This is a genomic window from Pseudoalteromonas sp., assembly GCF_041629635.1.
In the GTDB taxonomy this organism is placed as follows: Bacteria; Pseudomonadota; Gammaproteobacteria; order Enterobacterales; family Alteromonadaceae; genus Pseudoalteromonas.
Genome location: NZ_JBFKMX010000015.1, coordinates 1 through 48,313, shown reverse-complemented (window position 1 = coordinate 48,313; position 48,313 = coordinate 1). Strand labels below are relative to the sequence as shown.

General features: G+C 39.8%; 40 protein-coding genes, 1 pseudogene and 1 riboswitch. Of the genes and pseudogenes, 16 read left to right on the top strand and 25 right to left on the bottom strand.

What is annotated here, in order from left to right; translation table 11 throughout:
• Nucleotides 1-343: 343 nt before the first annotated feature.
• From ABYD77_RS04080 to rph, 3 genes are read right to left on the bottom strand one after another with little or no spacing between them, the layout of a single operon-like run.
• Nucleotides 344-727 carry a diacylglycerol kinase gene (locus tag ABYD77_RS04080; RefSeq protein ID WP_038637438.1) on the bottom strand — a complete coding sequence of 128 codons (384 nt, stop codon included), beginning with the start codon at nucleotides 725-727 and terminating at the stop codon, nucleotides 344-346.
• 58 nt (nucleotides 728-785) lie between these two features.
• Nucleotides 786-1,430, bottom strand: coding sequence for an orotate phosphoribosyltransferase (gene pyrE, locus ABYD77_RS04075; RefSeq protein ID WP_372767248.1), 645 nt, complete (start codon nucleotides 1,428-1,430; stop codon nucleotides 786-788).
• Between the two features lie 11 nt (nucleotides 1,431-1,441).
• Nucleotides 1,442-2,155, bottom strand: coding sequence for a ribonuclease PH (gene rph / locus ABYD77_RS04070; protein WP_010561976.1), 714 nt, complete (start codon nucleotides 2,153-2,155; stop codon nucleotides 1,442-1,444).
• Nucleotides 2,156-2,343: 188 nt separating this feature from the next.
• On the opposite strand from rph, the gene ABYD77_RS04065 reads away from it, so the two are divergent.
• The 4 genes from ABYD77_RS04065 (at nucleotide 2,344) to ABYD77_RS04050 (ending at nucleotide 7,650) form a co-directional block, all read left to right on the top strand.
• The gene (locus tag ABYD77_RS04065) at nucleotides 2,344-3,204 is read left to right on the top strand and encodes a YicC/YloC family endoribonuclease (RefSeq protein ID WP_372767246.1); all 861 of its coding nucleotides are present in this window, start codon (nucleotides 2,344-2,346) and stop codon (nucleotides 3,202-3,204) included.
• Between the two features lie 230 nt (nucleotides 3,205-3,434).
• The gene (locus ABYD77_RS04060) at nucleotides 3,435-4,052 is read left to right on the top strand and encodes a hypothetical protein (protein ID WP_372767244.1); all 618 of its coding nucleotides are present in this window, start codon (nucleotides 3,435-3,437) and stop codon (nucleotides 4,050-4,052) included.
• Between the two features lie 6 nt (nucleotides 4,053-4,058).
• A complete protein-coding gene (locus ABYD77_RS04055) occupies nucleotides 4,059-6,416 on the top strand; it encodes an EAL domain-containing protein (protein ID WP_372767242.1) in 2,358 nt (785 codons plus the stop codon).
• Nucleotides 6,397-7,650 carry a hypothetical protein gene (locus tag ABYD77_RS04050; RefSeq protein WP_372767240.1) on the top strand — a complete coding sequence of 418 codons (1,254 nt, stop codon included), beginning with the start codon at nucleotides 6,397-6,399 and terminating at the stop codon, nucleotides 7,648-7,650. Before ABYD77_RS04055 ends, ABYD77_RS04050 begins: the two co-directional genes overlap by 20 nt.
• Nucleotides 7,651-7,654: 4 nt before the next feature.
• On the opposite strand, the gene ABYD77_RS04045 is transcribed toward ABYD77_RS04050, so the two are convergent.
• From ABYD77_RS04045 to ABYD77_RS04030, 4 genes are all read right to left on the bottom strand, one after another.
• Nucleotides 7,655-8,338, bottom strand: coding sequence for a CPBP family intramembrane glutamic endopeptidase (locus ABYD77_RS04045; protein WP_372767238.1), 684 nt, complete (start codon nucleotides 8,336-8,338; stop codon nucleotides 7,655-7,657).
• Nucleotides 8,339-8,407: 69 nt separating this feature from the next.
• Nucleotides 8,408-10,225, bottom strand: coding sequence for a S8 family serine peptidase (locus ABYD77_RS04040; protein ID WP_372767236.1), 1,818 nt, complete (start codon nucleotides 10,223-10,225; stop codon nucleotides 8,408-8,410).
• Nucleotides 10,226-10,362: 137 nt separating this feature from the next.
• Entirely contained in the window at nucleotides 10,363-12,201 is a 1,839-nt protein-coding gene (locus ABYD77_RS04035; protein ID WP_372767234.1) for a S8 family serine peptidase, read from the bottom strand.
• Between the two features lie 539 nt (nucleotides 12,202-12,740).
• Nucleotides 12,741-13,841: a phosphoribosylaminoimidazolesuccinocarboxamide synthase gene (locus ABYD77_RS04030; RefSeq protein WP_372767232.1), complete on the bottom strand. Its 1,101-nt coding sequence runs from the start codon at nucleotides 13,839-13,841 to the stop codon at nucleotides 12,741-12,743.
• Nucleotides 13,842-14,040: 199 nt separating this feature from the next.
• Between ABYD77_RS04030 and ABYD77_RS04025 the strand changes: the two genes are divergently transcribed.
• From ABYD77_RS04025 to ABYD77_RS04010, 4 genes are all read left to right on the top strand, one after another.
• Nucleotides 14,041-14,727, top strand: a complete 687-nt coding sequence (locus ABYD77_RS04025) for an ABC transporter ATP-binding protein (protein WP_372767230.1) — start codon at nucleotides 14,041-14,043, stop codon at nucleotides 14,725-14,727.
• On the top strand, nucleotides 14,724-16,064 hold the full coding sequence (locus ABYD77_RS04020) for an ABC transporter permease (RefSeq protein ID WP_372767228.1): 1,341 nt from the start codon (nucleotides 14,724-14,726) through the stop codon (nucleotides 16,062-16,064). Before ABYD77_RS04025 ends, ABYD77_RS04020 begins: the two co-directional genes overlap by 4 nt.
• Nucleotides 16,065-16,071: 7 nt before the next feature.
• The gene (locus ABYD77_RS04015) at nucleotides 16,072-16,572 is read left to right on the top strand and encodes a DUF3299 domain-containing protein (protein ID WP_372767226.1); all 501 of its coding nucleotides are present in this window, start codon (nucleotides 16,072-16,074) and stop codon (nucleotides 16,570-16,572) included.
• Nucleotides 16,573-16,654: 82 nt separating this feature from the next.
• Nucleotides 16,655-17,413: a substrate-binding periplasmic protein gene (locus tag ABYD77_RS04010; RefSeq protein WP_372767224.1), complete on the top strand. Its 759-nt coding sequence runs from the start codon at nucleotides 16,655-16,657 to the stop codon at nucleotides 17,411-17,413.
• A gap of 27 nt (nucleotides 17,414-17,440) precedes the next feature.
• Here the strand turns inward: ABYD77_RS04010 and mutM are convergent, their stop codons facing one another.
• Both mutM and ABYD77_RS04000 read right to left on the bottom strand, forming a co-directional pair.
• Entirely contained in the window at nucleotides 17,441-18,250 is an 810-nt protein-coding gene (mutM, locus tag ABYD77_RS04005) for a bifunctional DNA-formamidopyrimidine glycosylase/DNA-(apurinic or apyrimidinic site) lyase (RefSeq protein WP_372767222.1), read from the bottom strand.
• An 8-nt stretch (nucleotides 18,251-18,258) separates the two neighbouring features.
• Nucleotides 18,259-18,717, bottom strand: a complete 459-nt coding sequence (locus ABYD77_RS04000; RefSeq protein WP_372767220.1) for a hypothetical protein — start codon at nucleotides 18,715-18,717, stop codon at nucleotides 18,259-18,261.
• Nucleotides 18,718-18,872: 155 nt separating this feature from the next.
• Here ABYD77_RS04000 and ABYD77_RS03995 point away from each other — a divergent pair, with 155 nt between their 5' ends.
• Both ABYD77_RS03995 and ABYD77_RS03990 read left to right on the top strand, forming a co-directional pair.
• Nucleotides 18,873-19,793, top strand: coding sequence for a manganese-dependent inorganic pyrophosphatase (locus ABYD77_RS03995; protein ID WP_372767218.1), 921 nt, complete (start codon nucleotides 18,873-18,875; stop codon nucleotides 19,791-19,793).
• A gap of 157 nt (nucleotides 19,794-19,950) precedes the next feature.
• Nucleotides 19,951-21,939 (top strand): diguanylate cyclase, encoded by a 1,989-nt coding sequence (locus ABYD77_RS03990; RefSeq protein WP_372767216.1) that lies wholly within the window; start codon nucleotides 19,951-19,953, stop codon nucleotides 21,937-21,939.
• Nucleotides 21,940-22,008: 69 nt separating this feature from the next.
• Here the strand turns inward: ABYD77_RS03990 and rpmG are convergent, their stop codons facing one another.
• The 10 genes from rpmG to ABYD77_RS03940 all read right to left on the bottom strand — a co-directional run bounded on the left by rpmG (nucleotide 22,009) and on the right by ABYD77_RS03940 (nucleotide 32,245).
• Nucleotides 22,009-22,164 carry a 50S ribosomal protein L33 gene (gene rpmG / locus ABYD77_RS03985; protein WP_005493124.1) on the bottom strand — a complete coding sequence of 52 codons (156 nt, stop codon included), beginning with the start codon at nucleotides 22,162-22,164 and terminating at the stop codon, nucleotides 22,009-22,011.
• A gap of 12 nt (nucleotides 22,165-22,176) precedes the next feature.
• Entirely contained in the window at nucleotides 22,177-22,413 is a 237-nt protein-coding gene (gene rpmB / locus ABYD77_RS03980; protein ID WP_010562023.1) for a 50S ribosomal protein L28, read from the bottom strand.
• 350 nt (nucleotides 22,414-22,763) lie between these two features.
• Nucleotides 22,764-23,822, bottom strand: coding sequence for an efflux RND transporter periplasmic adaptor subunit (locus ABYD77_RS03975; protein ID WP_372767213.1), 1,059 nt, complete (start codon nucleotides 23,820-23,822; stop codon nucleotides 22,764-22,766).
• Between the two features lie 11 nt (nucleotides 23,823-23,833).
• Nucleotides 23,834-26,956 (bottom strand): efflux RND transporter permease subunit, encoded by a 3,123-nt coding sequence (locus ABYD77_RS03970; protein WP_372767211.1) that lies wholly within the window; start codon nucleotides 26,954-26,956, stop codon nucleotides 23,834-23,836.
• Nucleotides 26,957-27,118: 162 nt separating this feature from the next.
• Nucleotides 27,119-27,976, bottom strand: a complete 858-nt coding sequence (locus ABYD77_RS03965) for a sulfurtransferase (RefSeq protein WP_372767209.1) — start codon at nucleotides 27,974-27,976, stop codon at nucleotides 27,119-27,121.
• A complete protein-coding gene (locus ABYD77_RS03960) occupies nucleotides 27,976-28,758 on the bottom strand; it encodes a YggN family protein (RefSeq protein ID WP_372767207.1) in 783 nt (260 codons plus the stop codon). Before ABYD77_RS03960 ends, ABYD77_RS03965 begins: the two co-directional genes overlap by 1 nt.
• 60 nt (nucleotides 28,759-28,818) lie before the next feature.
• Nucleotides 28,819-29,334, bottom strand: a complete 516-nt coding sequence (locus ABYD77_RS03955) for a DUF1566 domain-containing protein (protein WP_372767205.1) — start codon at nucleotides 29,332-29,334, stop codon at nucleotides 28,819-28,821.
• 13 nt (nucleotides 29,335-29,347) lie between these two features.
• On the bottom strand, nucleotides 29,348-31,036 hold the full coding sequence (locus tag ABYD77_RS03950) for a DUF1566 domain-containing protein (protein ID WP_372767203.1): 1,689 nt from the start codon (nucleotides 31,034-31,036) through the stop codon (nucleotides 29,348-29,350).
• A 109-nt stretch (nucleotides 31,037-31,145) separates the two neighbouring features.
• Nucleotides 31,146-31,478 (bottom strand): hypothetical protein, encoded by a 333-nt coding sequence (locus tag ABYD77_RS03945; RefSeq protein WP_372767201.1) that lies wholly within the window; start codon nucleotides 31,476-31,478, stop codon nucleotides 31,146-31,148.
• Between the two features lie 68 nt (nucleotides 31,479-31,546).
• Nucleotides 31,547-32,245 carry a DUF2982 domain-containing protein gene (locus ABYD77_RS03940; RefSeq protein ID WP_372767199.1) on the bottom strand — a complete coding sequence of 233 codons (699 nt, stop codon included), beginning with the start codon at nucleotides 32,243-32,245 and terminating at the stop codon, nucleotides 31,547-31,549.
• Nucleotides 32,246-32,474: 229 nt separating this feature from the next.
• Between ABYD77_RS03940 and ABYD77_RS03935 the strand changes: the two genes are divergently transcribed.
• Complete coding sequence (locus ABYD77_RS03935; RefSeq protein WP_372767197.1) at nucleotides 32,475-33,536, top strand: efflux RND transporter periplasmic adaptor subunit; 1,062 nt, start codon at nucleotides 32,475-32,477, stop codon at nucleotides 33,534-33,536.
• A complete protein-coding gene (locus tag ABYD77_RS03930; protein WP_372767195.1) occupies nucleotides 33,533-36,622 on the top strand; it encodes an efflux RND transporter permease subunit in 3,090 nt (1,029 codons plus the stop codon). Before ABYD77_RS03935 ends, ABYD77_RS03930 begins: the two co-directional genes overlap by 4 nt.
• A gap of 28 nt (nucleotides 36,623-36,650) precedes the next feature.
• On the opposite strand, the gene ABYD77_RS03925 is transcribed toward ABYD77_RS03930, so the two are convergent.
• Nucleotides 36,651-37,349: an SDR family NAD(P)-dependent oxidoreductase gene (locus ABYD77_RS03925; RefSeq protein ID WP_372767193.1), complete on the bottom strand. Its 699-nt coding sequence runs from the start codon at nucleotides 37,347-37,349 to the stop codon at nucleotides 36,651-36,653.
• A 65-nt stretch (nucleotides 37,350-37,414) separates the two neighbouring features.
• Between ABYD77_RS03925 and msrA the strand changes: the two genes are divergently transcribed.
• Nucleotides 37,415-37,939: a peptide-methionine (S)-S-oxide reductase MsrA gene (gene msrA, locus ABYD77_RS03920; protein ID WP_372767191.1), complete on the top strand. Its 525-nt coding sequence runs from the start codon at nucleotides 37,415-37,417 to the stop codon at nucleotides 37,937-37,939.
• Nucleotides 37,940-37,997: 58 nt separating this feature from the next.
• Here msrA and ABYD77_RS03915 read toward each other — a convergent pair whose 3' ends face one another.
• Both ABYD77_RS03915 and ABYD77_RS03910 read right to left on the bottom strand, forming a co-directional pair.
• Nucleotides 37,998-39,908, bottom strand: a complete 1,911-nt coding sequence (locus ABYD77_RS03915) for a TonB-dependent receptor domain-containing protein (protein WP_372767189.1) — start codon at nucleotides 39,906-39,908, stop codon at nucleotides 37,998-38,000.
• Nucleotides 39,909-39,941: 33 nt separating this feature from the next.
• A riboswitch (cobalamin riboswitch) is annotated at nucleotides 39,942-40,122 on the bottom strand.
• Nucleotides 40,123-40,393: 271 nt separating this feature from the next.
• On the bottom strand, nucleotides 40,394-40,876 hold the full coding sequence (locus tag ABYD77_RS03910; protein ID WP_372767187.1) for a YajQ family cyclic di-GMP-binding protein: 483 nt from the start codon (nucleotides 40,874-40,876) through the stop codon (nucleotides 40,394-40,396).
• A 73-nt stretch (nucleotides 40,877-40,949) separates the two neighbouring features.
• Between ABYD77_RS03910 and ABYD77_RS03905 the strand changes: the two genes are divergently transcribed.
• Both ABYD77_RS03905 and ABYD77_RS03900 read left to right on the top strand, forming a co-directional pair.
• Nucleotides 40,950-41,363, top strand: a complete 414-nt coding sequence (locus ABYD77_RS03905) for a VanZ family protein (RefSeq protein ID WP_372767185.1) — start codon at nucleotides 40,950-40,952, stop codon at nucleotides 41,361-41,363.
• Complete coding sequence (locus ABYD77_RS03900) at nucleotides 41,332-42,243, top strand: ketopantoate reductase family protein (protein WP_372767183.1); 912 nt, start codon at nucleotides 41,332-41,334, stop codon at nucleotides 42,241-42,243. The genes ABYD77_RS03905 and ABYD77_RS03900 overlap by 32 nt, the downstream gene beginning before the upstream one ends.
• On the opposite strand, the gene thiI is transcribed toward ABYD77_RS03900, so the two are convergent.
• Nucleotides 42,221-43,681 (bottom strand): tRNA uracil 4-sulfurtransferase ThiI, encoded by a 1,461-nt coding sequence (gene thiI / locus ABYD77_RS03895; RefSeq protein WP_372767181.1) that lies wholly within the window; start codon nucleotides 43,679-43,681, stop codon nucleotides 42,221-42,223. The genes ABYD77_RS03900 and thiI overlap by 23 nt on opposite strands.
• A 269-nt stretch (nucleotides 43,682-43,950) precedes the next feature.
• On the opposite strand from thiI, the gene ABYD77_RS03890 reads away from it, so the two are divergent.
• Nucleotides 43,951-46,719, top strand: a complete 2,769-nt coding sequence (locus ABYD77_RS03890; RefSeq protein ID WP_372767179.1) for a M16 family metallopeptidase — start codon at nucleotides 43,951-43,953, stop codon at nucleotides 46,717-46,719.
• 52 nt (nucleotides 46,720-46,771) lie between these two features.
• Here the strand turns inward: ABYD77_RS03890 and rlmB are convergent, their stop codons facing one another.
• The gene (gene rlmB / locus ABYD77_RS03885) at nucleotides 46,772-47,509 is read right to left on the bottom strand and encodes a 23S rRNA (guanosine(2251)-2'-O)-methyltransferase RlmB (protein WP_372767177.1); all 738 of its coding nucleotides are present in this window, start codon (nucleotides 47,507-47,509) and stop codon (nucleotides 46,772-46,774) included.
• Nucleotides 47,510-47,513: 4 nt separating this feature from the next.
• A pseudogene (locus ABYD77_RS03880) lies at nucleotides 47,514-48,313 on the bottom strand (RNB domain-containing ribonuclease); the annotation flags it as partial.

Genomic DNA, 48,313 nt, shown 5'->3' with positions numbered 1-48,313 from the left:
GTTTGCCGCGACGCTTTGTCGCTGTTAGGGCTGCGTATGTTACGCTTTCCTATTTTTTTGTCAACACTTAATTTTGATTATTTTTAAAAACTTTCAAAACTCAGTTTTACTTGACTCAACCAACTCGTGATTCGCTGCTATACTGCGTCGTTCCCCGTGTTGGTGGAGGCGCATTATAGAGAGATCCGAATTTGGATCAACCCCTGTTTCAAACTTTTTTTAGTTTTTTGGATCGTTCGGGCGAAATATGTACAAAACCGGCAGAATTTGCAACTTTCGTTACATATTTATCACTTTTAAAGCTGGATAACTTAAGACGTGACTATTTTTACACCAACGTAAATTAAGCAAAGATCTTTATATAAAGACTTACGCCCCAGACAATACCTACGATTAATAGTGAAAAAGTAACAGCAGCTGAACCCATATCTTTTGCGCGACCAGATAAAACATGTCTTTCTGTGCTTACGCGATCAGTTAACGCTTCAATTGCTGAATTTAATAATTCTACAATTAATACTAATAGCAGCACTGAAACTAACACAGCCCAGTGAATCAAATCTTGAGCCAACCAAAATGAAGCCGGAAACATAATTAATACTAGAAACAATTCTTGGCGAAATGCTGCCTCTTCTTTTATTGCCGCTTTTATACCTAAGTAAGAACAATAGCTGGCTTTAAATACACGCTGTAGCCCGCCGCCGTTTGGTTTATTAATTTCGCTCATTTTATTTATCCATAAAAAAACCCCGATAATCGGGGTTTTATATCAAACTTTTATGTAATTACGCTACACCGTATTGGTCGCGGTACGCTTTAACTGATGCTAAGTGTTCTGACATATCACCTTTTTGCTCAAGGTAAGTAATAAGGTCGGCTAACTTAACAATTGAAATTACCTGTGTATTAAAGTCACGTTCTACTTCTTGGATAGCAGAAAGTTCAGCTTTACCTTTTTCTTGGCGATCAAGCGCAATTAGTACGCCTGAAAGATCTGCACCATTTGCAGCGATGATTTCCATTGATTCGCGAATTGCCGTGCCAGCCGTGATAACATCATCCACCAGCATGATTTTACCTTCAAGTGCAGAACCTACTAATGTACCACCTTCACCGTGATCTTTTTTCTCTTTACGGTTAAAGCAATAAGGTACATCACGCTCGTGATGGTCTGCTAATGCAACCGCAGTTGTTGTTGCAATTGGAATACCTTTATAAGCGGGGCCAAATAACACATCAAAATCAATACCAGAATCTTGAAGCGCTGCCGCATAAAAACGACCTAAACGCGCAAGGTCACGACCAGTATTAAATAAACCTGCATTAAAGAAGTATGGGCTAGTACGGCCAGATTTTAGTGTAAACTCACCAAACTTAAGTACCTGCTTCTCAAGTGCAAATTCAATAAACTCTTTTTGATAATCTTTCATGTTGTACCCTATTACGCTAACGCTTGCTTTTGCATATCGATGATTTCGCGAATTGAATGCTTAGCCAACTCAAGTAAGTCAGTTAATTCGTCATATGAGAACGGTTCGCCTTCTGCTGTACCTTGCACTTCAATAAACTTACCTGTCTCAGTCATAATCACATTCATATCCGTTTCAGCTTCTGAATCTTCTAAATATTCTAGATCCGTTACCGCTTCACCGTTATAAATACCCACCGAGATTGCAGCAATCATATGCTTAAGTGGATTTGCGTTGATCATGCCTTTAGTACGCATGTAGGTAAGTGCATCTACTAATGCTACACATGCACCACTAATTGAAGCAGTACGCGTACCACCATCAGCTTGAATAACATCACAGTCAATAGTGATTGTATTTTCGCCAAGCGCAGCTAAATCAACTGCTGCACGTAACGAGCGTGCAATAAGGCGTTGGATTTCCATAGTGCGACCACCTTGCTTACCTTTTGCAGCTTCACGACCACAGCGGCTATGAGTAGAACGCGGCAACATACCGTATTCGGCAGTGATCCAACCTTTACCTTGGCCTTTCATAAAACGCGGCACACCAGCTTCAACTGTTGCAGTACACAATACCTTAGTATTGCCAAACTCAACTAATACTGAGCCTTCAGCATGCATTGTATAATTACGGGTAAAAGAGACTGGGCGAATTTGGTTAGGCGTTCGTTCACTAGGACGCATTAGATATCCTCACTATTCAAGATTTGGCATATTATAAGAAGTAATTCCTTTATTCGCTACGGGAAAAGTAATAAAAGGCAGTCTCTTTATATTTTTATCAAACAAAATTTACTGTAAGCTGCTAAACAACTTCCGCTATAATGCGACCAAGCACAAATTATCATTTCTGAAAACTTAGGAAACCGCACATGATCCATAGTATGACAGCCTACGCTCGCCATGAAGTTAAAGGTGACTGGGGTAACGGCGTTTGGGAAATTCGCTCTGTTAACCAAAGATACTTAGAAACCTTTATTCGTCTACCAGAACAATTTAGAGCACTAGAGCCTGTTATCCGTGAAAAACTGCGTAAACAATTGCAACGCGGTAAAGTTGAGGTGGCACTAAAATTTAATGCTAACCCAGCGCATGTGGGCGAAATGAAAATTAATGAAACCCTTGCTAAGCAACTTATGAATAATGCAACTTGGTTGCAAGACCAAATAAAAGGCGATATCAACCCAATGGATATTCTGCGCTGGCCTGGCGTAATGGAAGCTGAAGAAATGGATATGGATTCAGTGCAAACGGAATTACTAAGTGGTTTTGATAAAACTGTTTCTGATTTTATTGATGCGCGTGGCTCGGAAGGTGCAAACCTAGAAACTATGATTGATACCCGCTTAACCGCGATTATCAATCAAGTTGAAATGGTAAACGGACAAATGCCTGAAGTAATGAAATGGCAACGTGAAAAACTAACTAACCGTTTAGAAGAGTTAAAAGCAGAGATTGATCAAAATCGCCTTGAGCAAGAACTGATTTATCTTGCACAAAAGCAAGACGTTGCAGAAGAACTTGACCGCTTACAGTCGCACGTTAAAGAAACGCGCAAAATCCTTAAAAAAGGTGGCGCATGCGGCCGCCGTTTAGATTTTATGATGCAAGAGTTTAACCGTGAAGCAAATACGCTAGCATCTAAATCAATTAATACCGAAGTAACTAACGCTGCAGTTGAGTTAAAAGTACTGATTGAACAAATGCGCGAACAGATCCAGAATATCGAATAAGCTCTTTTTGCATTTACTGTTTCGAAAAAGCCAATCTAAAAATGATTGGCTTTTTTATTCTTCATAAATCGTGCAATTTTTTCTGTAAAACCTCGCTCTAGCTATAAACAGGTCTAAACTTATTTTTAGCTCAACTCACTCGTTTTAAAATTGAAAGAAAAATTGATTGAGCTAAGCATGCAGGGGAAAAACGCTTGAGGAATATACTGTTTTCACTTTCAACATTAATAATGATTGCAAACGCGCATGCGCTAGACATTGCTATTAAGGTAGTTGATAAAAATAACACCCCAATAAACGACATTGTGGTTTATCTTACGCCGAAGTCTGGAACAATCGATTTACCCGCCAATAACCAACCTCTTGTGATCGATCAGCAAGATAAAAAATTTGCGCCGTACATTACGGTAATGCAAAAAGGGCAACATATTGTTTTCTCAAATAAAGACGATATTACGCATCATATTTACTCGGTATCCGGTAATAACCGCTTTGAGTTTAAGTTAAAAGCAGGCTCGTCCAAACAAATTGAAAACATTAGAACGACAGAAGAAGTTGCCATGGGTTGTAATATTCACGACTGGATGAGTGGCTTTATTCTAGTGGTTGATACCCCATATTTTGCTAAAACAAACACAAATGGACTATCGAGTATCTCTCTTAAAGACACCGGTGAATATGAAATTTCAGTTTGGCACCCTCAGATCGATACACCTTCTCATAAAATTACTGAGACTCATTCGCTAAATAAAGAAAAAGAGATAATCACATTAACTTTAGCAAAACCGCTACTGCCTATTCCAAAGCAAGTTGGACAACAAGAATTCGATTTTTTAGAAGAGTACTAATTCATTATGAGACTTTTCAAAGTACGCAGTTTACAAAGTAAAATACTAATTTTATTTCTATTTTTGCTTCTACTCGTGCAACTGGTAAGTTTTTATTTTACTTACCACGCGAATATAACACTAGAAAGCACCCAGCTAAATAATCGCTTAAGCAATGCATCCGATATTTTTCAAACACAATTTAATAACCGGCGCTATTATCTTTCAGCCTTTGCCGAAACAGCCGCAAAAGATTATGGCCTTAAATCCGTACTCGAAGAAGATACCAAAAGCTTTTTAATAGCTCTTAATAACCATAGAAAGCGCATTGATAGTGACCTTGCTATGGCAATAAACAATGAAGGTACTGTTTTTGCGCAGCTGGTTACCATTATCGATAATCAGGGCAATAAAAAAGTGCGTGTTGGCAAAGGGCAAGGTAAACCATTTAACTTATCTACAAACGTATTACAACAACAAACTGCACAATTAGTATTTATTGATAATGCATTATATCAATTAAGTTTCGCTCCCATAAAAAGCGGTGCGAGAATTGTTGGTTGGATAGGTTTTGGCTATTTAATTAATAATGCACTTGCAAATGAGCTAGCGGCTTTGACAGATGTTAATGTTGGCTTTGCTAGTTTTGATGGCAAACATTACAGTGTTATTGCCAGCTCAGATGAGCAAAACTACCCGATAAAAGCCGATGTATTTAAACGTATCATCGCCAATACAGAGCAACAATATTTATACAGCCGATTAGAACTAGGTAATACGAATAGCGGCTATATATCAGCGGTTCTTTTTGAATCAAGAGCTGATCTGCTAAAAAGCATTGATATTCAATGGAGCCAATTGTTCTTATTAGTTTTAATTACGGTTGTGTTGTCTACTTTTGGGGCAATTGCAATAGCCAGAGACATTACTCGACCAATAAAAAACTTAGTTAGCCAAGTTAAATCAATTACCAAAGGAAATTACGATGGCATTGTTGATGTCACTGGCAGCCTAGAGTTAAGGCAACTTTCGAGCGAATTTAATGTGATGACAAAAGCGATTATTTCAAGAGAAGAAACCATCAGCTTTCAAGCATTTCATGACCAACTTACTCATCTGCCCAATCGTAATGCATTAATTGCAGCAATTGAACGACGCCAAAAATCGCAAAATGACTTTTTAATCATTCAATTATGCATTTTACGCGCAGAAGACATCGCCGATACCCTTGGCTATCAAGCGAGTGACTACGTAATAAATGAAGTTGCGAGTCAACTTGTACAAACAGAGCATGGCTTTGATAGTTACCACCTTGGTGCAGAATATTTTGTACTAATTGCAAAAGAACAAAATATTGAAAATTTAATCTGCACGTTACAACAAGCATTAACAATGCAATGCCATTTTCAAAATATACAATTGCATCTTCAGTTTACCTTTGGTGTGGTGCGCTCATCTCAACACCCTAACTGTTCAGTTGCAGAGTTATTACAAAAATCCAATGTAGCAATTCAACGAGCAAAAAATGATAAGCACACTTTTCAAATATACGACCCAATTTTTGACCAAAATGCCATTGAGCGACTGTTCTTAACCAATAATTTACGAGCAGCAATTGAAGAAAATCAGCTGACACTGTTTTATCAACCAAAACTATCTTTAAAAACCATGGAAATTAGCCATGTTGAGGCATTAGTAAGGTGGCAACACCCTGAAAAAGGGCTCATTCCACCAGATAGCTTTATTAGCATTGCCGAAAAAACAGGGTTAATGGATGCACTAACGCGTTGGGTAACTCAATCTGCAATTAATCAATATTTAGAATGGTTGGATAAAGGGATTAAAATAAATATCGCTATTAATATCTCAGCTGAGAATATTTTAGATAAATCCTACTCTGATTTTGTGATAGCACTTAAAAACAAACATAAACTTGGGGATTGCGCTATTACACTTGAAGTGACAGAAGATGCAGTAGTAGACGACCCAACCAAAGCAACTGAGGTGTTGAATTACCTAAACCAAAATGGTTTTAAACTTTCCATTGACGATTATGGCACTGGCTATTCGTCACTGGCGCAATTAAAACAGCTGCCAGTGCAAGAGCTGAAAATTGATCGCTCTTTTGTGCAACATTTACTTGATAATGAGAACGACAAAATCATTGTTAAATCAACAATTGAACTGGCTCATAATATGGGGTTAACTTTGGTTGCCGAAGGCATTGAAGATGAGCAAACATTACTTTGGCTTAAGTCGCAAGGATGCGAGTTAGCTCAGGGCTATTTTATTAGTAAGCCCTTACCGGCACTTGATTTTGAAACATGGTTATTACAATCAGACTACCAACAGCAGATTACAGCGAATGCAAAAACGGTTAACTAACGTATTAATAGTATTTTCTTTATTTGGCATACATGCTAACAGCTTTGCATTAGACGCCAACCTTAAAGGAATAATTGATTTGAGAGCCTACCATGTTGCAAGTGATGGTAACGAAAGCTATTTAGCTGGCGACTATGGAAAATATCGCTTTAATGATGGTAGTGGTTTAGCTTTAGGTCAATTAGGTGCCCATCTCGATTTAGAATTTAATTCAACCTGGTCAGCTACAGTCGTTGCTAATGCATTTGCCAACAAAGGTAATAGTGCCACTGGCATAACCGAAGGCTATTTGAATTATAAAAGCCTGCCAACAAGCAGTGGTTGGCGAATAAAATCAAAACTCGGTGTTTTCTACCCAACGATTAGTGTTGAAAATGTAGCTACTGCTTGGTCAACCCCCTATTCATTAACCTCTAGCAGTTTAAACAATTGGGTTGGTGAAGAATTACGAAATAGCGGTCTTAATTTGTCACTTGAAAAGTTAGGAAAATTCTCAAACTCTAAGCATGACTTTTCAGCTGATGTTTCATTGTTTAAAAATAATGACCCAGCGGGGGCAATGCTTGCATGGCATGGCTGGACTATTGGTAGTCGGCAAACCTTGTTACACGAAAAGTTAATCGTACAAGATTTCCCTGCGCGCGATGCTAAACTCAAATTTCAAGCAGCCGAATCCGACCCATTTTTAGAACTTGATGACCGTTTTGGTTTGCATATTTCAGCGAATTGGAAATACAACAATAAACTTAAATTCAATTTTGGTTTTTATGATAATTTTGCCGAAGAAGGCTTAGTAGAAAACGGCCAATACACATGGACGACAGAGTTTATTCATTCGGCTTTAAAATATCGCTTTGCAAAAGAATGGGAAGTCATTGCGCAATATATGCAAGGCAATACTTACATGACCTCACCATACAAAGAAAAAGTTGTCGATAATGATTTCGCCAATGCTTTTGTGATGCTACGCCATTTTTGGTCGAACCACCATATTGCTGCTCGTTTCGAGCATTTTAATGTAGACGATTTAGATAACCTTTGGGGTGATAACAACAACGAGCAAGGTAATGCCTTTTCATTCGCTTACCGCTATAAGCTCTCTAAGCAATCATTTTTACTAACCGAGCTTAACTATATCGACTCTCACCGCCCTTCGCGGTGGTATTTAAGTCAAGCAATTGATAAAAAAGAAATTCAATATCAAATTGGCTACCGCTATTATTTTAATATGTAGCCATTTAATCGCTGTATAAACGCATCGAGCTATCAAAATACATGCCGAGCCCTGCGGTAAATAACCAACACCCCCACAAACTGTGCTCAACTGCTACTAACAAAGTGCTGCGCGAATGGATATAAGTAAATGAAAATACTAAACCGGCAATAAAGGCACCCACTACCGCTATCCAATTTGCAAATAATAAATGCGCTAAGGCAAAACTTGTGGCACTTAAGTATGCGCGTAACTGCTTACTTTTAAACACGCGTTTATAGCGATGAAACATAAAGGTACGAAAAATCACTTCCTGTGGCCACGCTGAAAAAATGGGGTAAAGTATTAATAACAGAAACCACCACTTGGTTTGTTGGGTTGGCAAAGTAAAAAACCACTGTGGGGTAAAATACCAACTAGCAACCACCATAAAAAGCGCGGCCACTACAAAAGTTGCTGCAACCCTATCAAGAGAGAGTTTGAGCTGTTCTGGATTCCAAAGTCGAAAACGCTTAAAGCGAGGATCGCTTAACAACAATAAAACGCACCACCCTACTACCGATACCAAAAATAACAATAAGTAAGACGCAATTAAATCGCGTACAAAATACAAAAGTATCGGCAAACAAAAGAATAAAAATACAAATTCGCAAATTAAAATGCGCTTGTAATAATGCTTAGGTGCCCAACATGTAGGATCGAGTTTCAAGAGCGTACCCTCCTATTTAATTATAGAAAGGCACATTCACTATTTAATGAATTAAATATGACGTATTTCTTAGAACTCCACCGACTGCTCTGAAGTACACTTATTAGTACCGGACTCACACACTTTGTAGGTGTAGCTTCCCCCTCCTTTAACCCCTATGATATCTGTGTACTCCCCATCATTATTTACTGAATTAACAACAATGCCATTACGGTAAATATCTACCAAACTTCCCGAAATACCGGACCAAACAAGGTCAACGTGTTGTACACCTCTTACTTTATAGCCAGTTACATTAAGGTCAGTAGTTCCAGGGTCGCCACCACCATCACCACCACACGGGTTAGCAATTAAATAATCATCAGCAGCTTTTGCTTGCACTATGCCATAACCAAAGTACACATCTTTGCCGCTTGCACCAGCATCAAGTGCTGTTGCTTTTAATGCACTGCGAATATCTTCACCGCTACAATCAGGATGATTTGACCAAACCAGTGCTGCTACGCCTGCAACTGCAGGAGTTGCCATCGATGTACCACTCATATAACCATAATCACTAGCACCCACTTTTACTCTAATGGAAAGTGCATTCAACATTTCACTTCTATCTTCTAATGCTACGCCAACTGTAGGAATACTTGTGTTGTTAGGAGAGCCTAATGTGCCACTAAAGAGCCCGGCTTCATTATTCACGATAACTGCAGCAACCCCTCCAGAGTTTTGGCAATTAAGCGCTTTATCATGAAAACTAATGCTACCTCTATCAATTACACATACTTTGCCATTTGCACCAACATCGACTGCGTTACCCAACCCCATAAAATAAGGTGCTGCCGTTTCATCCCCGGAGTTTTCCATTGCACTTGAAGCTACACCAACGCCATCAGCTAAAACAACCGAACTACTTGCGGTTCCTGCTGGATAGGTTGATAAAGTATTTACACCACCTGCGGTGACTTCAACACAAATAGTTTCATCTTGTTTGCGCTTTTTACCTCTCCCGGTTTCACAACTTGGAAACTGCGAAAAGCTGGCAATTTGGTTGTTAGCGTCGTTAGCGCCTATCATCATCACCGACGAGTAAGCTGCAGGGTAACTGCGAACACTATTGCCATCATTCCCCGCAGCGGCAACTGAAAGACCACCAGCTGATGAAAAATTTTCAAATGCGGCAGATTCAGTAGAACTTACGCCACCACCACCTAAGCTCATATTAATAATATTTGCGCCGGCTGCTGAGCAAACATTAGCGGCATGAGCAAGGCTTGATGAATATCCCCAGCCACTGGCATTAAATACTTTTACAATATGCATTTGCACGCCAGGTGCCATGCCCACAACACCAAAACTGTTATCTGCAGCACCAATGGTGCCTGCTACATGAGTGCCATGAGGCCCGCCTTGCTCATTCCAGTTACCAGTACCGGAATCGTTAGTACCACTTATATTGCCCCAAACAAAATCATTGTTGGATTGATCTAATCCTGAATCAATCACGCATACTTTTATACCGGTATTTCCATCAAACAACACTTGGTTTGCTTGTGATTGATAAACAGCATAAGGCGTTAGTTGCTGTGACATTGCATCACCAATATCATCGTTAAAAAGGTTAAATGCTTTGCGAGTATGATCTTGTTCAATTAATTTAATATGTGGGTTATTTAGCAGCCCTTTTAGCGTAGATAAGTCGGTACCATTAAATGAAGCGGCAAAAAAACCATCGCTATCAAGTTTAATATCGCCTCCTAATTGCTTTGCAAGAGCTTTAACAACGCCTTTATGGCCATTATCAACTTGAATAATAAAACGATGATTATCGATTTCGGCGTATACACTTGCAGAAAAAGATAATGCAATGCATACGGTAAGAGAAGAGAGTTTCATTGGTTACTGCCCCAAATACAATTGTTGCAGTTTTTAGAATAGTAAACTTTAAGCTAATCGCCAGTAACAACCGTGATTTCAGCCACAAAAAAAGCCGCTAGTGCGGCTTTAATTTTTTGGGTTGATTTATTATTTAGTTAGAAAACAACTGTTTTCTCAGCAGAACATGTTGAAGTACCTGCTTCACATACTTTATAAGTAAAGCTACCGCCACCTTTACCACCAACTGCGTCTGTGTAACTACCCGTATTCGATACTGTAGCAACCATTGAACCGTTACGGAAAACGTCCATTGAAGATACACTTGTACCTGACCAAGTTAGGTCTACACGTTTAGTACCTTTCACTTTGTAACCTTGTGCTGATAATGTGATATCACCTTCACCACCACCGTTATTACCGCCACCATTATCACCGCCAGCACATCCGTTAGCTGTTAAGTAATCATCAGCCGCTTTTGCTTTAACAATACCGTAACCGAAGTAAACATCTTTACCTGGTGTGCCAGCATCATAAGCCGTAGCTTTAAGTGCATTACGAATTTCAGTACCTGTACATGTTGGGTGATTTGACCAAACTAGCGCTGCGATACCTGAAACTGCTGGTGTTGCCATTGAAGTACCGCTCATAAAGCCATAATCGCTTGTGCCAATTTTCACAGTCATTGATGCTGCATTAAGAAGGGTCGCGCGGTCTTCAAGTGCTGCACCTACTGCAGGAATTGATGTCGCATTTGTATCACCTAAAGTACCGTAAAGCATACCCGCTTCATTGTTCACGATAACCGCACCAACACCGCCTGAGTTTTCACAGTTAAGTACTTTATCGTGGAATGAAATATTGCCGCGGTCGATAACACAGATTTTACCTGCAGCTGCAGAGTTAACCGCTTCAGCTGTACCCATAAAGAAGGTAGAGGCTGTTGCTTCACCCGCGTTTTCCATTGATGACGTATTCATCGCAACGCCATCTGCAGAAAGTGATGCGCTTGTTGCCATATCTGCAGGGTAAGTAGAAAGTGTGTCTACACCACCAGCAGTTACTTCAACACAGATAGTTTCATCTTCAGTTGCTTGCTTACCACGACCTGAGCTACAGCTAGGGAATTGAGAGAAATCTGCAATTTGGTCATTGTTATCATTAGCACCAATCATCATAACTGATGGGTAACCCGCAGGGTATGAACGAACATTGTTGCCGTCGTTACCCGCTGCCGCTACAACTAAACCACCTGCAGCAGTAAAGTTAGCAAATGCATTTGATTCAGTGCTGTTAGAACCGCCGCCACCTAAGCTCATGCTGATAATGTTAGCGCCAGCTTGACTACATAGGTTTGCTGCATGCGCTAAATCTGATGAATAACCCCAACCTTCTGCATTAAATACTTTAATAATGTGCATTGGTACACCTGGTGCCATACCCACTACACCAACACCGTTATCAGCTGCACCAATTGTACCAGCTACGTGTGTACCGTGAGGACCACCGTGCTCATTCCAGTTACCTGTACCAGAATCGTTATCACCAGTGATGTTACCCCAAACAAAATCTGGGTTAGATTGATCAAGACCTGAATCGATTACACATACTTTCATATCTGAAGATGCATCAAACGCCAGTTGGTCTGCTTGTGATTGATATACAGCATATGGTGTTAATTGCTGTGTCATCGCATCACCAATATCATCACTGTAAAGTGACATTGGCTTACGAACAAAATCTTGCTCGATTAGTTTAATATGAGGATTATTAAGAAGCCCTTTAACTTCTGATAAATCTTTCCCTGAGAAGCTTGCAGCAAAAAATCCATTTGAATCTAGTTTAATATCACCGCCAAGTTTTTTAGCCAAGGCTTTTACAACGCCTTTGTTATTATTATCAACTTGGATGATAAAACGGTTTTCATCGGCTGCCTGCGCAGTAGCTACTGTGCTAAGTGCAAGTAGTACTGATGTAGTTAATGTTTTTAATTTCATAACGCTTTCCCAGATTTCGTAGTTGCTTGATACCTGCTTTGATGCAGTATCTATCTCGAGATTGAAGTTAACCAACTTTTAACATTTCAACAACAAAAATCACATATAACCAAAAGCAAATAAACATATCACTAAAAACAATAAGCAGACATCCAAACACCTTGAGAGCTAAATCGCCAAATTTAATATTAGATTTTTATGCTCAATTAATCGAAAAAAAGGGATAATACTTCCAAATTAATCTCACAACTTATCAGACCTCACCACCAAAAAAGAAATGACAACCAATATCAATAGCACTACCATTTGAATTAGCACAAAACAAACGCGTTACAATCATTTACATTAGATACAAAATCAATACAAAAAACATATAAAATTGTCATATTCAATAATTGACAAGGGCTTAATTAAAAGGGCAGATGCAACAAGCCCATTTAAAATCGTTGGTAGTGTAATATTTTTAAGATAAGAAAATAGAGAAGAGTAAGAGGGAGTTGCGCTTTAAATAACTCATATACCTAAAGCGCATAAATTATTTAGTCGATTAGACCATACTCTTTATCAAGAATGTCGATCACTTCTTGACGCGGATCGCTTGGAATTTCTAACTGTTTACCAACGATTTTGCTCGCAATACCAACGTAAGTATCCGACACTTGCATCATCACATCGACCGGTAGTTTATAACCTTTGGCAAGTTCTTCACGTTCATCCATGCGATCTTTATTAAGTAATACATCGCTGTCCGGTACGTTATTGATTAATAACTGACGGAAACCCTCTTTCGAGTTTTCAACAATGTTACCTTCGCGGTAAGCTGAACCATCCCAAATACGTGATGAATCTGGCGTACCAACTTCATCGATATAAATAAGCTTTTGTGAACCATCAACTTCTTCAACGTAGCCAAACTCAAATTTCGTATCCACAAAAATTTGGTCAAGCTCAGCAAGTTGCTCGCTAATTAGCTTAAAGCCTTCAGTTAATAGCTTTTCGTATAAATCGATATCACTTGCCGACTTAAAGTTAAATGCAGCTAAATTGTTTTCGATGTTTTCGCGTGTAATGTTTACATCATCTACTTCTGGCACTTCTGCTACGCCAGTAATAATGCCTTTAGTCGATGGTGTAATTAATACATTGTCTAGTTTTTGGTGAGCTTCTAAACCTTCTGGTAAATCAATACCACAGAAGTTGCGAACGCCTTTTGCGTAATCGCGCCACATGCTACCCGTAATGTATTGGCGTGCAATTGCTTCAACGCGAACAGTTTCGGCTTTACGTACAATCCATACATAAGGGTGTGGAATATCAACTATGTGATTACCCGCAAGGCCTGCTTCGTCAAATAATTTAAACCAGTGAGACGCCACTGAATTGAGTGCAATACCTTTACCTGGCACACCGTTAAGGCCGTTTTCACCTTGCCAAATACAGTCAAACGCTGAAATACGGTCTGAAATAACCATCAGTGCAAGTGGTGTATCTTTTGGAATGTTATATCCCTTTTCTTCGATTAAACGAACGCTGTCTTGCTCGGTTAACCAATAAACACTGCGAACTTTACCGCTGTGAACCTTACCTTTGGTACGGATCGGTAAATCGTCATTTACGTCCAAAACCTTATATGAACTCATGGAAACTCCAAAAGATATTTTTGATACTAGAAAAGTGCTTTATGCACTCTAAATTGGGGTGCGCCAATTTTAGTGAAAAGTCGCTGCAAACTCAATAATTGAACAAAAAAAGCAAGCGCATGAATTGCTATCGCAAAAGATTGGTTTCAAGGTATTGTTGTTATAGTATCACACCAATTTAAATTTATTTTGTGCAGTCATGTTAGCGATTAATAATCTCACTTTTTCTTATCCAGGCGCTCAGAGCCAATTTGTGCTGCATGAATTTGCCTTAGCAAAAGGCGAACATGTGTTTATTTACGGCCCAAGCGGCAGTGGTAAATCAACTTTGCTCTCGCTAATTACTGGTGTGCAGCAACATAACAGTGGTTCAATCTCGATTTTAGACACCGCTTTTTCAGCTCTGTCACAAAAACAAAAAGACCGTTTTCGCGCAGATCATATTGGTTATGTTTTTCAGCAATTTAATTTAATCCCTTTTTTATCGGCGACCGAAAACGTGACACTAGGGTGTGAGTTCTCAAAAATACGTACTGAAAAAGCTGCAGTCAAATACGGCAGTGTCGAAAAGGGAGCTACTACATTATTAATGGCGCTTGGTTTAAGTGAACAAAATATTGCCAAGCCAGTCAATCAACTTAGCATAGGGCAACAACAGCGGGTTGCTGCTGCCAGAGCATTACTTGGTGAACCAGAACTCATCATTGCTGATGAGCCAACTTCAGCCCTTGATAACGACGCCCGAGAAGAATTTATTAACCAGCTTTTTGAGCAAGCCAAAGATAATCAAACCAGTATTTTGTTTGTCAGCCATGACCAAACCCTCGCTAATTTATTTGATCGGCAAGTAGCGCTTTCAAGCTTTATGCAGGAATTAGCACTATGAGCTTATTAACCCTCTCACGCAAAAGCTTGCTTAACCGTTTTTCAAGTATTGCAATTACTACTATTGCGATAGCTCTGAGTATTACCTTGTTACTGCTTATTGAACGTGCCCGTGTTGATGCCAAATCAAGCTTTTATAATACGGTATCAGGTACTGATTTAATTGTCGGTGCCCGTACTGGCAGCACTGAATTATTGCTTTTTTCGGTATTTCGTATCGGTCACCCAACTAACAATTTAAGCTTCAAAAGCTATCAAGATATTACTAGCAAGCGCTCAATAAAATGGGCGATTCCGCTATCGCTTGGTGATAGCCACAAAGGTTTTAGCGTAATTGGTACTAATAATGACTACTTTGCCCATTACCGTTATGCCAATAAGCAAAACCTTGTATTCAGAAAAGGGCACGCTTTTGAACAAGTAAATCATGTAGTGCTTGGCAGTAATGTAGCTAAAAAACTGCATTACCATTTAGGTGACTCGATTGTACTGTCGCATGGCGCTGGCAATACCAGCTTTCATCATCATGACGACCACCCATTTAAAGTAGTCGGTATTTTAGCGGCAACTGGCACGGCGGTAGATAACAGTGTGCATGTGCCACTAGTGGCAATTGATAATATTCATGGCTCAGCAACGCCCAGTATTAGCCAAAAACATCAGGCAGATGAGCATCATGGACATAATCATGACCATGATGATGAGAACCATCAGCACCACAGCGAACAAAGAGATGAACAAAACAAATTGCCCGCCCTATCAAATGCAGAACTCACTGGGCAACCAAAACAAATCAGTGCATTTTTATTAGGCCTAAAAAATCCGATTTTTGCACTGCAACTACAACGTAATATCAGCCAGTATAAGCAAGAGCCACTGCTGGCGATTATGCCCAAATTCACCCTACGCCAGTTATGGGAAGTGGTCGGTGTATTTGAAAAAGCCTTATTGGTCATTTCAGGTGCTGTGGTCGTTATTGCTTTACTTGGCATGCTGACTAACTTACTGGCAAGTTTAAGTCAGCGCCGCCGCGAGCTTGCGATTTTACGCTCAGTGGGCGCTTCGCCACGTACCATATTTACTTTGCTCGGGTTAGAAGCACTATTAATCACAGTGTGTGCTACCTTGCTGGCCATCGCATTTTATTATCTTGTAATTGTGTTGCTTGCTAACATGCTTGGCAGCATCAGCGGTATCCACTTGCAACTTATGGCACTTAGCCAATATCAAATGAGCTTATTGGCTGGTATTATTTTGCTTGGTACCTCATTTGGTTGTTTACCAGCATACAAAGCATATCGCTATGCATTGAGCGATGGCTTAACCATAAAAGTTTGAGAATTATATGAAACGACATTCGCTATTGTTTACTTTTTTCGCCTTAATAACGTTATTAAGTAATCAGCTGTTTGCCAATGGCAAAGCAAAAGAGCTTTACTGGGAAGACCTCATTCCTAAAGGCTATTCATCATCACCGGTTGAAGGACAAGCCGCACACAATGAAAACTCTGAGGCCAATTGGGTGCAACCCGATTTAAACGCACCTATTGTAAAAGAGCTCAATAATACCATGGTGACATTACCTGGCTTTGTAGTGCCACTTGAAGGTAATGATGAAGTAATCACCGAATTTTTATTAGTGCCGTATTTCGGCGCATGTATTCATGTACCACCACCGCCACCGAATCAGATTGTGCACGTAACCTTTAAAGATGGCGTTCCGATTGAAAGCCTTTACGATGCCATTTCTGTTACAGGTAAAATGAAAACCGAAAGCTGGGAAGGCGAACTGGCAAAAGTAGGTTACCGCATTGAAGGTATCGGCGTTGCGCCATTTGAACTCTAGTTTCTAGCAATGACCATTAAATTTTAAATGAGCAAAATGACCCTTTAAATGCTTTATTAAATTAACGCTATAATGAAATAAATTGATAACAAAAACTGAGCGTAGTGTGGTTTTCATAAAACGAATTTTGTGTTTAGTTATTACGCTTTTTGATCAAAGTGTACTTGCTTGTGAAATTCCTGTAACCAGTCAGAAAGCACCTATCACTATTTTTACTGAGTTGTGGCCCCCTTATCAAGAGCTTGATCAAAATGACAGATTAAGCGGTATCGCAACTCAAAAAATCACTCCGATTCTCGATAGCAACAATATATCTTACACTATTAATGTAATGCCTTGGGCACGAGCTCTCCAACTTGCCAAACAAACAAAAAATAGTTTGATTTATTCCATATCTCGCACCACAGAAAGAGAATCCCAATATCACTGGATTTATGCTATAGATCAAGTACGCACCTATCTTGTGTCGCTCGCAGGCAGAAAAGATATGCTAATTAATAAACTGGAGGACATTTTAAACTATACGCTGATATTAAAACGTGACGACGCAACAAATAATTTTTTCTTAAATTTAGGCTTTGTGCCCAATAAAAATATCATTTTTGTAAATGATTCAGAGCATGCTTTAAGACTCATAGCTAAAGGGCGAGCAGATTTTTATCCTATGGTACACGCCAGTTTTCAAAAAGCGCTAGAAACTTACCCCGAATTTATTGAACAATTTGAATTGGCTTTTGAGCTTAAACCTTTCCAAGTTGAGCTTTATCTAGCAACTGACAGATTAAGTGACGAAGCATTTGTTAGTGATATGAAAAAGGTATTTCACTGTACAAGCAAATAAACATATTAAAGCTAACATAACAATACTTTATTTCTGACATCGCTTGCAATAAACAGTGCTCCGTTGTCCTTGGCGAATTTCGAGCAGCGGCTCTTTGCAGGTTACACACGGTTCACCTTTACGCCCATATACCAATAACTTCTGAGCAAAATAACCTGGCTTGCCATCGGTTTGGGCAAAGTCTTTCAGTGTTGTGCCACCCTGTTCAATTGCATCCGCTAACGTTTGTTTTACGATAGGCACTAATTGTTGGTAACGCTTTTTAGAAATTTTACCTGCAGCGCGTTTAGGGTGAATACCCGCTTTAAATAAAGACTCATTGGCGTAAATATTCCCCACGCCAACTACCACGCTGTTATCCATCAAAAACTGTTTAATCGCAGTTTGCTTTTGTCGTGATTTTTCATACAAATAGTCAGCATCAAATTCGTCTGTTAATGGTTCAGGGCCCAATTTTAGTAAGCTACTATGAACTTCCCCCAGAGGTTGCCATAAACAAGCACCAAAGCGACGAGCATCATTTAGACGTAGCACTTTGCCATTTTCGAGCTCTATTTCGATATGATCATGTTTTTTGAGTGGCACAGAATTATCGACCACCCGCAGATTCCCCGACATGCCCAAGTGTAAAATAACACTGCCTGTATCGACACTAATCATTAAGTATTTCGCGCGGCGGCTAATGTCTGTAATTGTTTTACCTTCAAGTAGATAAACGTCATCTGGCACCGGCCAACGCAATTGCGCTTGATGCACACGTACTTGTTTAACCGTTTGCTTTAGCATATGTGGTGTAATGCCTAAACGGCTCACTTCAACTTCTGGTAATTCAGGCATAAAAAACTCTAAAACTCCGTGGTAGGAAATAACTGATTACAGGTTTGTTTATCTAATTTTAAACGACGCGCTTGATTATCATCAACAAAACAACCGTCTGGCGTAGTAAATACGTCAAACACCAAACTGCGATCATAACCTGCAATGTTAAGTTCCACGCTTGCGAGTACCAAGGACTTTTCATCAACTACCGGAATCACCTCACCCGTTGCTTGTCGCCAGTTTAAATCTAGCAATTCAATATCAAGATTTAGCTGCTTATTAGTGCGCCAACTCGTGCCAATACGTTCAATTTTGAAATCACTGTATTGATAGGTCAGTACTGTGCTATTAGCTGGCAACAATGATTGAACAGCCTCTTCCGAAGACGACATAATTTTATGATGCAGTCCATTAAACAAAAAAATCATTATCAACATGGCGAAAATAATAACGTTATTCCAACCAGTTCTTCCTAATCTGATCATTGAGAGCCTGATTACATCTAATTAAGATTTAATAAGTCTATATTAAACAAATAGTTTTATCACCTTAATAAGTAATACCAAATGAGTAGTTTCTGTCGCTGTTAAAAGGTTATTTTTTTGCTAAACTATGCGCCAAAATTTAAGGAGTTCCGTCCATGGCAATGTATGTAGTGGGTCATAAGATCCCTGATTCTGATTCTATCTGTGGTGCAATTGCACTTGCATATTTAAAGAATCAAATTGGTGAGGAAGCAATCGCAACACGTTTAGGCGATATATCACCAGAAACACAGTTTATCCTTGATCAATTTGGTTTTGAGGCACCTGAGCTAAAACTAAGCTATGCAGGTGAAGAGGTTTACATTGTAGATCACACTGAAAAAACACAAGCACCAGATGATATCGACGAAGCAACGGTTGTTGGCGTTGTTGATCACCACAAACTTGGCGACCTAACGACTTCAACACCGCTTGAATGTTGGATCCGCCCTGTGGGCTGTTCAAACACTATCATCAAAATGATGTATGACTTCTACGGAGTTGAAATCCCGAAGAACATTGCAGGCCTTATGTTAGGTGCGATTTTGTCTGACACAGTTATTTTTAAATCACCAACATGTACAACCGCTGACATTAAGTGCGTTGAAGTACTTGCTGAAATTGCTGGTATTGAAGATTTCAAAGCATTCGGAATGGAAATGTTTAAAGTGAAATCAGCTGTTGAAGGCACACCTGCACGTGACCTAGTAATGCGTGATTTTAAAGACTTCAACATGAATGGTAACCTAGTTGGCATCGGTCAATTAGAGGTTATCGATTTAGCTGTTTTTGATGATATTAAAGCAGACCTTGAGGCGGATATCGTAAAGCTTAAAGCTGAAGGCAACCGCCACTCTGTATTCTTATTGCTTACCGACATTATGAAAGAAGGCTCACAAATGCTTATCGCATCTGACGATGAAGGTATTGTTGAAAAAGCGTATGGTGTTGCGCCCGAGCAAAGCCGCGTATGGTTAGATGGTGTACTAAGCCGTAAAAAGCAAGTTGTACCTCCTCTACAAGATGCATTTGCTTAATTAAGCTGACAAAATCTTTTAGAAGGCGCATAAAGCGCCTTTTTTTCACCCCACCCTATTCAATAATTAGTCAAGCCTTTCATAACATTCTATGATTAGATAAATTGTACATATTAAGTTTGCAATGTTATTTATTCGGTATTGTTTACTGCTATTAATGCTTCTTCCTCTTTTTGTTTCAGCTAGTGAGGCAGAAGAAGTAATGCAGCAACATATCAGTACACATATCCAAAAGCACGCAAACTTAGCTTTCTCGATGTTCGAACAGGAAATTGAAAAGATTTCAATAGAGTACTATCACGATAATCAAAAAATATTATCTGCGCTGAACACCTTTGCCAATGACACCCCCGCGAAATCCACAGAAGATCTTGCTTATTTACTTGCTTATCGCTGTTATTTAGAACTCACAACAAACAATAAAAAAAGTTATGAACAAACCCAAAGTACCTTATCTAAGTTAATACTATCGACAGCATCCAATCCATCTATTCAGTCTGCATCTAATTTTTGCCTGTCTTGGTTATACTATTTTGAAAATAATACGCAACAGTATGACTTCCATATTGAACAAGCTTTTAACTATGTATTAAGCAGTCAGTCAGCCGTATTAAAATATTGGATTGCTACCACCTTTTCAATTATGGCTCAAGACACAGGAAGGCACTCTGCAGCAATTGAAGCTGCTAAATTAGCCTTAGCTATTGCGCATGTAAATAACGATAACTATCGTGCAGCAACAAGTTCTGCAATTATGGCTATTTCCGAAGCTGAGTTAGGCTTTTATGATGACGCACTCGCTAACAATCAGCTCGCCATCGATTGGTATACCAGTGTTGATAATAAAATCGCCATTCTCAGACTTTATCAAAATCGCGGTTTTATTCTTAATAGCCAAGGTAACACAGATCAAGCAAAATCCATTTACCTAAATTCTATAGAGCAAGCAAAACATCTAAATCAACAAGATGCAATTCACGAGATTTATAGCAATTTAGCCTCAATTGCCTTCACAGAAGTTGAGCTTGCATTATCGAACGACTATGCTGAAAAAACCTTAGCCTATGCTATAGAAAACGATTACAAAAGCTTAGCAGCACATGCTTATGCGATTATGGCAATTAACTATGTATATCTAAACAAACTAGGAGTGGCCGAAGACTACTTCGAACGTGGCAACAGCTACTTCGAAGAATACAAAATGATCAGTCAACTGGCTGATAATTATAAGTCTTGGTCAGAGGCCATGGCCAGCATCAAACATTATGAAGCAGCATATAAAGCTCATCTTCGCTATAAATCTCTGAGCGATAAAATATTTAATACCGAACGAGAAAGCCGTATGTTACGTATTAAAGAGCTTTACCAAGCAACACAAAAAGATCAAAAGATAGAAAAGTTAGCATTTGAAAATCAGCGTAAAAATATCGAAATTGAAAAAAAATCATTAGAGCAAAAAATTGGGGTTTTAAGTGCCACCACTGCATTGTTAGCGTTTGTTATGCTGTCAATTTTTTATCGTAAACTCAAAAGCTCAAATCAAACCCTTACTAAGTACAATATCAAACTTAGTGAAGAACGTTTTATTGACCCGCTTACAGAAAGTTTAAACCGCCGTTTCTTCGAAGTGCAACAACGTGAACGTATATTAAATACCAGCGAGGTTAGTTTTAGCTTATTTGCACTTGATATTGATCATTTTAAAAGAATCAATGATAACTATGGTCACGCCTGTGGTGATTATGTATTAAAAGTGTTTTGTAAGCGTATCCGCAATTCGATTCGTCAACATGACAATTTAATTCGTATGGGTGGAGAAGAGTTTTTGTTAGTCATTGAAAACAGTAATTATGATAGCGACGCAAAACTACTAAAAAAGCTAATGTTATTAGTAAATAGTGAATCCATAGAATTTGAACAACACAACTTGACCATTTCAATGTCGGTGGGAGTTGCTTCAAATGTGTCTATTTATGATGAAAAGTCATTGGATATCGCACTTGAGCTTGCTGATCAGGCGTTATATAAGGCGAAAAATTCAGGCCGAAACCAAGGTGAGTTATTAGATTTACACTCAATCCCTCTTGCAAACGTAATTAATAACTACGAGTTGATAGCTAGTAAAACAATTCACGGTAATAAATAGAACTAAAATTTAGACAATAAAAAACCCAAGATAAACTCGGGTTTTTTTAATTCTTTCAGCAAATCACAATTACTTGATTTTTGCTTCTTTGAAAATCACGTGTTTACGTACTTTTGGATCGTACTTTTTGATTTCCATTTTTTCAGGCATGTTACGCTTGTTTTTGTCGGTAGTGTAGAAATAACCAGTACCAGCAGTAGAAACTAAACGGATCTTATCACGCATGACTCAAGCTCCTTATACTTTTTCGCCGCGAGCACGGATATCAACTAATACCGCGTCGATGCCTTTCTTATCAATAATACGCATACCTTTAGTAGTAGTGCGTAATGTAACGAAACGCTTTTCGCTTTCAACCCAAAAACGGTGTGTTTGTAGGTTAGGTAAAAAACGACGCTTAGTCGCATTGCGAGCGTGTGAACGGTGGTTACCTACCGCTGGACGCTTACCTGTAACTTGACAGACTTTAGACATGTCTATATATCTCCAATAACTTCGCTCGAGCTAAATCTTTTCTTCCGAGGTTTTGTGTACGTTTCTGCCCCGGAAATAATCAAAGGGCGCTCTTTATACAGCAAATACAGGCTAAGATCAAGAAACCCGATCTTTAGTTCAGCTCATGTGTAAATTTGATAGCGGCTAATTATAGAGATCTCTTGCCCTAAGGGAAAGCAAAACTTGCGTTTATTTTCACTATTTCTGCGAATTAAATAAAACAGCCTGTTTTTTCGAGTTTTCTTTTTACAAATAGAACCAAATTAGCCTGCTAAAATGCTAAAATATATGTCAATATGAGGATTAACTTCATTACAAAACGCAAAAAATTATTCTTGCACTAACACTTCTTGTCCTGAAGTTAATCTTTCAGCGCCTCTAGTGGCAACTTTGTCACCTTGTTTTAGCATGTTTTGTTCTACAGGGCGCACTTCAATTTTTGAGCCTTGCCCTTGCCCTACAGCAACAGCCACCTGCAGTGCTTTATTATCCGCTTGGATTTTTACAACATGCACTCCCGGTTTTCGTAAAATTAATGCATCGCGTTCCACCAGCAAACTTGGGGTCGTTTTTTCAATATTGAAATCAACATCAACCAATTGACCGCTCGCCCACCCTTTATGGTTTTTGCTTAGTAGCTTTGCTCTTACTTCAAACGTTTGAGAACGAGAGTCGGTGGCTGGAATTACTGCAGTTAGGGTAGCGTCAGCTAATTGTAAATTATCAAAACTGTCACTACTTAACGTGACTTTTTGACCAAGTTCTGCATATGCTAAATATTTAACGGGCACATAAAAGCGCACCTCTAAATTATTAATATCTATGAAGTGAACTAGTTTATCAGCACGATTTGCATCACTACCCGCAAGTAAAAAGCGCTTGCTAACAATGCCATCAAATGGCGCAACAACCGTTGCTCGTGCCATGCGATCTTCAATTTGTTTAAGTTTTACTTTTGCCAGCTCAATATCAGTCAGCGCTAAGTCATGTTGGCTTTGTACTAAATCAACTTGATTCGCCGCTGCACTGCTCGTGTTAGCTAACTTTTTAAGCCTTTCAAGCTCTTGACGTTGGTAAGTTAAATTAACCTCAGCACGTTTAATCATGATGCGCTGCTCTGCAGCTTCAAGCTCTAGTGGTAGCATTTCAATGCGTGCAATGGCATCACCTTGCTTAACTATTGCCCCCGGCTCTGCAACAAACGCCAATTTACCTGCTGTGCCCATCGTTAAATCCACATCGCCTTTGCCACGTAATGTGCCGTTTAGCACCAAGGTTTGAACCAATGGCGCTTGTTCCACTACATTAACAGCAACCGTAGGTAGTGCATAAAGAGGCGCAACAAAAAGCGATGAAGCAACTAACAATGTATTAAATGGTTTATTCATCTTGGTGTCCCCTACTTATTTGCAACCAGATCTAATGATGTTTTGTTATTTTTAGTGTTTGCCTGTTGTAATTTTGGTGGCGTTTGTTTGCCAAGCAGCAATAAACTTGGCATCAAAATCAAGGTAAATAAGGCACTAATAGCCATTCCACCAACAATCACCGTAGCAAGTCCTCGGTAAATTTCCGAACCCACGCCCGGCATAATCATTAGTGGCAGCATGCCAAATAAACTTGTTAAGGTACTTAAATACACAGGGCGGGCACGGATAAGCACCGCATTTTCAACCGCTTCGCGGCGTGTTAACCCCTCACGTTCACCTTGGCGTGTTTGGTCTACTAATAAAATGGCATTGTTCACAACCAGCCCGAGTAAAATAATAAAGCCAATCATGGTAAGTAAATCGAGTGACTGAAAACTCACAACATTGAGCGCTGCCAGTGCCAATATGCCGCCCGCTACGGCCAGAGGCATAACTAACAATACCAACAGACTATCGCGAGCCGATTTAAACAGCGCCGTCATCAACAAAAATAAAATAAATAGCGCAAGCACAAAGTTGTAGGCCATTTCTTCAATTGCTGAATTCATTTTTTGCGCATTACCCGCCAAAATTGCGTTTGCTGAGCGAGGTAAATTTTCACGCACAACTGGCATTACTTGCTCTGTTAGTATTTTTTGCGCTTGTTGTAAGCTCATATCATTTGGTGGTGTAATTTGAATACTCACCGTACGATAGCCATTGACGCGACGTAATTGTGATGGCCCCACTGTACGTTCAATTGTTGCCAACTCACCCAACGTTTGCACGCCAGCAAGTGGCGTAGTAATTGGTAGGTTTGCCAATTCTTCAGGGCTTTGCCAGGGTGTTGAGCGCAAAATAACATTCATACGTTCATTACCATCAAAATATTCACTGATAAACATGCCGCTGGTAAAAGCTTGCACTGCACTTGCGACTTCGCGACGGGTTAAGCCTGCTTGGGTGATGCGCCTATCATTTGGTGTGAGTCTCAGTTCTGGCTCGGCCATATTCAAAGAAGGTTGCGGCTGTGCCATTGCCTCAGGCATGGCTTTTTTCACTTCAGCCAGTGCCAATTGGGCTGTCGACATTAATTGCTCCATATCGGAACCCTGTAAATCAATACTTAATGTACGACCATTGCCACCATTTGCCACTTGGATCATTGAGCCTCGAAATAAAAAAACTTGGGTATCTGGCAATTCTGCGAAGATTTCTTCACGTGCAACCTGCATCAATTCTTCTACGCGCTGAGCGTCTGCAGAGTAAATAAAGCCACCAGCATTTGAGCCAAACACATAAAAATTAAAATCTTTAATAGCTGGCGTTTTTTCACCAAGGTAATAAGGCATCAAACGCTGTTTTACTTTTTCAGCCAGCTCCTCTTCCATATAGTCAATATTGGCACCTGCTGGTGTTACTAAACTATAAAAGAAACCATCAGTTGGTGCGCGTGGCATAAAGTCAGTTTGCGGTACTAACGTATATATCACAATCACAGACCCACCAAGTAAACCCACAACCCAAGATACTTGCTTAGTATGAGTACTGGTCAGTCGCATAATGAAATTGGTCAGTTTGCGCCAATATGCATGAAACTTATCATCATTATTTTCATTAGCTAACAGGTATTTAGTTGCAATTGGAATAATGCTGATAGCACTAATTAATGAGGCAATTACCGCAATAGAAAGCGTTAACGCCAAATCTGAAAAGAGCTGACCTTCAATGCCAGCCATAAATAAAATCGGCAAGAATATCGCTACACTGGTTGCAGTTGAGGCGAACAGGGCGCCACTGACTTGAACCGCTCCTTTTAAAACGGCTTGTTTGCGGGCCATGCCTTCTTGCATGAGTCGAGTGATATTTTCTTGTACAATAATCGCGGCATCGAGTACTAAACCCACAGCAAACGCCAATCCTGCCAACGACACCACATTTAAGCTGCGGTTAAAAATACTTAGCGCTAAAAAAGCCACCATTAACGACACCGGAATTGTCGATGCAATTATTAACGTTGTACGCCAACCTCTGAAAAACAACCACAAAATACCGCAGGCTAATAATACACCTAGGCCAAGGTTACTTTTTACCAACTGTAACGCATTACGAATATGCACTGAGGCATCGTAACTTAATTCAATCGCAAGCCCTTCTTGAGCTAATATGCCCTCGTTTAATTCTTTTATTGTCGCATTAAGTTGATCAAGCACTGCAACGGTATTAGATTCATTAGCCCGCGTAAGGGTAATGTAATACGCCGGTTTGCCATTTCGCAACGTCATAGCACGGCGATCTGTTACCGTATTTTCGATTTGTGCCACATCGCCTAAGAAAATCGCGCGTTCACCTGAATAACCAATGCGCATTTGCGTCATATTATCAACGTCATATTGGCCAGTAAAACGAACGGTATATTGGCGACGGCCAACATCGGCGATACCACCTGAAGTATCAGTAGAAGAAGCCAAAGTTTGGCTAATTTGATTTAAACTAACGCCTAGCGCAGCTGCTTTATGAGGGTCAAAGGTAACTCGAAGTTCGCGCGGCCGTTCACTTGCTAAGTTAACAAACGCAACGCCTGGAATTTTTGCCAAACGCGGTTGAATTAATTCATCAATTTGTTTTTGGTAACGAGCCATATCAAGATGCCTGCTACTTTCGGTGGGCACAACCAGTAACGTTGCTGCGGTAGGGCCACCTGAACCTGGCCCTGCATTTCCACCCGCAGTAACAATTGGATCCATTGCATCTAATGGTAATGGAGGTGCTTGGTTTAGGCTGTTAAGCACATTTAGCATAGCCTCTTGCATGTCGCTGCCAACAGCAAAAGTTAAGTTAATAAAGCCTTGCCCTTGGTTTATTTGCGTATTTACCTCAAGCGCACCTGGGGTGTTTTTTACTGCATTTTCTAGTGGTTCAATAATCACCGATTCAATTTCTTCTGGCGCAGCTTGGCGCCAACCAGACATTATGGTGATTTGAGGTTGCTCAATATCAGGGGTTAATTGGATAGGTAGTTTAAAAATACTGATGGTGCCAAACAGCATAATCAACACTAAAATCACCAGCACACTGGCTGGATTTTTTAAGGAACTTCGCGTGATATTCATAATGATAATACAGGGGTATAACTAGGGGTAGTCTAGTTGTTTGTACCATCATTGCTAGCTGTAAATTGTGTGTAAATATTTCGAAAAGGTGAATAGACAAATAATCACGTTAAACTGCAAAGAACCGAACTAAATCATCTAAAAATGCAGTTTATAGATCATTTAGTTTTGCACGGTATCGATTGGCAGTAATTTATCTTTACCCCACTCGCTCCAGCTTCCGTCATATACTTTAACCTTGTGGAACCCAGCGATTTCTGCCGCTAAAGCCAAAATACAAGCTGTTACACCTGAACCACAGCTAAATATAAACTCTTTTGGAGCAGGCACTAATTCGTCAAAAATGCGTTTTAATTCAACCTCGTCCAATAACTTACCTTGATTTAACACACTAGCATAATGTAAGTTTAGAGAGTTGGGAATATGGCCACTGCGCATACCTTCCCTTGGCTCGGACTCTTGTCCACTAAAGCGCCCATAACCTCGTGCATCGACAATTTGAATATCATCATCACTAATGGCATTTAGTACATAGTGTTTATCAACAAATAACTGGCGGTCTTGTGTTACAACAAAATTACCGCCACCAGCGGGCTCTTTATGGTACTCAACGATTGCATAGCCCTTTGCATGCCATGTTGGCAAGCCACCACGCAAAATTGCAACATTATCAAACCCCATAGTTTTAAACATAAACCAAGCCCGTGCGGCAGAAAACAAACCTTGTTTATCATAAACAACCACGTATGAATTTCGATTTATACCTAGCTGCTGGATTTTTTGTTCAAATACAGCGGCACTTGGCATCATATTAGGGTTTGTAGCGCTTTTATCGACAATCTTGTTGCTAAAATCGAATCGCAGGGAATCTGGAATAACACCTGTCACGACATCATCAAATTTATTAACAGGATTATCCATACTGGCATCAAGTACAAATAGGTCAGCATCGCTTAGATGCGCGTTTAGCCATTCACAATCTATTTGAAAGGTACTGTTTTTAAAATCGTTTTTTGTCATTACAGGCTTAATCCTTTTACTTGTACTAAGTCAAAATCAGCTAGTTCTGGAACCAGTTGCTGCAACTTATCTTCCGTTTCATTTAATGTGCGTAAACAACCGCAGTATTCATTGGCTTTATCTTCGAGTTGCACAACTTTTTTCTGTAATGACTTATCAATTTCACCGGCAATAATGTCAATCCGCTCGCCCATACCACTAATTTTTTGTTCAATATTGCCTTCATTCGACTCAAAAGCATCACCAAGCGCAACTAAGATCGCACCCAGTGACCCATGTACCGCTGAATGAATTTTTTGACTGATTTCTTTTTCAAAAAAATCGTCTAATTTAGAAAGAGATTGAGGGGCAATGTAATAAAAGTCATCACCCACCTTAAACTTATCTTTAAGAGCGATTTCGACGTACTTTAATTGATCTTTGAGTACTTCAGGTTCTTTATCTGTAAAACCGGTAACCACTTGCTCAATGGCTGAAAGGCCAAGGTTAACGCCATCTGTCGCCAGTTTAACAAGCTCTGGAACCGTATTTCGTAAACCTTGACTATACTCTCTGAGAATAAGTTCTTCGTCTTGATTTAACTCAACCCAGCGACCTTTAATAAATAACTGCGAGTCATTGTTAATTTGCACATTGGTTTGCCCTTTATCAACAATACGAATAACGTCATTGGTAATGATTAACCCATGCCCCAACTCAACATCACATAACTCATCCGCAACTACTGAGTTTGCAAACGCGAACGTTGTGATTAAAAAGACCCCAAAGCGCACCAACTTCATAACAATTCTACCCCAAAGATAACTTGACAAGACTATCAAACTAACAAGGTGTATACAAAATCATTTCGCATAACGCATTAAACGTAAATGAATATCCGAAGCCTTACTTCTCAAATTAGTTTTACCACTATAGAAGGCGACAGCCCATGCTTGTGAGGCAGTACCTACACCACTGGTACTGGTCCAATAGTTTTGTGCAAGTGTTGCAGGAAAAAGTGTTTGATTTATCGCGGCATCAACACATTGGCGATCGACAATAGAACTTAACTCTTTAACATTAGGCAGTTGCCAATCATCAAAACCTGCATATTTATATTCTGATGCCATTTTCAATGCTTGTTGCCAAGTTAATTGCTCTAAACCACCTGTGCATGTTTGATTATTAGCATCCCAACTTTGACCAATACTGCACCGCATCCACATAATGCCTGTCAGATTATCCGTAACTGTACCGTCATTACTGATGGTAAATTGAGAAGTGGGGGTTGTTTCTGGCACTGTACTCAAACATATTTGAGCCAAAGCCGGAAATGCAAAAACATAACCCAAAAAACACGAAAGATTAATTGTACTCATAGTTGTTCCCCCTTTAATCATTGTTGCTGGTATCACGTACCAAACGCACGTAACCGAGATTTTGTTTGGGATAACCAACATCTTTACCTGTAATCATATCAATTGCCCAGGCAAATGCGCTTTGCCCACCTTCAACGCTGGTTTGCATTGTCCAATAAGGCACCACATCATTTATCAATTGAGTTGCTGTATTTGGAAAATAATCAGCAATCATGACACTTCCTGAACCTTGTTGCGCATAGTAAAGTAACGAACTTAGCTCGCGATGAGATGGCACACGCCAATTATTACCACCACAATAATTTGCTTCATTCACCTCTGTAATATATTGCTCTAAGCCGCAATTAACCGTACTTGGGCAAGAAATTCGTGCGGGTGCTTCCGCTCCGGTCTCCCCACCATTACTGACAGAACTTAAAAACCAGCTATAGCTATTTTGTGCTTCTCGTAATTGGGTGTTTGGCAATGTGCCATTACTCTCTTGCTTTACTTCCCAGATCAGCCCTGAAATATTATCTCTCACACAACTAAAGTCTGTTGCATTATCTGGTAATTCGCCTGCGAACTGGTCTAGTTTTGTAAAATCAAAGGCACCAGGACCGCTTCCTACTTTATCAAGCAAACTGGCATGTACATCTCGCCCTTTCGCCGCATCTTGACCGGGAAAGTCAGCCGAAACACAATTTGATAGTTCATTGCTGTTATCAAAACAGCGATGCATACCTGTATCATTAATTAAACCAAGGGCCTTAGGTTCTGCAAGCACTTGAGTTAGCGCGTTATCCGTGCGATTTCCTGCATCTGTAACCATTACTTCAAATATTAAAGTCTCAGGAGCATCTACATCAGGGACAATAAATTGTGTCTTGCAAAGCTCTGGAGTATTCAGACTGACGGAAACACCTGATTGTTGCACCCATGCACATGAGAAACTCCCATCAATACTGGTTGACTTTGATGCATCCAGAGTTACTGTTGAGAACTCTTGTGCGCTCTGATTTGCACCCGCATTGGCATACAGTAATTGATTACTTTGTTGTAATGTAAGGGTGAGTGAGTTGCTGTGCTTTCCTCCCTCATCATCCGTGATGGTCAGTTTAAAGGTAACATCTTCATTTTGGGCAAGTAGAGGATGAGTAAATGTTAAATTAGATAACGTGGTATTCGAGATTGATAGCGATGAACCTGCAATTTGTTGCCATAAATAACTTACGAGTTTGCCATTTTCATCAGGATCAAATGAATCTGCGCTTGATAGTACAATGGTGTCACCATATTGCGATGGTAAATTAAGTGGCGCAGTCTGTTTAATTGATACTACAGGCAGTAAATTAACTGAATTTACTGCAACGAACACCGTGTCACTTGCACTACGGTTATCAGGAGCAACGTATTCAACCGCCAATTCCAAAACTTGATCTTGCTTTACATCAGGTGCGGTAACCTCTTGCGTTGCCCCTTCTAAAGGAAACCCCTCAATTAATGGCCCACTTAATTGACGCCAAGTGAATTTACCACCTTCAGGGCTGGCAACGGCTTTTAATGAAAACGTTAATTTTTCATCGAGAGATATGTCAGCACCCGCATTCACAGACAGAGGAACAACAACTTCTTCAGATGAACTTGAACTACCACCACAGCCAACAATTAATAGCGAACTTACATATGTAAGAATAAAGGAGCTATGTCGATATTTTAGCATTTTGACACCTAAAAATTAGCTAACGGTTTGTCAAATTACACATGCAAAAAAGCAGCCAAAATTTAACAATTATGGCTGCTTTTTATTTAAGTCGAATTAAACGTTTCGCTTATAAATAACTTTCTTGATGAACACGCACAAACATTTTTGTGCCAACCTTTGAATAGTCAATTTTGTATTCTCGGTTGTCTAGTGCCTGAATAAAAAGTAGCTGTTTCTCTTCACCAAATACATCCGGTGAACCTATTTGTACTACTTCTACGTAGCGTTCCTTCGCCTCACGACGGTTTCGAGGAACGCTTTCTTTATAGGGTTGCAAACCATCTGCAGTAACACGAATTTTTGGGTGAGCATCGCCATTAATGATGATCAAGTCATATTTTTTTTCTTTATGTATTATCGTGTTACGACCACTTTTAACATATGCTCTTTCAATTGTCATATTCAGTCTTTCCAATGCACCATGGTATGTAAACTGAGTTCTCGCTCAAAAATCACACTCAAAACCAATTATTTCTGGTTGATATTACTATACTTTTCTATCGTTTTCTCGGGGTCTCGTAGCCAATGTTGTAATAAATTTTCAAATTCATCAACTGAACGATCAAAATAATTATAGGATATCAAGAAGTGATAACCAAAAAGCGTGTCGAAATGCTCTAAACGATGAGTCAACATAGCAAGCAAACCGTAAGTGTTAAATTTATCTTGATATTTACTTTCTTCGATTAACCAATCATCTGGCACATTTCCTGTTGGCCACATTATTTTTATACCAGCCATAAGCCAATTACGCTGCTCCATTATCAGCTTAAAAGCTAACCTTGGTGGCATACGCTTTATCAAAGGCGCTAAGGATTTGAGTTTTAATCCCAAACAAGGTAACTCTAAAAATTGATCACCGTTTGCAATCTGTACTTGACCCACTGCTAGAATATTCTTACGTGCAATGCGTACTTTGCCATAACGATGATAAAACACTAAACCATTCTTACTTAAAACTAAATTGTATCTAGGCTCTGAAAGCTTAAAATAGCCAATCAGCATGGAAAAGAGTGCAGCGATAATCACCGCAAAATCAAATAACGTGATTGGGTCAGGTTTAAATTTAACCACCAGCAATACAGCGACTAAAACGATTGCACCTGCAACTAAAAATTCGCCACCATATTTATGAGCAGTTGCTGATACTTTAATGCGTTTTGTCATCTTAAAGTTAAATCCAGAAGGTAAAATAGGCAAAACCCATTAAAATTGCCCAAATTAGCATTGCTCTTATTTGCCTGCAATAGGGACAGTTTTTACTTTTCTTTTTCATAATTTCTACTTAACAACTGAAAAAAACACGTTTAATTCACAATATTATACGATACCTCGCGCGCACAAGTTCTAAACTGTCTAGTAGAATAGTAAGTCCTAAATACTTGCGAGAATTGCCATGTACGCGAAACAATCTGGTAAAGCCTTATTTCCTTTAATTAGTATTATTTTATTTGGCTTATGTACTTATTTATACCTGCCAGAATCACAAGGGCAACAAAATAAACGAGAGACCAAAGCAACACCGGTTCAAGCACATACAGTGTCGACTAGTCGCCAAGCAAATATGATTGAATCTCTTGGTACTGCGCGAGCAAATCAGGCAATAACTCTTGTGAGCGCGCAGTCTGATTATATTAAAGATATCCATTTTGATGACGGTGATAAAGTTCAAAAAGGGCAATTATTGATTGAGCTGCAAGATGCTGAAGAAAAAACCCGTGTAGAAGAACTCGAAATTCTCTTAAAAGAAGAAAACCGTAAATTAAAGCGCTTACAACAACTAGCAAAAACGCAAGCGACTGCACGCTCAGCGCTTGATGAGCAAGAGGCAAGCTTTGAAGCGACTAAAACGCAACTCGCAAGCGCAAAAATTAAACTTTCAGAGATGAAACTTTACGCCCCTTTTAGTGGTACGTTAGGTCTACGTAATGTATCTAAAGGTACTTTTGTAAACTCTAGCACTGAAATTACCACACTTGATGATACCAGTATTATCAAAACTGATTTTAACGTGCCTGAAAAATACTTAGCACAACTATCTATCGATATGACAGTAACGGCTACAAGCCCTGCATACCCAACAATTACTTTTAGCGGAAAAGTATCGCATATCGCAAGTCGTATTGATTCTGCGACTCGTAGTGTAAAAATCACCGCTAGTTTTGATAACAAAGATAATGCGTTACGTACCGGTATGTTGCTTTACACCCTGTTAGAATTAAGTGCTGAAAACACTTTGATGGTGCCTGAAAAGTCACTTATACCTCAACAAGACAAACACTTTGTTTATGTAATTAATAAAGACAAAATTGAAAAACGCCAAGTAGTCATTGGTATACGTCGTGGTGGATGGGTTGCCATTGGCAGAGGTTTAACGGAAGGCGAAGTAGTTGTTACTGAAGGTATAATAAAAGTAAGACCTGGTAGCCTAGTTAGCGTGAAGGAGATGCTGAAATGATTCTAACCGACGTTTCAGTTAAAAAGCCGGTTTTTGCTACTGTAATTAACTTACTGTTACTTACCTTTGGTTTGGTGGCTTTCTCAATGCTGCCACTTCGAGAATACCCAGATATTGACACGCCTATTGTGTCAGTTAGCACCAGCTACACTGGCGCATCATCTGAAGTCATCGAAACCAAAATCACCCAAGTACTGGAAAACCGAATTTCCGGTATTGAAGGTGTAAAAAGCATTAACTCTTCTAGCCGTAATGGTCGCTCAAATATCACGATTGAATTTAATATCGACCGTGATATTGATGCCGCGGCCAACGATGTACGCGAACGTGTCTCACGCGCACTCGATAGCTTACCTGAGCAAGTGCGCCCACCAGAAGTATCTAAATCCGACAGCGATGAAAGCCCAATTGCATGGTTTGTTCTTAACAGTACTTCAATGAACTCGTTGCAACTGTCTGATTATGCACAGCGCTATATTGTCGACAGACTTGCCGTAGTTGATGGCGTTGCAAATGTCAGACTCGGTGGTCAACGCGAATATTCAATGAAGGTTTGGTTAAACCGTGATGCGATGGCGGCAAAAGGCGTAACAGCTGATGAAATAGAACGTGTTCTTCGTCAAGAAAACGTAGAGTTACCGGCAGGTGAGATTGAGTCAGTTGACCGTGACTTTACTGTACGTATTGCACGCAGCTATAAATCGCAAGATGACTTCCAAAATCTCGTAATTAAACGAGGTGATAATGGTTACCTTGTACGCTTAAAAGAAATCGCCGACGTGCGATTAGAAGCGGTTGATGAAGAAAATCTATTCCGTGGTAACGGTAAAGATATGATTGGCCTTGGCGTGATTAAACAAGCTAAAGCTAACACCCTAACCGTGGTTGAAAAAGCGCGCGAAGAAATTGAAAAAATTAAGCGTTCTTTACCTGAGGGTACAACCATTCAAGACAGCTATGATTCATCAATTTTTATTCGCGAATCAATTACAGAAGTATACCGCACCTTAGCAATTGCAATGGCTCTTGTTGTTGCTGTGATATTTTTATTTTTAGGCAGTGTACGCGCAACCATAATTCCTGCAATTACGGTACCTGTAGCGTTAATTGGCAGCTTTACCTTTTTGTATGGTATGGGTTATTCAATCAACCTACTTACCTTACTGGCACTGGTACTTGCTATTGGTTTAGTTGTGGATGATGCCATTGTAATGCTTGAAAACATTCACCGCCGAATTGAATTAGGCGAGCCTCCACTGCTTGCCGCATATCGCGGTGCGCGCGAAGTTGGCTTTGCGATTGTTGCAACAACCTTGGTACTCGTTGCCGTGTTTGTCCCATTAGTTTTCATGGAAGGACGAATCGGCAGTTTATTTACTGAGTTTGCTATGGCGACCAGTGCTGCGGTGATTTTCTCAAGTGTAACGGCGTTAACTTTATCCCCTGCACTATGTTCAAAAATTCTTAAACCAAACGAAAAAGAATCTGCTTTTAGCCATAAAATTGATGCGCTGTTTAGCAAGGTAGAAAATGGCTATGAAAAGCTACTACGAAATAATGTAGCCAGCTCTAAGAGCATGCTTCTGCTGCTTATTTTTGCAGGTCTTGCTAGTTACTTAATCTTTAAGCAATTACCCTCTGAGCTTACGCCAAAAGAAGACCGTGGCACCTTCTTCATTATGATGAATGGCCCTGAAGGTGCAAGCTATGAAAATAATGCAAAAAACATGGCGCAAATCGAAGATAAATTAATGCCTTATCAAGAAAGCGGTGAGTTAAGCCGTGTGCTTATTCGCGTTCCAGGTTGGGGCGGCCGAGGTGGTGTTGCCATTGTTGGTATGGCTGATTGGGATGAGCGAAAACGCGATACTTGGCAAGTGATGGGCGAAATTAGTGGAAAGCTTACCGATGTAACAGACGTGCGAGCATTTGCCATTATGCGCTCAGGTATTGGTGGTCGTGGCAATAGCCGCCCTGTAGAATTTGTGCTGCAAGGTAATAGCTACGAAGAACTCGTTAGCTGGCGCGATCGCATTTTAGAACGTGCTCGTGAAAACAAAGGGCTTGTTCGTCTTGATCACGATTACAAAGAAACCTTCCCACAATTCTTAGTAAGCATTGATAAAAATAAAGCGGCCGATCTTGGTATTAGCGTGTCGCAAATTGGCCGCACATTAGAGTCAATGTTAGGTCAGCGCCGCGTTACTACGTTTATTGACCGCGGTGAAGAATATGATGTGATTTTAAAAGGTACCAAGGCTGACTTTTCCGATCCAAAAAATATTTCATCGATTTACCTAAAATCACGTAGCAATGACTTAGTACCGCTAGATAGCCTTATTACTATTGGCGAACAAGCAACCGCAGCGCGTTTAAATCGTTACAACCGTATGCGAGCGATTACCATTAGTGCCAACTTAGCACCAGGTTACTCACTTGCTGAAGCGCTGGATTTCTTGAATGACGTTGCAATGGAAGAAAACGATATTGAAGGGGCAATAGATTACAAAGGCGAATCACAGATGTTCTATGAAGGCGCATCTGCAATGACCTATGTATTTATTTTAGCGCTAACAGTAACCTTCTTAGTTTTAGCTGCACAATTCGAAAGCTTTGTGCACCCATTAGTGATTATGCTTACAGTACCACTCGGTTTAGTTGGTGCCCTTTCAGGGCTATTCTTTACTAATTCCAGCCTCAACATTTATAGCCAAATTGGTATTGTAATGTTGATAGGATTAAGTGCCAAAAATGGTATTTTAATTGTGGAATTTGCCAACCAACTGCGCGATAAAGGTGTCGCTTTTACCGAGGCATTAATTAGTGCATCGAAACAGCGCCTACGCCCAATTATTATGACGTCTTTAACAACAGTAATGAGCTCGGTTCCACTGGTGTTGGCGTCAGGCCCGGGTTCTGAAAGCCGTATGGTAATTGGTATTGTGATTTTAACCGGTGTGGTGGTAGCCACTTTGCTAACACTGTTTGTCATTCCAAGTGCGTATTACATGCTGGCACGCAATACGCAATCACCAGAAGCAACAGAAAAAGAAATTTCTGAACAGGCAAATAAACACCCGCTTTAATTTTACAATGTGGTAGCTTAATCCTAAACTACCACTCTATTTCTTGCCCATCCCAAGCTAAAAATCGTCCGCTATCTTTTACATTCACTTGTGACATTAAACGAATTAAACATTCCGCACTAAACTCGGCAGTAAATAGTTTGTTTGCTGGTACATTGCGCTGAAATGGCTTTGATAAATTGGTATCTGTGGTGCCGGGATGAAAGGCAAAAACACACATTTCCTTGTTGCGTCTGGCAAGTTCTACACTGGCTGTTTTAATTGCCATATTTAGTGCAGCTTTTGCCATCCTGTAGCTATACCAACCACCTAAACGGTTATCGCTAATGCTGCCTACACGAGCTGATAAAAAAGCGAGTTTGCAGTTAGCGGCTAATCGTTTTTGCAAGTGCACTAAATAGGTTAAAGGTGCAAATGCATTGGCATGCATTAATGCCATCGCCGACTCAACACGCCACTGCGAAAGGTTTTTCTCTGGTTGAATGTCATCTTGATGAAGCATACCTAAACAACAAAATACCCAATCGAACTGGATTGATAGGGTCGCAAGGCAACTCGCTACTTGCTCTTCACTGTGATCTTCGACCAACATCACATTAAAACGCTTATCGTTAACTAACGACTTATTGCTGGTAATAATGGTAATGCTGTGCTGTTTATCTTGATAAAGTTGCTCAGCAACAGCAAGGCCAATGCCACCCGCCCCAATAATTAAACTTTTTTTCATCTTGCCGTCCCTTGTCTGTCTGTCATAATCTGTACGAAACTAAAAACCAAATAGATTAAACAATAATGCAAACAGCAATTTTGGGTGGCGGCTGCTTTTGGTGTATTGACGCCGCATTTCGTCGTTTAAAAGGAGTACATTCTGTCACTTCGGGTTACAGCGGCGGTTATATTGACAATCCGAACTATCAAGATATTTGTACTGGCTTATCGGGTCATGCTGAGGTGGTAAAAATTGAGTTTAATGAACAAGTAATTAGCTACTCAACATTGCTACAAATCTTTTTTGATTTGCACGATCCAACACAACTTAACCGCCAAGGTAACGATGTTGGCACGCAATACCGTAGCGTTATCTTTTATTTAGATGAAATACAAAAGCTGGCAAGCTTAAAAATGTTAGCAAGCCAACAAGCTCTGTTTGCAAATAAAGTGGTTACTCAACTATGCCCCGCTGAGCGTTTTTATGATGCAGAAACATATCACCAGGATTATTACAGTGATAACCCTAATCAGCCTTATTGCAGTATTATGATTGGCCCTAAATTAGCTAAGTTCTCAGCTAACTATGCGACATTACTAGCGCAATAAAAAAAGCCGCTTATAGCGGCTTTTAAATTACGAAATAAATAAACGTTAAATCGCGCGATTAAAAATCGTAGGTGATACCAACGTACAGCTGGCGACCAATTTCATTGTAGTGAAAGAACTCATCATTCACCCAATCACCATTGATATCAACGCCATAACCTTGGCTTGGAATATATTCTTTATCAAATAGATTTTCTACACGTGCAGTAACGATTAAGTTTTCTTGTAACATAAAGTTAGCTGCTAAATCCCACAAAACATGCGACGGAATTTTGTTTATTAAGGTGGATTTTTGCTCTGATTGGTAAGCAACACTTAATGTAACATCAAAGCCTTGCCATTGTTTTGCAATGCTGTAACGCACATTCTCATTTGATACAAATGGTAAATCGCTATAACGCTCAAGAGCCTCAGGTGAGTTATCAACCTTTTGCGCATCGATATAACTTAAGTTAAGCGTGTTATCAAAACCATAAAATGCAAAGTGAGTGGTTAACTCAACACCTTCATAACGCGCCTCAGCAATATTAAATGGCGACCAACGCCATGGGTTATCAGCTGTTGGAGCAGGTGCCCATGCAATTTTATTAGTTAACTCATTACGGAAAACTGCAACATCAACACTGGCATGTTCAAAATCAATACGTAAACCCAGTTCGCGGTTTAATGATGTTTCCGCTTCAAGTGCAGCATTGCCTGAACCTGGATAATATAAATCATTAAACGTTGGCGCTTTAAAACCAGTGCTTTGACTTAAACGTAAAACTGCATTTTCATGAAGATAGTAACCGCCAGCAAGGTTATATGTTTGCTCTGAGCCAACTTCTTCATAGTCGTCGTGGCGAATAGCTAGGTTAGCAAGGAATGTGTTGTCATCAAAAAATGCACCGGCAAATATAGCATATGCGTCACGGCTTGTTTCATCATAAAGATTTGTTGTATCAATTTTATCCTGATGCCAATTTAGGCCAGCGTTAAAATCAATATGGTCTGAAAATTCAAACGTAGTAAGGTAGTCTAGCTGCACGCGTTCCGTTGCAAAACGAGAATCTTCACCCGTACCAAAGCTATCATCTTGCTCTTGGCTAAATGACGCATCTACTTTATGGCTAAATGCACCCACTTGCTTAAACCAATTAGCATTCACATGATAATTTTCATACTCGGTTTTATCCGCTGTAGACGCTTGGTAGTCGTAGTAATTATCAAATTCTACTTCACCAGTAGAGTACTGTGCTAATAACCCAAATTGACCTAGCAATTCATTATTATGAGTTAGGTTTACACCAAGGTTAAGGTTATCGTAGCCGTCTTGGTCTGGATCGGCGAAGTTTGTTGCATCATTTTCTAATACATCAAAACCTTCTGTTCGCTCATAGCCTGCATTAAGTGCAACATCAACATACTCAGTTGAAAAACGTGATGTTCCTTCTAAGTTAGCGTAGCTATTTGAGCCAGATGTAAATGCAATACTGCTCCCTTGCGCCTTACGCGTAATAATATTAATTACGCCAGCCAAAGCATCAGAGCCATATTGTGCTGCGCGTGAACCTTTAACTACTTCAATACGCTCAACTGAGTTTAGTGGTAAAGTTGATAAACTTTTATACCCTAAAGTGGCTGAGCCTACACGTACACCGTCAATTAACACTAACGAGTAACGAGATTCCAATCCACGTACAAATAAACTGGCATTTTGCCCTTGCCCACCATTACGGTTTACTTGAATGCCCGCTTGTGTTTCTAACAAACTAAGAACGTCACGCACATTTAATTGCTCAATTTGAGCGCGGTCAATCACTTGCACACTGGCAAGGGTTTGATCAATTGATTGCTCAAGTTTATTCGCTGTTACAACAATGGTTTCGATATCGTGCTTTGCATGTTCATTTGAAACTGTGTTTGCTAAAGCGTATGAAGAAGACAAGGCAAGGCTAAGCGCCAAACCTAACTTAGATTTGTAATACATATTATCCCCTTGTGCCCACCGCACAATGTTAATAGTTAGCATAAACCAACTGGCCGGTCTCCGGGCTGAGCATTTTGCTTACGAATACAAAACACATCACCGTTGCGGGGGCAGCGCTGGATTTAATAAGCCTCATGCTTACACACCAACTTCCCGATTATCCGTTTGTTTTTAAGCTCACCTTCATCATGAAACCAATAACAAAAAAATCAACGGCACCAATAGGCTATAAATTTAGGCGCGTATTGTGGAGGGGATGGATATAAATGTCAATTTTAGATGTCTAAACTGCCAAAATAGAAGTTTACATTTAACGATAAATTTTATTTCCTAAAGTCATCGAAGTTTTGAGAAAAGTAGCTCATTTTAATAACGGAGATTGCAACGATTAAAACTTATGACGGCTTTTTCAACTGTTTCAATAATAAAAAAAGAGCCACATATGTGGCTCTTTTTTATTCAAATTTAATTAATCGCTGATGATGTTAATCGCGGAAGTTTTTAAACTGAAACGGTTGCCCTAAATCAGCTTCTCTCACAAGTTGCATAATCGCTTGTAAGTCATCGCGTTTTTTACCGGTAACGCGCACTTCCTCACCTTGAATCGCCGCTTGCACTTTGACTTTTGAGTCTTTAATTAGCTTAATAATTTTTTTAGAGATATCTTTTTCAATACCTTGTTTAATAATGACTTGCTGTGAGTAAGTTTTACCTGTGTGAACTACGTCTTTAAGCTCAAAGCTTTTCACATCTAAACCGCGTTTAACTGCTTTAGCTGCAAGAATATCGAACATCTGATTAAGCTGAAAATCAGAGTCCGCTTTCATTGTGATAATTTCTTTAGCGAATTCAAATGAGGCTTCTACCCCTCTAAAATCATAACGTGTATCTAATTCACGATTTGAATTATCAACCGCGTTTTTTGCTTCAGTCATTTCTACTTCAGAAACGATATCAAATGAAGGCATTATCTATCTCCGTAATTTGCTATTGATGCGATTATAAAGCGCATATTTAAACTTACAAATTTTTCATATTGTCGTGCACTTCTATTTGTTATACTCGGCTCACATGTTTTTGAGGAAGTTTGGTGTGAGTCGTCGTATTTATCAGGTGTTATTTTTAGTCATTATCATAGCCTGCAGTCTGCTTTTCTTTAAAGAAGTTAAGTCTTCAGTTACGAGTATTACTCACATTGATAAAGTTGCCCATTTCGGTGTTTTCTTTGTGTTAACAGGCTTTTTAAAACGCGCATTTAAAGCACCATTTTGGTTATACATTCTAATTTTGGCAGCCTATGGTGCTGGTGTAGAATACGTACAAGGCACGATCCCGCATAGAGAAGCCTCTTTGGCTGATTTTATTGCTGATGTTGCAGGTATTGTGAGTTATTTAGTTGTAAGTCACTTCTGGCATAAACGCTATGAAAAATCAAAGCACAGCGAACAAGCCTAAGCTTCATATTGTTGGTCATGGCGCAATTGGTTTATTGCTTGCGTATTATTTGCGCCTATGTTTCGATATTACGCTTATTGTTCGAAACAAAAAAAAACACAATGAAACAGTAATTTTTACAGATCATAATAATTCGCTTTGTCAATTTACGGTAAATACGGTCACCAGCGACGAAGTGGAGCATATTGAACAACTCATCATTCCAACTAAATCACACCAAGTCGATACTGTTTTAGATTCCCTTAAAGACAAACTGTGCACCACTTCAACCGTTATCCTCTGCCATAATGGTATGCCCAACCTTGAGTTGATACAGCAAAAGCTTGCCAAGCAACAGGTGTTTTTTCTTACCACCAGCATGGCGGCTCTTAAACGCGCAGATTTTGCTGTAGAACATACTGGCTTTGGTGCTAGTTTTATTGGTGCGTTGAACGCTAATAGCCAAAAAACACAAACAATAGAGTGCCTGTTAAATGCCTTGCCCAATATCACTACCGAGCAAAATATTAGCGCCTTGCTATGGCAAAAACTGATTATTAATATTGCGATAAATCCATTAACTGCAGTACATCAAGTTAAAAATGGCGCGCTTGTATCGCCGCAGTATGCTAGCGATATTTTTGGGCTAGTAAATGAAGCGGTGTTTATAGCCAATAAAGAAGATGTGGAAATTTCACTAAGTGCAGCGCTTGAAAGTACCTACCGTGTGATGCGGGCAACATCGCAAAACTATTCATCAATGAATCGTGATGTGTATAAACAGCAGCAAACCGAAATCGATAGTATTTGTGGCTATATCCATAAAAAAGGGGCTGAATATTGCTACCCAACCCCATTTAACTCTCGCTTTTTAACGCTTATTCAGGGCGATATACCTTAACGTTAGTGTAGCCTTCTTCATGCAAAATTAGCGCTTGTAATTGGCTCATTACGCCTTTTTTACAGTATAAATAGTACTCTTCACCTTTTGGTAAATCACCAAATTGTGTCGCTAATCTATAAAACGGCAAGTGTTTTACTTCTATACCTTCCAGCTCTAACGGATCACTGTCTTCTTCTTCAGGCGAGCGAATATCAATCACAATCGCACCCTTTGGCAATTCAGCAGCCGATTCAGCTTCTTTAACTTCTTCTTTGGTTTCTGCTTCAATCTCTTTAATACACATAATGCGTGCATTATTTACAACTGTATCAAGCACATCAAAGTCAAAGTTTGCTTCTTCTGCAATAATCTTATCAAGCTTGGCTTTTACCGTTGGTTTTTTAGAAATAACACCGCAGAATTCAGGCATTGCTTCAGCCATTTCAGAGGTGCCAATTTTGCGTGCAATATCGATAATTTCTTGTTTATCGTGTTGAATTAACGGACGTAAAATTAAAGTTTCTGTAACGCGGTCAATCACGTTTAAGTTTGCCAATGTTTGGCTCGACACCTGACCTAAGCTTTCACCAGTTACTAACGCATCAATCCCGAGCTTTTGTGCAATCGTACTACCAGCACGCATCATCATACGCTTGAGTACTACACCCATTTGGCTGTTTTCGATGTTTTCTAAAATTTCAGCAACAACAGGCTCGAAGTCAACTTTAATAAATTTTACACGATGGGTTGAGCTAAATTGTTTCCATAAGTAATAACTCGCTTGCTTAACGCCAATCTCGTGAGTTGCACCACCTAAGTTAAAGAATAAGAAGTGAGTACGCGCACCTTTTCGCATCATTAAGTAGCTTGCTACACCAGAATCAAAACCGCCCGACATTAAACTTAATACATCTTCTTGGGTAGGAAGCGGGAAGCCACCTAAGCCTAAATGAGTTTCTTTGATAACGTAAGCAAATTCGTTTTTAACTTCAATTTTTACTGTGATTTCAGGTTTTTGTAGTTTTACCTGAGCGCCCTCAATATTTTGGTTTAAGCCTCCACCCACGTAACGCTCAACATCACTTGAGGTAAAGTCATGCTTACCTTGGCGTTTACAGCGTACACAGAACGTTTTGCCTTTTAAACGCTCTTTATTAAGCGTTAAAGCAACCTGATAGATATCATCGAGAGTTTCAAAGGTGGTTTCTTGTACTTCAATAAACTGCACAATACCCGGTACGCGCTGAAGTGCATCAATTAAGCCAAGGCGCGTTGCTTCCTCTTGGCTTTTACACATCACTACGATGTTGTCCCAGTTTTGAATTACTTTCGCATCTTCATGAACACGAATAACCATGTTTTTAACATTCGATGCTAAAAGCTTGGTAAAACGTTTGCGAACCGATTTACTTTTAATCGATATTTCTGGGTGTAATTTAACGATAAACTTGAACATACATCATTCTCAAAGCGACAGTGAATTAACTATTATACCAAGACATGCTTTGTTGTTGAAAGCCCAGTTAAGTACCTTATCTAAAATACATACCTGCACCATTAATATTTACTTACAATTAATTTAGTAACTTCACCTCCCTAAAACGATTGCAATCACTGTTTTTTTATCTGGTTATTTACATCCATTAAAAATAGCTTGTTGAAAATTAAAAACAGTTCATGTTGTATAACTTATCAACACAGTAAATAGTTCTTAAAGGAATAACAATGCAAAAACTTACCCTATCAGCATTAACCGTAGCGGTTTCATTAGCAATTTCAGGATGCAATAGCACAACCACTAATACTGAATCAACAAGCCAAGTTGCCGTTAGCAACTTACCAAGTGTCGATATCAATTATGAAACTTTTACGCTGGATAATGGCTTAACCGTTGTAGTTCACACGGATAAAAAAGCGCCTATTGTTGCGGTAAATGTATGGTACAAAGTAGGTTCAAAGCATGAAAAATTAGGCAAAACAGGATTTGCTCATTTATTTGAGCATCTAATGTTTAACGGTACTGAAAATTACAATGATGAGTATTTTGGTCCATTTGAAAAAGCAGGTGCTACCGAGCAAAATGGTACCACCAATAGTGATCGCACCAACTACTTCCAAAACGTCCCAACAACCGCATTAGATATGGCGCTGTGGATGGAATCTGATCGTATGGGTCATTTACTTGGCGCAGTTACTCAAGAAAAACTCGATGAGCAACGTGGCGTTGTACAAAATGAAAAGCGTCAAGGTGAAGCGCGTCCTTATGGCTCAATGTGGGGAGCTGTAGCCGAAAATACTTTCCCGAAAGGTCACCCATACTCGTGGTCAGTAATTGGCTCTATGGAAGATTTAAATGCGGCATCACTTGATGATGTACATCAGTGGTTTAAAGATTATTATGGCCCGAACAATGCTGTATTAGTGCTGGCTGGTGATATTGATGTGGCAACCGCTAAAGAAAAAGCAAATAAATACTTTGGTGACATTAAACCAGGTAAACCTGTTGCACAAATCGATGCTTGGGTTGCCAAGCGCACTGGCACCAAGCGCATGACCATGCAAGATCGCGTTCCCAACCCTCGCCTATTAAAAGTGTGGAATACCGCCGAGAAAGGCACCGCTGATAGCGAGTATTTATCACTTTTAGCGGATGTATTGGCGGGTGGTAAAAACAGTCGACTATATAAACGTCTTGTCTACCAAGAGCAAAAAGCCTCTATGGTATTTGCTTACAACTACTCACGCGCTATGGCTGGCCAAATTATGATTGGTGCAGATACCTTACCTGGGGTTGATTTAAATGAAGTAGAAGCGATTGTCGATGAGGAGTTAGCAAAATTAATCAACGAAGGTCCTACTCTGGAAGAGCTAAACCGCATTAAATTCTCAAATGCAGCGGGTTGGGTTAAGAATGTTGAAGGTGTTGGTGGTTTTGGCGGTAAATCAGATATTTTAGCCTCAGGCATGGTTTATCATAACGATCCGACTTTCTATAAAAAGCAACAAGCGACACAAAACTCTGCAACCGCAGAAGACCTGATGAAAGCTGGCAAGAAATGGCTAACTGATGGTGATTTTGTACTAACAATTAAGCCTTTTGATAAATTAGCACACTCTGATGTAAGTGCAGATCGCAGCAAAGTACCAAGTGTTAATTCACTACCAGAGTTAAAATTACCAGAGATACAAACTGCACGCTTAGATAATGGCTTAGAAGTCGTACTCGCTCAGCGCTCAGACACACCTAGTATCAATATGGAACTTAACTTTGCTGGTGGCTATGCGGCAACCACAGGTGATAAGGCCGGTCTAGCATTATTTACGATGAAAATGTTGCGTGAAGGAACCAGTGAGCTATCAAGCTTAGAACAGGCTGCTGAATTAGAAAAAATTGGCGCTAGCCTATATTCAGGTGCGAGCTTAGATGATGCTAATTTAAGTTTAAGTGCCCTAAAAGTAAACTGGCAACGCAGTGCTGAGCTATTCTCGCAAGCCTTACTTGACCCAGCATTTTCTGAGCAAGATATAGAACGTGTCCGCAAGTTAACACTTGATGGCATCAAAAAAGAAAAATCAACACCTATGAGCAATGCATTGCGAGAGTTACCTCCTCGTTTATATGGTGATAACCACGCTTACGCTCAACCACTTACTGGTTCTGGTTATGAAAATACCGTACAAGCATTTACTCGTGATGATTTAGTAAACTTTAAATCAACTTGGTTACGCCCAGATAATGCACGTTTAGTTGTGGTTGGTGATATCTCGATGGATGAGTTAACAAGCACTCTTAATAACACTCTGGCAAGTTGGAAAACGCCACGCTCTGCAAAACCTCAGGTGCATTTATCAAATGTGGCTAATGGCAACAAACCAAAAATATACGTACTGGATAAGCCTGATTCACCTCAATCATTAATCGTTGCAGGTTTACTTGGGCCGTCTCGCAGTCAACTGTCAAATGACCAAGATATTAAACTAGATATTATGAATACCATCTTAGGCGGTTCGTTTACTTCTCGTATTAATATGAACCTTCGTGAAGACAAAGGTTGGTCATATGGTGCTCGTTCAGCCATGTTAACAGTAAATGGTCAATCTCCATTCTTTGTTTATGCGCCAGTGCAAACAGACAAAACAAAAGAGTCGATTAACGAAATCTTAAAAGAACTTGATGGCTATACAAATAACAACCCTGCAACTAAGGAAGAATTGACTAAAGTACAAAGCAATAAGGTAGCTAAATTACCAGGCAAGTACGAAAAGAAATGGGCTCTATTAAGCTCATTATCTGAAGCTTATAAGCAGGGTAAAGACGTTACTTACTTAGAGCATTACGGTGAGAAGGTAGAAAGCGTCACATTAAACAATGTTAAACTACAAGCAAAAGAGCTTATCAATAAAGATAAACTAACCTGGGTAATTGTTGGCGATGTAGCCAAAATAAAAGCAGAGTTAGAGTCATTAAAACTTGGTGAAGTAACTTACTTATAGCCAAATTGAGTCAAAAAAGCCGCGTTAATCGCGGCTTTTTTATGCTTAAAAATTAAGCTCTGCGTTGGCGCAATACTTCAAATAAACAAATACCCGTTGCCACCGATACATTTAAGCTTGATACCGTACCCACCATTGGAATTTTTACCAGCTCATCACAATGTTCGCGAGTTAAGCGGCGCATGCCTGAACCTTCAGCTCCCATTACAATTGCCATTGGGCCTGTTAGTTTTGCATCAAAAACTTCAATATCCGTTTCGCCAGCAGTGCCAACTACCCATACACCCATTTCTTTAATATCACGCAGTGTACGCGCAAGGTTTGTTACCTGCACTAGCGGTACGGTTTCAGCCGCGCCACACGCTACTTTACGCGCAGTGCCATTGAGCTTGGCTGATTTATCCTTTGGTACAATAATCGCATCAACACCCGCGGCATCAGCATTACGTAAACAGGCACCTAAGTTATGCGGGTCAGTTACGCCATCAAGTACTAATAAAAACGGCGTATCGCTATTGGCGATGATCTGGTCGAGATCTTTCTCGTTGTACTTTTTACCCTCTTTAACGCGGGCAATAATGCCTTGGTGCTGTTCACCTTTGGCTTTATCATCGAGTGCTTTACGCTGCATAAACTGGATAGACACACCAAACTGACGTGCCAAATTAATAATCGGGTTTAAGCGTTTATCTTCACGGCCTTTAAGCGCGTAAATTTCGATAAAGCGCTCAGGTTCGCTGTTTAAAATTGCTTCCACTGAGTGAAAGCCAAAAATTAATTCGTTACTCATTTAATTAGCTCTTTGCACGTTTTCTTGCATTTTTGCCCGGGCGCTTTTTAGCAGCCGAAGCTTTCGATTTAGTTTTGCTGGCAGATTTTTTACCTGCTTTGCTTTTTTTAGTAGGTTTGCCAGATGGCTTGCCCGATGATTTACCATCAGGTTTTGCTCTACCCTTACCTTTGCCTTTATCAGGAATAGCCCCTGCACGCAGTTGGTCGCGCACACTGGTTGCTTCATTGACAGCTTTTTGTGCACGACGACGTGAATAGCGGTCTTGCCCCGTTTCTTCACCTAGCGTTAAATTAATGCGGCGGTCATCAAGGCTAACAGACGCTACCTGCACATCAATTGGGTCACCCATACGGAAAACTTTGCGGCTATTTTCACCAATTAAACAATGCTTTTTACCATCGAAATGATAGTAGTCGTTACCAAGTGATGTAACATGCACCATACCGTCGATATATAAGTCATTTAAGCGCACAAATAAGCCAAAGTTTGTCACCGATGAAATCACACCGCTGAATACTTCGCCTACGCGGTCTTGCATAAATTCGCACTTAAGCCAATCAGCTACTTCACGGGTTGCATCATCAGCGCGACGTTCAGTCATTGAGCACTGCTCACCTAACTGATCGACCTCATCTTGAATATAGGCATATTCGCCCGAGGTTTTTTGCCCCTGTTCTTTTCAGATTGCTTTAATTGCGCGATGCACAACTAAGTCAGGGTAACGGCGAATTGGCGATGTAAAGTGTGCATAGGCACTTAACGCCAGGCCAAAGTGACCAATATTATCAGCCTGATACACCG

Bases quoted from the DNA above. Each gene is read 5' to 3' on its own strand.
- rlmB (WP_372767177.1), bottom strand. From the start codon at position 47,509: ATGAGTAACGAATTAATTTTTGGCTTTCACTCAGTGGAAGCAATTTTA.
- ABYD77_RS04060 (WP_372767244.1), top strand. From the start codon at position 3,435: ATGATTGCAAACGCGCATGCGCTAGACATTGCTATTAAGGTAGTTGAT.
- ABYD77_RS03960 (WP_372767207.1), bottom strand. From the start codon at position 28,758: ATGAAGTTGGTGCGCTTTGGGGTCTTTTTAATCACAACGTTCGCGTTT.
- ABYD77_RS03935 (WP_372767197.1), top strand. From the start codon at position 32,475: ATGTACGCGAAACAATCTGGTAAAGCCTTATTTCCTTTAATTAGTATT.
- ABYD77_RS03965 (WP_372767209.1), bottom strand. From the start codon at position 27,976: ATGACAAAAAACGATTTTAAAAACAGTACCTTTCAAATAGATTGTGAA.
- ABYD77_RS03975 (WP_372767213.1), bottom strand. From the start codon at position 23,822: ATGAATAAACCATTTAATACATTGTTAGTTGCTTCATCGCTTTTTGTT.
- mutM (WP_372767222.1), bottom strand. From the start codon at position 18,250: ATGCCTGAATTACCAGAAGTTGAAGTGAGCCGTTTAGGCATTACACCA.
- rpmB (WP_010562023.1), bottom strand. From the start codon at position 22,413: ATGTCTAAAGTCTGTCAAGTTACAGGTAAGCGTCCAGCGGTAGGTAAC.
- ABYD77_RS04030 (WP_372767232.1), bottom strand. From the start codon at position 13,841: ATGAGTTCATATAAGGTTTTGGACGTAAATGACGATTTACCGATCCGT.
- ABYD77_RS04015 (WP_372767226.1), top strand. From the start codon at position 16,072: ATGAAACGACATTCGCTATTGTTTACTTTTTTCGCCTTAATAACGTTA.
- ABYD77_RS04065 (WP_372767246.1), top strand. From the start codon at position 2,344: ATGATCCATAGTATGACAGCCTACGCTCGCCATGAAGTTAAAGGTGAC.
- thiI (WP_372767181.1), bottom strand. From the start codon at position 43,681: ATGTTCAAGTTTATCGTTAAATTACACCCAGAAATATCGATTAAAAGT.
- ABYD77_RS03970 (WP_372767211.1), bottom strand. From the start codon at position 26,956: ATGAATATCACGCGAAGTTCCTTAAAAAATCCAGCCAGTGTGCTGGTG.
- ABYD77_RS03915 (WP_372767189.1), bottom strand. From the start codon at position 39,908: ATGTATTACAAATCTAAGTTAGGTTTGGCGCTTAGCCTTGCCTTGTCT.
- ABYD77_RS04080 (WP_038637438.1), bottom strand. From the start codon at position 727: ATGAGCGAAATTAATAAACCAAACGGCGGCGGGCTACAGCGTGTATTT.
- ABYD77_RS04040 (WP_372767236.1), bottom strand. From the start codon at position 10,225: ATGAAACTCTCTTCTCTTACCGTATGCATTGCATTATCTTTTTCTGCA.
- ABYD77_RS03950 (WP_372767203.1), bottom strand. From the start codon at position 31,036: ATGCTAAAATATCGACATAGCTCCTTTATTCTTACATATGTAAGTTCG.
- ABYD77_RS03995 (WP_372767218.1), top strand. From the start codon at position 18,873: ATGGCAATGTATGTAGTGGGTCATAAGATCCCTGATTCTGATTCTATC.
- ABYD77_RS04050 (WP_372767240.1), top strand. From the start codon at position 6,397: ATGCAAAAACGGTTAACTAACGTATTAATAGTATTTTCTTTATTTGGC.
- ABYD77_RS04035 (WP_372767234.1), bottom strand. From the start codon at position 12,201: ATGAAATTAAAAACATTAACTACATCAGTACTACTTGCACTTAGCACA.
- ABYD77_RS03925 (WP_372767193.1), bottom strand. From the start codon at position 37,349: ATGAAAAAAAGTTTAATTATTGGGGCGGGTGGCATTGGCCTTGCTGTT.
- rpmG (WP_005493124.1), bottom strand. From the start codon at position 22,164: ATGCGTGATAAGATCCGTTTAGTTTCTACTGCTGGTACTGGTTATTTC.
- ABYD77_RS03930 (WP_372767195.1), top strand. From the start codon at position 33,533: ATGATTCTAACCGACGTTTCAGTTAAAAAGCCGGTTTTTGCTACTGTA.
- ABYD77_RS03955 (WP_372767205.1), bottom strand. From the start codon at position 29,334: ATGAGTACAATTAATCTTTCGTGTTTTTTGGGTTATGTTTTTGCATTT.
- ABYD77_RS03940 (WP_372767199.1), bottom strand. From the start codon at position 32,245: ATGACAAAACGCATTAAAGTATCAGCAACTGCTCATAAATATGGTGGC.
- rph (WP_010561976.1), bottom strand. From the start codon at position 2,155: ATGCGTCCTAGTGAACGAACGCCTAACCAAATTCGCCCAGTCTCTTTT.
- ABYD77_RS04025 (WP_372767230.1), top strand. From the start codon at position 14,041: ATGTTAGCGATTAATAATCTCACTTTTTCTTATCCAGGCGCTCAGAGC.
- ABYD77_RS04020 (WP_372767228.1), top strand. From the start codon at position 14,724: ATGAGCTTATTAACCCTCTCACGCAAAAGCTTGCTTAACCGTTTTTCA.
- pyrE (WP_372767248.1), bottom strand. From the start codon at position 1,430: ATGAAAGATTATCAAAAAGAGTTTATTGAATTTGCACTTGAGAAGCAG.
- ABYD77_RS04055 (WP_372767242.1), top strand. From the start codon at position 4,059: ATGAGACTTTTCAAAGTACGCAGTTTACAAAGTAAAATACTAATTTTA.
- ABYD77_RS03945 (WP_372767201.1), bottom strand. From the start codon at position 31,478: ATGACAATTGAAAGAGCATATGTTAAAAGTGGTCGTAACACGATAATA.
- ABYD77_RS03900 (WP_372767183.1), top strand. From the start codon at position 41,332: ATGAAAAATCAAAGCACAGCGAACAAGCCTAAGCTTCATATTGTTGGT.
- msrA (WP_372767191.1), top strand. From the start codon at position 37,415: ATGCAAACAGCAATTTTGGGTGGCGGCTGCTTTTGGTGTATTGACGCC.
- ABYD77_RS03890 (WP_372767179.1), top strand. From the start codon at position 43,951: ATGCAAAAACTTACCCTATCAGCATTAACCGTAGCGGTTTCATTAGCA.
- ABYD77_RS04000 (WP_372767220.1), bottom strand. From the start codon at position 18,717: ATGATCAGATTAGGAAGAACTGGTTGGAATAACGTTATTATTTTCGCC.
- ABYD77_RS03990 (WP_372767216.1), top strand. From the start codon at position 19,951: ATGCTTCTTCCTCTTTTTGTTTCAGCTAGTGAGGCAGAAGAAGTAATG.
- ABYD77_RS03910 (WP_372767187.1), bottom strand. From the start codon at position 40,876: ATGCCTTCATTTGATATCGTTTCTGAAGTAGAAATGACTGAAGCAAAA.